Source organism: Type-E symbiont of Plautia stali, from assembly GCF_059731115.1.
In genome coordinates this window covers 1,440,111-1,497,781 of sequence record NZ_AP035906.1, presented here as the reverse complement: position 1 = coordinate 1,497,781, position 57,671 = coordinate 1,440,111, and the positions used below count along the sequence as shown (strand labels likewise).

Here is a 57,671-nt window from a genome sequence, read left to right as displayed (position 1 = left end):
CGGTTTGTAGCGAAAGGGACGATGTTTTGGTCATGACTCGCTTCCCTTTGAGCAGGTTTAGCGCGAACGGGCGTCGCGCGCAGTGGTGCAGAGTTGGGTCACATCGGCGAGTAAAGCATCCAGGGACGCCCCCGACAGATCGGCATCAACCGGCAGATACCACCAGTTGTCACGTGCAAAACTACGGCATTTCACTGCGTCTTTTTCGGTCATCAGCAGGCATTGATGAGTCTGCGTCAAACGCTGTAACTCTTCTTCGCTATAAGCATGGTGATCGGCAAACGCGATTTCTGCCACCGGCTGGATGCCGTGCTGTTGCAACGTTTTGAAGAACCGCGGCGGATGCCCAATACCGGCCATCGCCACCGTTTCTGGCAATTGATCGAGGTTGGCTGTCTCACCGTTCACCAGATTGATCGCCTTACCGGGACGCAACGTCATGGCGATCTCACCGGCTTGCGCCTCTCCACCATTGACGATGATGGCATTGACGCTTTGCAGCCGGGATGCGCGCTCACGCATCGGACCTGCGGGCAGCCACCAGCCATTACCGAAGCGACGGACACCATCCACTACCACAATTTCACGATCGCGCTGCAACGCGTAATGTTGCAGACCGTCGTCGGTAATAATCACATCCAGTTTCTGTGCGGCCAGCAGTCCTTCTACCGCCATACGGCGTTGAGGCGCGACGGCTACCGGCGCCTGAGTACGCTGCGCGATTAATACCGGCTCGTCGCCGGCTTGTGATGTCGGGGTATCGGCCGTCACCAGCAGTGGATAACGCTCAGCCTTTCCACCATAGCCGCGTGAGACAACGCCAACGCGCAGGCCACGCTGTTGCAGTGCCTGAACCAGCCAAATCACCATCGGCGTTTTACCGTTGCCGCCAGCCGTCAGATTACCTACCACAATCACCGGACATGGCGCACGCCAGCTTTTACGCCAGCCACGCTGATAGCTGAGGCGAATCAAACTGCTGATTGCCCCATACAGCAAACTCAGTGGCCACAATAGCAGCCACAGTGGCGAGCGCCCGCTCCAGATGCGTTCAATCATTGACCAAACTGCAGTTTGTGAAGCTGTGCATAGGCACCCTTTTCGGCGAGCAACACGCTGTGCGTACCGCGTTCAACGATACGACCATCCTCAACGACCACGATTTCATCGGCTTTTTCGATGGTCGACAGGCGGTGCGCGATAACCAGCGAAGTGCGGTTTTTCTGCAGCTCATCCAGTGCGGCCTGAATCGCGCGCTCGGATTCGGTATCCAGTGCTGAGGTCGCTTCATCAAGGATCAGAATCGGGCAATCACGCAGCAATGCGCGCGCGATGGCGATACGTTGACGCTGGCCACCTGACAGCAACACGCCGTTCTCACCAATCACGGTATCCAGACCGTTATCCATCTTCTTAATAAAGTCCATGGCGTGCGCCATAGTCGCTGCCTGTTCAATCTGTTCGCGGGTGTATTCACCATTGCGTGCATAAGCAATGTTATTGGCGATGGTGTCATTGAACAGATGGACATTCTGGGAAACCAGCGCCACCTGATTACGCAGGGAGCGCAAGGTATATTCGCGCAGATCGTGACCGTCGAGCAGAATTTCACCGGAGTCGATATCGTAGAAACGGGTCAACAGGCTCGCCATGGTCGATTTACCCGATCCTGAGCGTCCTACCAATGCCACGGTTTTGCCCTCGGGCAGTGACAGATTGATATCACGCAGCGCCGGGACTTCACGGCCAGGATAGGTAAAGGTCACATTGCGGAATTCGACATCGCCTTTGGCACGCGTGATTTCACGCTTGCCATTATCAATTTCCTGCTCGCTATCCAGAATCGAGAACAGTGTCTGACAAGCCGCCATGCCGCGCTGGAACTGGGCATTAACGTTGGTCAGAGACTTCAGTGGGCGCATCAGTGCAATCATCGATGAGAACACCACAGTGATGGTACCGGCGGTGAGAGTTTCCATCACGCTGGGGAAGCTGGCGGCGTAGAGCACAAATGCCAGTGCCAGAGAAGCAATCAGTTGAATGACCGGATCGGAAATGGAAGATGCCGAAACCAGTTTCATGCCCTGCTGGCGCATTTTGTTGCTCACCAGGGAGAAACGCTGTGCTTCAACATCCTGACCACCAAAGATCAGCACCTCTTTGTGCCCTTTCAGCATCTGTTCAGCACTGGTGGTGACTTGTCCCATGGTGTTCTGCATGTTTTTACTGATGCTGCGGAAGCGTTTGGACACTGTGCGAATCGCAAAGGAAACAATTGGCGCAAGGACTATCAAAATTAATGACAGCTGCCAACTGTAGTAGAACATCATGATAAACAGGCCGATGATCGAGGCGCCTTCACGTACGACCGTCACCAGTGCACTGGAAGAGGACGAAGCAACCTGCTCGGAATCATAAGTGATGCGTGACAGCAATGTGCCGGTTGATTGCTGGTCAAAGAACGCCACGGGCATGCCCATCATGTGACCAAACAAGCGGCGGCGCATATTCATGACCACGTTGCCCGATACCCAAGAGATGCAATAACTGGAGATGTAGCTGGTCACGCCACGCACCAGCATCAGGCCAATCACCACCAGAGGCATCCAAAGCATAACGGAACGATCGGCCTTACCGAAGCCATCATCCAGTAAAGGTTTCAACAGCGACAACATTAAGGTATCGCCGGCCGCATTGAGAATCAGCGCCACCGCAGACACAAACAGTCCTGCTTTGTGCGGCGCAATCATCGGCCAGAGTCGGCGGAACGTTTGCCACGTTGAGAGATCTTTGTCTTGATGCATTATTTATTCACGCTGTTTGAAATAGCCGCTCATTCTACCTGGATTCACGTTTGACGCCAAACCACTGATGATACCAGCGAGGTTTTATTTGCTCCCTCAATCCCTTAATCTGCCATTCACCCTGCCGAATACCAATGTGGACCTGCCCGGATTGTGCCGTGTCATACCAGATATAGCCCTGTTGGCGATAGCGTTCCACCACGGCGGCGGCTGGCATGCGCCAGGCGTTATAGCGCGCTACCGATGCCACCGCGCCCTTTCCTGCAACACTACGTAACAGTAAAGGCCCCGAAGAGGTTCGGCTACCATGATGAGGGACCTGCATTAACGTGCTGGTGAGCTGGGTTTTCTCTAATGCCACCAATTTTCTTTCTGCTTCTAACTCAATATCCCCGGTGAGCAGCAGGCTGACAGCTCCATCGTCTACGCGTACGACACAAGAGTCATTATTTTGCCCTTGCGTATTCCCTGCAGGCGGCCAGAGTGCCGTAAAGGTCAGTTTGCCCCATTGCCACTGCTCTCCTCGCTGACAAGGTAAATGCCCCGCTTCACCCAATGCACTGCGGATCATCATATTGGGATTGGCCTGATGCAGTGAATTGAGCCCACCCCGATGATCCAGATGCTTATGACTTACCACCACCGTGTTTAACTGTCGTCCCTTATACAGTAACCATGGCAGTATCACGCGCGCGCCCGCATCATCTTCATTCCAGCGTGGACCCGCATCGTACAACACCACATCATTACCCTGTGTAATCGCGATCGCCAGACCATGGCCCACATCCAGCACGTCAATCTGCCAGTCATCTTGTTCAGACTGATGACGCCATAACAGAAATGCCAATGCGCAGCCGCAGCAAAGCATCAGCGTGTTATTCAGCAAACCACTGCGCCACATAAATAAACCGCCCCATAGCAGGGCCACTGCCGGCAAGGCATCATTTAACGGCCACCATCCTGCTGGCAAGTATGCCAGGCCCTGCATCACCTGATTGACAGAAAAATCCGCCAACCGCCACAGTACCGAAGCGATGGGTTGTATGGGCAGCAAAAGCGCCAGCAGTATCAATGGCACGGTGAAAAGCGATACCACCGGCACCGCGATGAGGTTAGCGACCAGTGCACTGAGGCTGATTCCCTGAAATAAAAAAATCTGCAGAGGAGCCATCAGTATCATCATGCCAAGTTGTAAGTGCAGCAATCTCAGCGGCAGCCAGCGCCAGGCCTGACGGTATCGATCCGGCAAGGCAAACCACTGGAACCAGATGATTAACATGGCGACGGCAAGAGCAGAGAGCCAAAAGCTTTCAGATAAGACGGAGAGGGGATCAAGCCAAAGCAGTACACCCATGCACAGTGTCCAAATCTGCCAGCCTGTTAACTGCCAGCCAGCCATTCTTATCGTCGTCCACAGTAGTAGCGCGACCAGCGCGCGCTGTGCTGGTGCATGGCTGCCCGACAGCCAGTAGTAGATTGTCGCGGTAATGATGCTCCCCATCAGTGGCAGCAGATAACCGATGGTGTGCGCAGGCTGCAGCAGCTGCAAGCCACGTACTATCATCCAGCCAACGCTGGCCGCTAGCGCAATATGCATACCGGAAATCGCCATTAAGTGTGCGGTTCCGGTCTCACGTAATAATTGTCGCTGAGTTTTGGTCATGTTCTCACGTTCACCAAAAGCCAGCGCCTGCAAAATGGCAGGTTGTTGCAGGTGTTCAAAAAGAGGTTGATGATGGCGCATAACCTGCGTTCGCAAATTACAATCTACCGATTCCGCCAGCTGGTTAATGATTCTCCCCTGCAAAGGTGTATGGTTTGCCAGCGCAAAACGTTGGGCATCAAACCCGCCTTCATTCAAGCGACCATGCACTGCACGCAAGCGTAAGGTCATTTTCCAGCGTTGCCCTGCACAATACCCCGATTTACCTGGCTCCGCATTGATACTGACAAACAACGGCGGGAACTGATATCGCTCACCCACACGGATAATCTGGGCTTTAAATTGCTGTTGATTTTCCTTCATATCAACAATACGCAGCGTCACTTCGGCTGGCGCCATTGAAAGCTGGTCAATCACATTCAGCATCTGTCTCGCTTCCAATAGCGCCCACGCCAGAAGCAGGATACCCATGCCAATAAGACGCAGCACAGCCCAAGGCAGGGATGCCACAATAAGTGCTGGTAGCACCATCACAGCGATCATTTCCATGGTCGGTATTTGAGGTAACAAACCCAATGGTAGCGCCGCCAGGATCATGATTCTGGCTACTGCAATCCCTGTTATACGCATCACTTTTCTCCCGCAATGGGCACCAGTTTGCGTGCAATTGACAGGAATAGCTTTCAGGAATGGGGAGAGCTGGATTGCGGATGCCAAAAAATCGAAGTGGCTTTCATTGTTGATGTGGGTTTAGGAATCAGATTCACAACAACGAATTTAGAGCAAAAAAAAACGACACCCAGAGGTGTCGCTTTGTCGTTCGGTAACGGCTTAGCCGTAGATATTTGCACGGTCACGCAATTCTTTGCCCGGCTTGAAGTGGGGAACGTATTTACCTTCCAGATCCACTTTGTCGCCCGTTTTCGGGTTACGACCAGTGCGCGGTGCGCGGTAGTGCAAAGAAAAGCTGCCGAATCCCCGGATTTCAATGCGCTCGCCCTGTGCCAACGTGGTGGCCATGTGCTCGAGCATCTCTTTAACTGCATCCTCAACGACTTTCGCCGGAATATGAGTATGCTGTCCAGCAAGTCTTTCAATAAGTTCTGACTTGGTCATGTAACCTCCGGTTAATCCTTAATGGGAAAGGTATGACAGCTTTTACCGAAACCGGACGACTTACATCGTCCGGTGCCTCGGGTCGATTACTCGCCTTTAGCCGCTTTGAACGCTTCAGCCATAGCGCTAGAGAAGTTGCTTTCTTCCTGTTTGGTGTTAACAGTGTTGATAGCTTCTTTCTCATCAGCCTGGTCTTTAGCACGAACAGACAGGCTTACAACGCGGTTCTTACGGTCAACGCCGGTGAACTTAGCTTCAACGTCGTCACCAACACTCAGAACCAGAGTTGCGTCTTCGATACGGTCCAGTGAAGCTTCTGAAGCGCGCAGGTAACCTTCAACGCCATCAGCCAATTCTACTGTAGCACCTTTAGCGTCTACTGCAGTTACTTTACCGTTAACGATAGCGCCTTTCTTGTTCAGGGTGATGTAGTTGTTGAATGGATCTTCAGCCAACTGCTTCACGCCCAGAGAGATGCGCTCGCGCTCTGCATCAACCTGCAGTACAACAGCAGCGATTTCGTCGCCTTTTTTGTACTCACGAACGGCTTCTTCGCCAGTCGCGTTCCAGGAGATGTCTGACAGGTGAACCAGACCGTCGATGCCACCGTCCAGGCCGATGAAGATACCGAAGTCAGTGATTGACTTGATTTTACCTTCAACGCGATCGCCTTTGTTGTGGGTCTCAGCGAACTGCTGCCATGGGTTGTTTTTGCACTGCTTCAGACCCAGGGAGATACGACGACGTTCTTCGTCGATGTCCAGAACCATAACTTCAACAACATCGCCCACGTTAACAACTTTAGATGGGTGAATGTTTTTGTTGGTCCAGTCCATTTCAGAAACGTGTACCAGACCTTCAACGCCTTCTTCGATTTCAACGAAGCAGCCGTAATCAGTCAGGTTGGTTACACGGCCAGTCAGCTTGGTGCCTTCTGGGTAACGCTTAGCGATAGCAACCCATGGATCTTCGCCCAGCTGTTTCAGGCCCAGAGATACACGAGTACGCTCGCGGTCGAACTTCAGCACTTTAACAGTGATTTCGTCGCCCACGTTGACGATTTCGCTTGGATGCTTAACGCGTTTCCAGGCCATATCGGTGATGTGCAGCAGGCCGTCAACGCCACCCAGGTCCACGAATGCGCCGTAGTCAGTGAGGTTCTTAACGATACCTTTAACTTCCATGCCTTCCTGCAGGTTTTCCAGCAGCTGATCGCGTTCAGCGCTGTTTTCAGATTCGATAACTGCGCGGCGAGAAACCACCACGTTGTTACGTTTCTGATCAAGCTTGATAACTTTGAACTCAAGCTCTTTGCCTTCCAGGTGCAGAGTATCGCGAACCGGACGAACGTCAACCAGTGAACCTGGCAGGAACGCACGAATACCGTTCAGCTCAACTGTGAAGCCACCTTTAACTTTGCCGTTGATAACACCGGTAACAGTTTCAGCTTCTTCGTAAGCTTTTTCCAGCGTGATCCAAGCTTCGTGACGCTTAGCTTTCTCACGGGACAGCAGGGTTTCACCGAAGCCGTCTTCAACTGCGTCAAGCGCAACGTCAACTTCGTCGCCAACCTGGATTTCCAGTTCGCCGGCTGCGTTCTTGAACTGCTCTGCAGGAATTGCAGACTCAGATTTCAGACCCGCATCAACCAGGACTACGTCTTTGTCGATAGAGACAACAACGCCACGAACGATGGAACCCGGACGGGTTTCGATTTCTTTCAGTGATTCTTCAAATAGTTGAGCAAAAGATTCAGTCATATTGATAATCTTAGGATTCTTCAATTTAACGTCCACCTGACGTCATTGTCGGATGGGGTTGTTTCACATGCCCAGCACCGGGTCCCTGGTACAGGGTTACTACAATTCAGTTACCGAATAGATTAAATGCCCAGCTTTTGGCGGGCATAATCAAGTGCCTTTTCAATCACTTGCTCAATGGACATACTGGTTGAATCCAGCACCAGAGCATCAGCGGCAGGCACTAAAGGCGCAATTGCACGATTACGATCGCGGTCGTCGCGTTCCTTTATCTCGGATAAAAGGCGATCAAAGTTAACATTAAAGCCCTTCTCCTGCAACTGTAGCATACGACGGTGAGCACGCTCTTCCGAACTTGCATCCAGGAAGATTTTTACCGGTGCATCGGGGAATACCACGGTGCCCATATCGCGACCATCCGCAATCAAGCCCGGCTCTTCACGGAATGCTCGCTGGCGACGCAGCAGCGCTTCACGCACGCGTGGGAAAGCAGCAACCCGCGAAGCCGTATTGCTCACTTCCTGCGTACGGATTTCACCGGTCACATCCTCACCTTCCAAAATGACCTGCATTTCGCCTTCAACAGACAAGAAACGCACGTCGAGGTGAGCCGCCATAGGCACTAATGCTTCTTCGGATTCAATATCCACCTGATGGTGAAGTGCAGCCAATGCGAGTACGCGATAAATGGCACCAGAATCCAGCAAATGCCACTGCAATGACTCCGCCATCGCTTTACACAAGGTCCCTTTACCTGCGCCACTTGGGCCATCAATGGTAATTACCGGGGCGATTGCCGTCATTGTTCTCTCCTGTTGCTGCGTGCTTATTATCAGCCTTCTTGGCTGTTTGAATGCGCGGCATTATACGCTGCCCGCGTCAGGTTAGTTACCCTTTAGCGTAGACAGCGCCAGAATTTTCGACAGATTCAGAAGAATTTCCGCCCAACAAGACCAGAAGAGAGCGAGGAAACCCGGCACAAGCGTACCGGGTAGCGTGATCAAGAGGTCTGGCTGATTTTCGCCAACTGCTGGAAGTAATCCGGGAAGGTTTTCGCCGTGCAGCCAGGATCAAGAATGGTGACAGGCGTGTCCGATAACGCCACCAGCGCAAAGCACATCGCCATGCGATGATCGTTATAAGTGCCAATATCCGCATGCTGAAGCTGCGCCGGTGGGGTGACACGAATGAAATCATGACCTTCTTCTACTTCCGCACCCACTTTGCGCAGTTCTGTCGCCATCGCCGCTAAGCGGTCAGTCTCTTTCACACGCCAGTTGTAGATATTTCGCATCAAGGTGGTGCCTTCCGCGAACAACGCCGTGGTGGCAATGGTCATCGCCGCATCTGGAATATGGTTCATGTCCATATCAATCGCGGTCAGAGAACCTCGTGTGCAGGCAATATAGTCATCACCCCACTCGATCACCGCACCCATTTTTTCCAGCACATCAGCAAAGCGGATGTCGCCCTGAACGCTGTTGCGGCCAATCCCGGTTACGCGAACCGTTCCACCTTTAATGGCGGCGGCGGCGAGGAAATAAGAGGCAGAAGAGGCATCGCCTTCCACCAGATAATCGCCCGGAGATTGATACTGCTGCTGGCCTTTCACCACAAAGCGCTGGTAGTTCTGGTTATCGACTTCGACACCAAAACAACGCATCAGATGCAGTGTAATATCAATGTACGGCTTAGAAACCAGATCACCTTTGATGGTAATCACAGTGTCTTTCGGTGCCAGCGGAGCGGTCATTAGCAATGCTGTCAGGAACTGGCTGGAAACACTACCGTCCACACTGACATCGCCACCTACAAACCCGCCGTTCAGACGCAGCGGCGGATAATCCGTCTGCTCCAGGTAATCAATTTTGGCTCCGCCCTGACGCAACGCATCCACCAGATGACCAATTGGGCGCTCTTTCATGCGGGGTTCGCCAGTCAGCACAATCGACTGTTGACCCAGGCACAGTGCGGCAGCCAGCGGACGCATAGCAGTACCGGCGTTGCCCAGAAAGAGTTCCAGGGCCTGGTCACTGTGCAGCGGACCTGCATTTCCCACCACTTCGCACACGGTACGATCGGCAGAGAGCGTGTAATTGACGCCCAGCGCCTTCAGCGCATTCAGCATGTGTTTAACGTCATCGCTGTCCAGCAAATTGGTCAGGCGAGTCGTGCCGTTGGCCAGCGCGGCCAATAACAATGCGCGGTTAGAAACGCTTTTTGAACCCGGTAAGTTTACCGTGCCGTCAACGCGAGCAATCGGTTGTAGAGTCAGGGAGTCCTGCATGTGAAACCAAATCTCCAGAAAAGACAAAACCCCGTTGTTTAACGGGGCCAGTGGCCAGCCAGGCTGGCCGATGATGAGTAATTAGCCGTGACGACGTTCGAAGTCGATCATGAACTCAGTCAGGGCTTTCACCCCTTCCAGCGGCATCGCATTGTAGATCGACGCACGCATACCGCCAACCACGCGGTGTCCTTTCAGTGCATGCAGGCCTGCCTGCAGAGACTCGTCCAGGAACACTTTATCCAGCGCGGCATCAGCCAGCTGGAACGGCACGTTCATACGTGAACGGTTCGCAGCGGCAACATCGTTACGGTAGAAGCTGCTGTTATCAATGACGCCATAGAGCAGGTCTGCTTTCGCCTGATTGACCTTATCCATCTCAGCAACACCGCCCTTCTCTTTCAGCCATTTGAATACCAGACCAGAGAGGTACCAGGCAAAAGTCGGCGGTGTGTTGAACATGGATTCGTTTTCAGCCAGCACCTTGTAATCAAGGATAGACGGCACATAACTTTGTGCTTTGCCCAGCAGATCTTCACGCACCACCACCAGCGTTAATCCCGCTGGACCGATGTTTTTCTGTGCGCCCGCGTAGATCACACCGTAACGGCTGACATCGATTGGGCGAGACATAATGGTTGATGACAGGTCAGCCACCACCACTTTGTCACCAAAGTCAGGCTCTTCATCGATTGCGATGCCATCAATGGTTTCATTCGGGCAGAAATGCACATAGGCAGCATCATCGTTAAGCTGCCATTCACGCATCGGTAACAAAGCACGTTTGCCGTTAAGCGTGGTTTTGACGTCGATGGTGTTCGGGGTGCAATATTTTTCAGCTTCTTTAATCGCGCTGTGTGCCCAGTAGCCGCCATCAATATAGTCAGCGGATTTAGCATCACCCAGCAGGTTACCTGGAATAGCCGCGAACTGCGCGCGCGCGCCACCATGGCAGAATAAAACTTTGTAGTTCGATGGGATCTTCAGCAGATCGCGAAAATCCTGTTCTGCTGCTTCAGCGACAGCAATGAACTCTTTACTGCGATGGCTGATCTCCATTACAGAGGTGCCTAATCCGTGCCAGTTTGTCAGTTCTTGTTCTGCACGACGGAGCACTTCTACCGGCAGCATCGCTGGGCCGGAGCTAAAATTATAAACCTGCGTCATTTCCCCTCACCACTGTCATATCGAACGGTTATGAATACCGTATCGGTTTTATCATTGCCTCCGAATGGCTGCAATCATTAATCCGATAGCGATCTCAATTCCGGGGCGGGCTCCACCGCAGCTTATGTCATAAATGCAATAAGCCACGGAATTTTGTGAGGGAGATTCCCGAAGTAAAATCAGAATGCTGCCAGGTGATGAAATAGCCGTGACAATACCGCGATAAATTTAGACCACTGAATAGCGAAGCAGGCGCAAAACCCGTATCATTGCGCGCTTTACGCCCACCCCATCGACTTGAGAGAGCGCCAACATGACGCAAACGTTTATTCCAGGAAAAGACGCCGCACTGGAAGACTCCATCGCACGTTTCCAGCACAAACTGCAGGACCTGGGCTTCAACATTGAAGAAGCCTCCTGGCTGAACCCGGTTCCACACGTCTGGTCTGTGCATATCCGCGATCGCGACTGCCCGCTGTGCTTTACCAATGGTAAAGGTGCCAGTAAGAAAGCGGCACTGGCTTCGGCGTTAGGCGAATATTTTGAGCGTCTCTCAACCAACTACTTCTTCGCCGATTTCTGGCTCGGTCAGTCCATCGCCAACGGCGATTTCGTTCACTACCCGAATGAGAAGTGGTTCCCATTGACTGACGATGACAGTTTACCAGCAGGGATTCTGGATGCGCGTCTGCAGAAATTTTACGATCCAGAAGATAGTCTGAGCGCCTCAGATCTGATTGACCTGCAGTCAGGTAATGTTGACCGTGGTATCTGCGGCCTGCCATTTACTCGTCAATCCGACCAGCAGACGGTGTACATCCCGATGAACATCATCGGCAACCTGTATGTTTCTAACGGCATGTCTGCCGGTAACACCGCGAATGAAGCGCGTGTACAAGGCCTGTCTGAAGTCTTTGAGCGCCACATCAAAAACCGCATTATCGCTGAGTCAATTAGCCTGCCAGAAATTCCTGCTGAAGTAATGCAGCGCTACCCCGGCGTGATTGAGGCGATTGAACGTCTGGAAGCCGAAGGCTTCCCGATCTTCTCTTACGATGCTTCACTGGGCGGCAAGTACCCGGTTATCTGCGTAGTGTTGTTTAACCCGGCCAACGGCACTTGCTTTGCTTCATTCGGCGCGCACCCTGACTTTGGTGTGGCATTGGAACGTACCGTTACTGAACTGCTCCAGGGCCGTGGGCTGAAAGACCTGGATGTCTTCACCCCACCGACCTTTGATGATGAAGAAGTGGCTGAACACGCCAACCTGGAAACCCACTTTATCGATTCCAGTGGTTTAATCTCCTGGGACATGTTCAAAGATGATGCGGATTATCCTTTCGTCGACTGGAGTTTCTCAGGCAGCACGCACGAAGAGTTTGATACGCTGATGGCCATCTTCCGCGCGGAAGATCAAGAGGTTTACATCGCGGATTATGAGCATCTGGGCGTTTACGCCTGCCGTATCATCGTACCGGGCATGTCAGATATTTATCCGGCGGAAGACCTGTTATTGGCCAACAACAGCATGGGCGCGCCGCTGCGTGAAACGTTGCTGGCGCTGCCAGCCAGTGAGTGGGAACCGGAGGCGTATCTGAACCTCATCGAGCAGTTGGATGAAGAAGGTCATGACGACTTCACTCGCGTCCGTGAGCTGCTGGGTCTGGCGTCAGGTAAAGACAATGGCTGGTACACCCTACGTATTGGCGAGCTGAAAGCCATGTTGGCATTGGCGGGCGGAGATTTGGATCAGGCTTTGATCTGGACGGAATGGACCATGGAGTTCAACCAGTCAATCTTCAGCGCTGAACGCGCCAACTATTACCGTTGCCTGCAAACCCTGCTGTTGCTCGCCATGGAGGAAGAACGCGATCCTCTGCAATATCATCGTGCCTTTGTGCGGATGTATGGCGAAGACGCCGTTGATGCCGCTTCTGCAGCGATCAGCGGTGAAGCACCATTCTACGGCCTGCAAGCGGTAGACCTGAATCTGAAAGCCTTCCCGGCTCATCAGGCCCTGCTGGCCGCCTACGAAAAATTGCAGGCAGCAAAACGTAACTATTGGTCAAAGTAATATTCACGAGCGCTTAGCGCGATATTTTTGCTAACGTTGAAAATGGCACTGATTAACCCCGGTGCCATTTTTTTTCTTCAAATTGTCATACTCAACATTGAATATTGATAATTAACAATTCAGTTTCATTGATTAAACTGAATTAACATTAAGTCACTTTCAAAGACCCTTCATTAAACTTATTTTGCATAAATTAAAAATTTTTTAGTTGTTATAATTCAAATTGTTACATGCAAATTCCTTAGTTTAACGCCTCGCTTACCCCGTACCTCCCTGCCATTTATGATCCACATCAATTCCTGACCTATACTCCTTTGTTAGTATCTTTACAGACAATTTCAGGAGAGCGTTAGTGTGAAAGCTGACAACCCTTTTAATGCATTATTACCCGCGGCCATGGCGAAAGTTGCTGAAGATGCCGGCGTCTATAAAGCCACTAAACATCCTTTAACCACCTTCTTCTTAGCCATCACTGCTGGCGTATTTATTTCTATCGCATTTGTTTTCTACATTACTGCCACCACGGGCAGTGGCGCGATGCCCTACGGTATTGCGAAACTGATTGGCGGTATCTGCTTCTCTCTGGGTTTGATGCTGGTTGTGGTATGTGGCGCGGACCTTTTCACTTCGACGGTTTTGATTGTGGTGGCGAAAGCCAGCGGGCGCATCACCTGGATGCAACTCGGTCGTCATTGGCTGAATGTCTATATCGGTAACTTGTTTGGTGCGCTGTTCTTTGTCGCGCTGATTTGGTTAGCAGGTGAACATATGGTTGCCAACGGCGCGTGGGGGTTGAACGTCCTGCAAACCGCCGATCACAAAATGCATCACACGTTTATTGAGGCCGTTAGCCTCGGCACACTGGCTAATCTGATGGTTTGCCTGGCCGTATGGATGAGTTACTCCGGCCGCAGTCTGTTTGACAAAATGTTTGCCATGATATTGCCGGTCGGGATGTTCGTTGCCAGCGGGTTTGAGCACAGCATCGCCAACATGTTTTTAATCCCTATGGCAATTGTCATTCGCGACTTCGCCAGCCCGGAATTCTGGCAACTGGCCGGCTCCAGCGCCGCACAGTTCCCCTCTCTCAGCGTTGGCGACTTTATTGTTAACAACCTTATTCCCGTGACGATCGGCAACATTATCGGCGGCGGATTGTTAGTCGGTTTGACCTACTGGGTCATCTATCTTCGTGGTGATGAGCCGGTTCACTAAGCAATTGATACGGGCGTGCTCAAGGGCACGTCATCGTCAGAGTCTCCCTAAATAAGGCAGGTATATCATGTCCGAACTTAACGAAAAAATGGCGTCAGCCTGGGAAGGATTTAGCGCCGGCGAATGGCAGAACGGTGTCAACGTCCGTGACTTTATCCAGAAAAACTACACCCCCTATGAAGGTGACGAATCTTTCCTCGCAGGCGCCACACCCGCCACCACTAAACTGTGGGACAGCGTGCTGGAAGGTATCAAGATTGAGAACCGCACCCATGCACCGGTTGATTTCGATACCGACCTGGCTTCTACCATCACGTCACATGATGCGGGTTATATCAATAAATCGCTGGAGACCATCGTAGGTCTGCAAACTGAAGCTCCACTGAAACGCGCCATTATCCCGTTTGGCGGCATCAAAATGGTCGAGGGCTCTTGTAAGGTTTATGGCCGTGAACTCGACCCAGCCCTGAAAAAAGTCTTTACCGACTATCGTAAAACTCATAACCAGGGTGTGTTCGATGTCTATACCCCTGATATTCTGCGCTGCCGTAAATCCGGTGTCTTAACCGGTCTGCCAGATGCTTATGGTCGTGGTCGTATCATCGGTGACTATCGCCGCGTGGCGCTGTACGGCATCGATTATCTGATGAAAGATAAAGTGGCGCAGTTCAATTCACTGCAAAGCGATATGGAAAATGGTGTCAATCTTGAAGCCACCATCCGTCTGCGTGAAGAAATCTCCGAGCAACACCGTGCGCTTGGCCAGATTAAAGAAATGGCTGCCAAATACGGCTCTGATATTTCTCTGCCCGCTACCACAGCGCAAGAGGCCGTACAGTGGACCTACTTCGGCTATCTGGCCGCGGTGAAATCACAGAACGGCGCCGCGATGTCATTCGGTCGCGTATCCACCTTCCTCGATGTTTATATCGACCGTGATATTAAAGCGGGCAAACTGACTGAAGAAGGCGCGCAGGAGTTAATTGACCACCTGGTGATGAAACTGCGTATGGTACGTTTCCTGCGCACTCCAGAATATGACGAACTGTTCTCAGGTGACCCAATCTGGGCAACCGAGTCTCTGGCCGGTATGGGTGTTGATGGCCGTACTTTAGTCACCAAAAGTACCTTCCGCTTCCTGAATACCTTGTACACCATGGGCCCATCACCGGAACCTAACATGACCATTCTGTGGTCAGAAAAGCTGCCGGTTAACTTTAAAAAATATGCGGCCAAAGTCTCTATCGATACGTCTTCATTGCAGTATGAGAATGACGATCTGATGCGCCCTGACTTTGATAACGATGACTACGCGATCGCCTGCTGTGTGAGCCCAATGATTGTCGGCAAACAGATGCAGTTCTTCGGTGCCCGCGCCAACCTCGCTAAAACACTGCTGTATGCAATCAACGGTGGCGTGGACGAAAAACTGAAAATGCAGGTTGGCCCGAAAGAAGCGCCAATCACTGATGAAATTCTGGATTTCGACACTGTGATGGCACGTCTGGATCACTTCATGGATTGGCTGGCTAAACAGTATGTCACCTCATTGAATATCATCCATTACATGCATGATAAGTACAGTTATGAAGCTTCACTGATGGCGCTGCATGACCGTGATGTCTATCGCACCATGGCGTGTGGTATCGCAGGCTTGTCAGTGGCGGCGGATTCCCTGTCTGCAATTAAATATGCCAAAGTAAAAACCGTGCGTGATGCGGATGGTCTGGCCGTAGATTTCGAGATTGAAGGCGAGTATCCGCAGTTTGGTAACAACGATTCACGTGTCGATGATATGGCGTGTGACCTGGTTGAACGTTTCATGAAGAAAATTCAGAAACTGCAAACCTATCGTAATGCAGTACCTACCCAGTCGGTGCTGACCATCACCTCTAACGTGGTGTACGGTAAGAAGACCGGTAACACCCCTGACGGTCGTCGTGCAGGTGCGCCATTCGGCCCAGGTGCTAACCCTATGCACGGTCGCGATCAGAAAGGTGCCGTTGCCTCACTGACCTCGGTTGCCAAACTGCCGTTTGCTTACGCGAAAGATGGTATCTCTTACACCTTCTCCATCGTGCCAAATGCACTGGGTAAAGATGATAACGTGCGTAAAACCAACCTTGCTGGCCTGATGGATGGTTACTTCCACCATGAAGCCAATATCGAGGGCGGCCAGCACCTGAATGTCAACGTGATGAACCGTGAGATGCTGCTGGATGCGATGGAACACCCTGAGAAATATCCTCAGTTAACCATTCGCGTTTCCGGTTATGCTGTGCGCTTCAACTCGCTGACCAAAGAGCAGCAGCAGGATGTGATTACCCGTACGTTCACTCAGTCCCTGTAATCCTCCCTGAAATGTAAAGGCTCCTGCGGGAGCCTTTTCTCCCCAAGTCTGTTTTGCCAGTTTGCTTTCGCTGGCAGCCTGGCAAAATCGACTTTAATCCAAGAGCACAACACAGATTGTGCCGCCTGATGTTGAGGCTAACCCGGAGAATACATCGCAATGTCAACCATCGGTCGTATCCACTCATTTGAATCCTGCGGCACCGTTGACGGTCCCGGCATCCGTTTTATCACCTTCTTCCAGGGCTGCCTGATGCGCTGCCTCTACTGCCATAATCGCGACACCTGGGACACCCACGGTGGCAAAGAAGTCACGGTGGACGACCTGATGAAAGATGCACTGTCGTATCGTCACTTTATGAATGCCTCTGGCGGAGGAGTAACGGCATCAGGTGGGGAAGCAATCTTACAAGCCGAGTTTGTGCGTGATTGGTTCCGTGCCTGTAAGGCAGAAGGCATTCACACCTGCCTGGATACCAACGGCTTTGTACGTCGTTACGATCCAGTGATCGACGAAATGCTGGATGCCACCGATCTGGTGATGCTCGACCTAAAACAAATCAATGATGATGTGCACCAGATTCTGGTTGGCGTCTCTAATCATCGCACCCTCGATTTCGCGCGCTATCTGCAGAAGAAAGGCAAACGTACCTGGATTCGCTTTGTGGTGGTGCCTGGCTATTCCGATGATGATGATTCTGCCCATCGCCTCGGCGAATTTACGAAAGATATGGAGAACGTCGAGAAGATTGAGCTACTGCCCTACCATGAACTGGGCAAGCATAAATGGATTGCCATGGGTGAAGAGTACAAACTGGATGGCGTTAAACCACCCAGCAAAGAGACCATGGAAAGGGTCAAAAAGATCCTGGCGGGTTATGGTCACGAAGTGATGTACTAACAAAAAAGGGAGCATGTCGCTCCCTTTATTATTTACGCAATCAGATATTAAGCGTGTGCAATTGGTGTGGCGTGCTGATCGGCCTTACGCAGCAGCATCACCAGATACACTAACGCGACGGCCGCAATCATCACAAACAGCAAACGGTCAGAGTAATTCTGCATCAGCATTGATGTCATGCCCGGCCCGACCAGACTGCCAATGGTGTAGCTGAACAGTAGCGCCTGATTCATGGCAACCAGCTCATGGTGCGCAACGGTTTCACATGCCCAGGACATCGCCACTGGATAGAGCGTGAAGCCAGCCAGCCCCAAAACAAACAGTGCAGGCGCCATAGCAGTATCGCCCAACATGGCGATGGCACCCAGAATCACCACAAACACCTGAACGCGCAACACCATCAGGCGCCCAAAGCGGTCGGCTAGACGGCCCACCGGCCACTGGCCGACAATGCCCGAACTCACCAGCAGCGCCATCCAGTATCCGACGTTGGCATCACTCATTCCCCGATGAGACAGATACAACGGCATCAGACCATACAGTGAACCCAGTACGATACCGGAAATGATGCAGCCGTTGATGCCCAGACGTGAGCTGCGACGGCGCAACATGGTCCAGATGCGACCGGTAGAAGCCTCTTCAGTCGCGGAGCTGGCATTAACACGCAGGAAGACCACCGGCAGCACGGCACAGACGATCAGCGCGGTAACCCATGGGATCACCTGCAGGAGCTCAGTCGAAACGCGACTCACCAGCAACTGACCCGCTACCGTGCCGAGATAGTAGATGATCATATAGGCAGCCAACAACTGACCGCGATTACGCACTGTACCGCTGCACAGCAACGCACTCTCCACCACCACCCAGATCAGCGCGCAACCAACACCCGCAACAAAACGCAGCGCAGTCCAGCTGTAGAAGCCTTCTAACAACACCATTCCCATAGTTGCGACGGCAAACAGGGCGCTGGCCAGATAGAAACAGCGATTAAAGCCATAGCGGTTGATTAACCAGCCCGCGAGCAATGTTCCCAGCAGATTCCCGGTGTAATAGGCTGAGCTGGCCATACCCACCTGCCATGTCGGCAGTTGATCGTGAGTAAGCCAAAGCGGTACCAGCGTATTAAGCACAGCAATAGACACCGTCATGAGCATTAAGCCGCAGAGCAGCAACACGACGGGGCGTGACCAGGTAGACATAGGGATTAAAAACCAAAGAAATGAAGATAATTGCGCGCAGTTTGCCATTCGCTATTTTAAAGTCAACGGGCAAAAAATCACCACAGCACAATTTGCTGCTGAACAATTTATTATTTTTATCTTCAGCAGCTTAGAGGAGATATATCATCACCATAACTCATTGCTATCTGCATGAATTTATGGATTTTAGTGTTTTAAGCGAGTCTACTGACGATAACGTTTATTTCTGATTAATTCTTACTAAAAAATAATCGCTCGATCCTGAAAATAAAAAACCCGGCATTGCCGGGTTTTATTGTCGGAAACCAGCGATTAACCAATGATTTCCAATCCGCCCATATAGGGACGCAGCACTTCTGGTACTTCGATACGGCCGTCAGCCTGCTGGTAGTTTTCCAGCACCGCCACCAATGTACGTCCAACTGCCAGGCCTGAACCGTTCAGTGTGTGCACCAGGCGAGGCTTCTTGTCGGTTTTACTGCGGCAGCGAGCCTGCATGCGACGCGCCTGGAAATCCCACATGTTGGAACAAGAAGAGATCTCACGATAGGTATCCTGCGCCGGCAGCCACACTTCCAGATCGTAGGTTTTGGCGGAACCAAAGCCCATATCACCAGTACACAGCAGCACCTTACGGTACGGCAGGTTCAGCAACTGCAGGACTTTCTCAGCATGACCAACCAACTCTTCCAGTGCGTCCATTGAAGTCTCAGGCGCAACAATGTGCACCATCTCAACTTTGTCGAACTGGTGCATACGAATCAGACCACGCGTGTCGCGTCCGTAAGAACCTGCTTCAGAGCGGAAGCACGGCGTGTGCGCGGTGAGTTTTATCGGCAGATTTTCTTCTTCCACGATCTCATCACGCACCAGGTTGGTCAGCGGCACTTCCGCCGTCGGGATCAGTGCGTAGTTGCTGCTGCCCGCTTCTTCACCCAAAGGCTTGGTGTGGAACAGGTCTTCACCAAACTTAGGTAATTGACCCGTACCAAACAGCGTCTCATGGTTGACCAGATACGGCACGTAGGTTTCCAGATAACCGTGCTGTTGAGTGTGCAGATCAATCATGAACTGGCTGAGCGCACGATGCAGGCGAGCGATCTGCCCCTGCATCACGATGAAACGTGAACCGGTCAGTTTCACTGCAGCGGCAAAATCCAGCCCTTTAACCGCTTCACCCAGCTCAACGTGGTCTTTTACCGGGAAATCGAACTGGCGCGGCTGGCCCCAGCGGCTGACTTCCTGATTCTCGCTATCGTCTTTACCCAGCGGCACTTCATCGACCGGCAGGTTAGGCAGCGAGAGGGCAAAATCGCGGATGGTGTTTTGCAGTGTATCCAGCTCAACCTTCGCCGCATCCAGGCGTTCGCCCAGCACGTTCACTTCCTGACGCAGTGGCTCGATGTCTTCCCCACGCGCTTTGGCCTGACCGATGGATTTGGATCGGGAGTTACGCTCTGCCTGCAGATTTTCAGTTTCTACCTGCAGTACTTTACGACGCTCTTCGAGCGAACGCAGCGTTTCCACATCCAGTTTGAATCCTCGGCGTGCCAGTTTTTCAGCGACTGCGTCTGGCTCATTACGCAGCAGATTGGGATCGAGCATGCTTATCCTGTGTAATTAAGGTTGGTTGAACGAATGAAGGGATGCATCCCACTGGAATGCATTGAAATACTTGCTCACCTTACCGTAAGGCGTTTATCAGCGGTAGCGTTTTATCGGGCTATTTTGATCCTGTTCAGCCAACCAGGCGAGTTTTTCGCCGATTTTCCCTTCAAGCCCCCGATTGGTGGGTTGATAGTAGCGCGTTTGCGCCATTTCAGGCGGGAAGAACACCTCTCCTGCCGCGTAAGCATTGGGTTCGTCATGTGCATAACGATACTCTTTGCCCAGCCCCATCTCTTTCATTAATTTGGTGGGCGCATTGCGCAGGTGCTCTGGCACATCATAATCCGGGAATTCTCGTGCGTCGCGCATGGCCGCCTTGAACGCCGTGTAAACCGCATTACTTTTGGGCGCGCAGGCCAGATAGACGATCGCCTGTGCGATGGCGCGCTCACCTTCTGCAGGCCCGACGCGAGTGAAACAGTCCCAAGCCGAAATAGCCACCTGCATACCGCGTGGATCGGCGTTGCCCACATCTTCCGAAGCGATCGCCAGTAAACGGCGTGCAACATATAACGGGTCGCCGCCGGCGGTAATAATGCGGGCATACCAATAGAGGGCGGCATCCGGTGCTGAACCGCGCACAGATTTATGCAGCGCCGAAATCAGATCATAGAAACGGTCGCCTTTGTTATCAAAGCGCGCCGCTCTTTCGCCGGATACTTCATTTAACAGCTGAGGCGTCAGTTCACGCTGACCTTGCGCGTTGCTCTCTGCCATATCCGCCATCATTTCCAGCGTATTCAGCGCACGACGTGCATCGCCGTTAACCAACTCAGCAATCATGCGCCGGGTGTTTTCTGGGAGCAAAATGTCGCTGTTACCGTAACCCCGCGCACTATCCTCCATCGCCTGGGTGAGCACCTGTTCAATATCTTCCGTGGTGAGCGATTTCAGCAGATAGACACGAGCACGCGATAGCAGTGCCGAGTTGAGTTCAAACGATGGATTCTCGGTGGTCGCACCGATAAAGGTAATGGTGCCATCTTCAATATGGGGCAGGAATGCATCCTGCTGGCTTTTATTAAAACGATGAACCTCATCCACAAACAGGATGGTACGGCGGCCCAGTTGACGATTCTGCCGCGCGCGCTCGATGGCTTCACGGATCTCTTTCACGCCGGATGTCACGGCAGAAATTCGCTCGACATCCGCCTTGCCATAGTGCGCAATGATCTCTGCCAGTGTTGTTTTCCCTGTTCCTGGCGGCCCCCACAAAATCATTGAGTGCAAATGCCCGGCTTCAATCGCGCGCGGCAGCGGTTTACCCGCCGCCAGCAGATGCTGTTGCCCGATATACTGCTGCAATGTGGTTGGCCGCATACGCGCGGCCAGCGGCTGAAACTCATTTGAAGTGGCAAAATCCAGGGACAGGTTACTCACCGCGACCTCACTGACGTTGATCGTCCACCGTTACCCCTTTTGGCGGTGTAAAGGTGAACTTATCTGGGCTAATCGCACCGTTTTTCTGGCTTTTCAGCTGATAATCACTGTGTTGACCATCTTGCTCAATCGCACTGAATTTGTTGATGGTTCCGGATGCAGAGACGTTGATGGTGAATTGCTTCAGGTTGCCATCGCTGCTTTTTGGCGTCAGTTCGAAATTATCACCCTGCTGCTTGATGTTGTACTGCTGCCAGTCGCTTGGCTGATTTCGGGCAATCAGCATGAATGGCGTATTGCTGGTGGCGTTCTGCAGCAGGCTAACGCTGGCTTGCTCGACAAACGGATTATAGAACCACAGGTTTTTACCGTCGGAGATAATCACGCTTTCGTCTGGCGCGGTCATATGCCAGTTGAATAAGCTTGGGCGTTTAACCCACAGCTCACCTTCACCATCCTGCACATTTGCACCGCTGCCATCTGTCACTTTCTGGCTAAAGCTGGCATGGAAGCTGTTCACTTTGTTCAGACGCTGCTGCAAATCGCTCGACGCATCCGCCAATACCGACGAAGAAACAAAACCGGCCAGCAGGCCGCAGGCAATAACGCGTAATTTCATCTGATTCGATTCCTTATTCATGGTTTCCCGACACTTACTGCATTAAACGTAGTTGCCGCTCTGTCTGTTCGACAGAAGAAAAAGCCGAAAGCTCCCAACGATATGGGGATCGTTCTGCAGATAAACAACGGGCCAGTGTTAACTGGCCCAGAAGTAAGTCATGGCGTGCGCTAGATTACATCTCATGCGGCGGCGGTGACAGCACCTCGCGGTTACCATTATGGCCCGGTTCAGAGACAATACCCTGCGCTTCCATCTGTTCAATGATGCGCGCTGCACGGTTGTAACCAATACGGAACTGACGCTGAACACCGGAGATAGAGGCGCGACGTTTCTCGACCACAAATGAGACCGCCTGATCGAACAGCGGATCAAGCTCTTCATCACCATCAAGACCGCCCGCTGTGCTCTCGCTCTCTTCACCCGCGGTAATGCTGTCGATGTATTGCGGACGTCCACGTGCTTTCCAGTCCTGCACCACCGCATGCACTTCCTGATCGCGCACGAAGGCACCGTGGACACGCACCGGCATTGAGGAGTTAGGCGGCATATAAAGCATGTCACCCATTCCCAGCAGTGATTCCGCGCCGCCTTGATCAAGAATGGTGCGTGAGTCAATTTTACTGGACACCGTAAAGGCGATACGCGTTGGGATGTTGGCTTTGATCAAGCCGGTAATCACATCCACCGACGGACGCTGGGTTGCCAGCACCAGGTGAATACCCGCCGCACGCGCTTTCTGTGCCAGGCGAGCAATCAACTCTTCAACTTTCTTGCCCACCGCCATCATCAGATCGGCGAATTCATCGACCAACACCACGATATACGGCAGTTTTTCCAGCACTGGCGGCGTAGTGTCCATGCTGTCACCCGGCTTCCAGAACGGGTCTGGAATTGGACGCCCCATGGCAGCAGCCTGCTCAATTTTCTCGTTGTAACCGGCAAGATTACGCACGCCCAGCGCAGACATCAGTTTATAGCGGCGTTCCATCTCACCCACACTCCAGCGCAGCGCGTTCGCTGCATCTTTCATGTCGGTGACCACCTCAGTCAGCAAATGCGGAATGCCTTCGTAGACGGAGAGCTCCAGCATTTTCGGGTCGATCATGATAAAGCGCACTTCTTCTGGTGTGGCTTTATACAGCATGCTGATGATCATGGTGTTCACACCAACCGACTTACCGGAACCGGTCGTACCGGCAACCAGCAGGTGCGGCATCTTCGCCAGATCGGCCACCACCGGCTGGCCCGAAATGTCTTTCCCCAGCACCACTGACAGCGGTGACGGGTTATCACGGAACTTGTCGCAATCAAGCACTTCGCGCAGATACACGGTTTGGCGATGTTTGTTCGGTAATTCCAGGCCGACGTAAGGTTTGCCTGGAATCACTTCCACCACACGCACCGCGACGGCAGAGAGCGAACGGGCCAAATCGCGCGAGAGGTTAGAGATACGTGCGGCTTTCACGCCAGGAGCAAGATCCAGCTCAAAGCGGGTGATAACCGGGCCAGGCGAGATGCCCACCACCTCAGCCTTCACACGATAATCGGCCAGACGCGCTTCAACCAGACGTGCTGTCTGCTCAAGCGCGAACATATCCACAGGTTCCTCTTCCGAAGGCGGAGAGGTCAGCAAATCAAGCGTCGGCAGCGGCGTAGAAGGCTTTTCCAGCGGACGTTCATGACGAACCAGGAACGGATGGAACAGGCTATCTTGCGCAGGTGCGACCGGTTGAGGCGCTTCTGCTGGCGCAGCATAGCTTTCGGTCTCGGGCGATGACCATGGGCTATTGTGCTCATTCAGCGATGGCATGGCTTCCGGCTGCGGTGCTGCAGGTTGTTGCCACTGCGCAGGTGCTTCAGATTGCGGTGCGGCAGGCTGCTGCCACTGCGAAGGCGCTTCAGGTTGCGGTGCGACAGGCTGCTGCCATTGCGCAGGCGCTTCCGGCTCAGGCGTGGCATCGATGGTAAACAATGGCTCGCTTGGGCCGTCATCAACCAAATCTTTCATCGGCGAAAAATCAAAGGCTGATGAAGTATCAAGGTTAAATACTGGGCCTTCATTGGTATCAGATTGCTGATAGCGTTGTTGCTGCTGAGCTGCAAACTGATTAGCCAACTGCGCCTGATGTAAAGCCTCTTCATCTTCTTCGACTTGATGCTGTCCGGTCTCTGCATAGCGCTGCTGTTGCTGAGACGCAAACGCTTCACGCAGTTGGGCTTCCTGCAACGCAGCATCCCCTTCATGATCCTGTAACGGTTCATGATAGGTCGCGGTCATTTCAGGCAGTTGCTGTTCGGCTTCTTCTCGCGCTTTGTCTTCAGCCATACGCTGTGACGGCAACTTAATGCCGTAAGAAGCCAGTTCACGACGTGTTGGCAGTTTAACTTTGTTCGGACGCGGCAATTCAGGGCCAATACCCTGCTTCACCTGCGGGTTGTAATCGCGCTCCGGCACCACATCGAAAGCGGGTGTATACGCAGAAGCCGTTTTCGCTGCAGCTGCCCCCACTGCTGCGGCTGCCGCAGTGTTCAGAGAAGCAGATGATTGAGCGGCATCCTGCCAGTTCCCCATGCGTGGCCCTTCATCGTCATCAACGGGTGAAAACGCTGAAGGTGCAGGTTCGCCCGGAACTTCAAAGCGATACAGCGGCGGTGCGGGTTGAATAACCGGTTCAGGCGCAGGAGGTACCGCAACAGGTGCTTCTGCCGCTCGCACTTCCGGGGTATGAACAACAGGTGCCGCTTCGGCTGGTGCATTGAACACGGGGGAAGGCACAACTGGCGCCTGGTGTGCTGCTTCGGCGGTCACAGCAATGGCTGCAGCTGTCGCGGCACTGGCTTTGGCTAGCAGAGGATCATCCGGCAGCTGTTCGGCGATAGGCTCAGCCACCTTACGCGGCTTAGCCAGTAGAACGTCATCATCGTCATCATGCGATTGCGCAGCACGCAGTTGAGGCGCAGCATGTTCGGCATGCTCTTCCTCTTCTTCGTACTCATCTTCTTCCTGCCAGGGTTCGTCATGACGAGAGCGGTTGCTGGCGAAGGTCAGCACGCCCATCACCACGCTCCCGATTTTTTCGGCGATCGTCAGCCACGACCAGCCTGTGTACAGGGTTATGCCTGCCGCCCAGACGCAGATCAGCGTTAAAGTACCGCCGGCAGAACTAAACCAGGGTGCCATCGCATTACTGACGAGGCTGCCAATCACACCGCCCGAAGCAAAGTACCAGATGTCATCGACGTTCAGCGCGGCTAAACCACAAGTGGTCACCACCAGCGCCAGCACGCCAATCAGTCGTAAGCCCACCGCAAAGTAATCGATGTAATCCTGGCGATCGCGCTGACGGAATGTAATCCAGCACAAACCAATGATGACCGGAGGTATGGCATACGCCATCACGCCGAAAATGAATAAGAGCGTATCCGCCAGCCATGCGCCGACACTACCACCCAAATTATGGATCGGTTCATGCCAGGCGGTCTGAGACCAGCTGGGATCGGAAGGGTTGAAGCTAACCAGCGACACCATCAAATAGATGGCGAACAGGGCCACAAGGATGAGCAACGCTTCCAGCAGCCTGCGTCCACTGCTCAGCGGTTGTAACGAAACGTCTTTATCTTCTGTATATTCCTGGCTCAAGAGAACTCTCCAGGTGCCTGTAAATTAAGAAGGCAACAGCGCCGGGCAAGCCCGACGCTGGTCCTGTATGAATTCACAGGAGTGTACCGAATTCCTGCAAGTTTTGCACCTGCCCTGCATTACCGGGTTTTGATCACCAGACGATTGCTCTGTTTGACCTCTTCCATCACCACGTAAGTACGGGTGTCGTTAACGCCCGGCAGGCGCAGCAAGGTTTCACCCAAAAGCTTACGGTAGGCGGACATGTCCGGTACACGGGTTTTCAACAGGTAGTCAAAGTCACCGGAAACGAGGTGACACTCTTGAGTTTCCTCAAGTTTTTGCACAGCGGCGTTAAATTGTTCAAACACATCTGGCGCACCACGATTCAGAGTAATCTCAACGAATACCAGCAGAGAAGCATCCAGATAATGTGGGTTCAGTTGTGCGGTGTAACCCAAAATGAAGCCCTGACGTTCCAGGCGACGCACACGCTCAAGACACGGCGTAGGTGATAAGCCAACACGTTTTGAAAGCTCAACATTAGAAATACGGCCGTCTTTTTGCAGTTCATTCAGAATGTTTCTGTCGATACGGTCCAGATCTTTTCCGGGGCGTTTCTTATTGTCTACCATTATTATTGTCTCTCTTAATTCCTTCCCTTTACCTGCCACACCCTGAAAACGCTCATTGTTCAGGGCCTTACTGAAGTGAAGACGATAAGTCTGTGCAGTAATGCTTCCATCCGTATGACGCATGTTGTCTGTCCACATCATGCGTCATTACCAATGTCAGACTGAGTTTATCCGGCAAAAACGTGCAAAACAGAAATGAAATTCTGTTTTGAACCGCTAAATATTCTCCGCTTCTGGTAATGTTTTCGCAAAACAGCAGGCGATTGTCAAAGTAAAACATCCAAATTCAGTACAAGATGCCAGATAGAGTTCTGGGTTGCTGTTTTTAAATGAGAATTTTAATGCTGCTGCACCAGAATTTGCCGAGCATTGCCCCCTTTTGGCGCAATCGACGTGCAGAATTTGCACTCATCGACTACGCCGCTTGCAGCGATTGTTATCAAAATTGCTGAAACCTTTTTTTGCTGCGCTAATTTCCCTACAATCAAAAACTATGTTGTCGCAAAAAACTGAGGAACGCATGAGTACGGCCAAACACAGTAAGCTGCTCATTTTAGGCTCCGGCCCTGCCGGATATACTGCGGCAGTCTATGCCGCCCGCGCTAACCTGAATCCGGTATTGATTACCGGGCTGGAAAAAGGCGGTCAGCTCACCACCACAACTGAAGTGGAGAATTGGCCAGGCGATCCGAACGATCTGACAGGCCCGGCGTTGATGGAACGTATGCAAGAGCATGCCGAGAAATTCAACACCGAAATTATTTTCGACCATATTCATACGGTAGATTTGCAAAATCGCCCGTTCCGTTTAACGGGGGACAGTGGCGAATACACCGCTGACGCGCTGATCATTGCTACTGGCGCCTCCGCACGTTATCTCGGCCTGCCCTCTGAAGAAGCGTTCAAAGGCAAAGGCGTTTCCGCCTGTGCGACCTGTGACGGTTTCTTTTATCGTAATCAAGAAGTCGCGGTGATTGGTGGCGGTAATACCGCGGTGGAAGAGGCCCTTTACCTGGCAAATATTGCGGCGAAAGTCCATTTGATTCACCGTCGTGATAGCTTCCGTGCGGAAAAAATTCTGATCGATCGTCTGATGGATAAAGTGCGCAACGGCAACATCGTACTGCACACCGATCGCACACTGGAAGAAGTGGTCGGCGATCAGATGGGTGTCACCGGTGTGAAACTGCTTTCCACCAAAGGTGAAGAGCCGGAAGCGCTGGATGTTGCCGGGCTGTTTGTGGCGATTGGTCATAGCCCGAATACCGCCATTTTCGACGGCCAGCTGGCGCTGGAAAACGGCTATATCAAAGTGCAGTCCGGTCTGCAGGGCAATGCGACCCAGACCAGCATTCCTGGCGTGTTTGCGGCGGGTGACGTGATGGATCATATTTATCGCCAGGCGATCACCTCTGCCGGCACCGGCTGTATGGCGGCGCTGGATGCAGAACGCTATCTTGACGGGCTTGTTAAAACCGATCTGTAACTTGTTAATAAGCTGATCATAATTGCAAAGAGGCGACCTGTTTAGGTCGCCTTTTTTATTGCCTGCATGCTAAAGTTCATGCGCTTACTATTTCCGGATACTTTATCCGGTTTTGCCTCTCTCCATCAGTGATCAAACGGCTTCGCATGGAAAAATCACGGCAGCAACATCTTCTTCGCTGGCTCCGCCAGCAACGTCTTCATGGCGCACGAAGTTTACGTGCCGCATCGCTATTCGGTTTTGCTGGTGCACTGGTGATTATTGCTCAAGCCTGGTTGCTGGCCTCGCTGCTGCAGAATCTTATTGTCGCCCAACAACCGCGCGGTGCCCTGCTGACTGATTTCATCCTGCTGCTGTTGTGCTTTGCTCTTCGCGCAGGTCTGCACTATGCACGAGAAATGGCAGGTTACCGTGCTGGCGTTGCCATCCGTCGCGCTCTGCGCAAACAGGTACTGGATAAGCTGAATGATTTAGGTCCTGCCTGGGTTCAGGGCAAACCAGCGGGAAGCTGGGCAACGCTGCTGCTTGAGCAAATTGAAGAGATGCAAGAGTATTACGCGCGGTATCTGCCACAGATGTCACTGGCCGTTTTTATTCCCTTCGCCATCCTGATAGCCATCTTCCCGATTAACTGGGCGGCAGGATTGATCCTGCTCGCGACCGCACCGCTGATTCCGATTTTCATGGCGATGGTCGGCATGGGTGCCGCCGATGCAAACCGTCGCAACTTCCTCGCACTGGCACGTCTGAGCGGCGATTTTTATGACCGCCTGCGCGGGCGTGAAACCTTGCGCCTGTTCTACAGGGCTGCCGCTGAACAGCAGGCGATTGCTGAAAGCACCACGGATTTTCGTCAGCGCACCATGGAAGTGCTGCGCCTTGCTTTTCTCTCTTCCGCAGTGCTGGAATTCTTTGCCTCACTGGCGATTGCCGTGGTCGCGGTCTATTTCGGCTTCTCCTATCTTGGCGAACTCAATTTTGGTCATTACGGCACTGGCGTGACCTTGTTTGCTGGATTCCTGGCACTGATATTGGCGCCTGAGTTTTTCCAGCCGCTGCGCGATCTGGGTACTTTTTACCACGCTAAAGCGCAAGCTGTTGGGGGCGCCGATGCACTGGATCGTTTTCTTAACGAAAGTCCGGAAATCCCAGCTTCCGCCTCCAGCCTGTCAGTCGCTTTCGATACCCCTTTAAGCCTTGAAGCACAAGATTTGGTGGTGATGACAGCCAAAGGTGAAGCGTTATCACAGCCGCTGAATTTTACGCTTGAGGCGAATAAACGCGTGGCGCTGGTGGGTCAGAGTGGAGCAGGTAAATCAGCACTGATGAACGTGTTGCTCGGCTTTCTGCCCTATCAGGGATCGCTGCGGGTCAATGGGCATGAACTGCGGGATATCAGCCGTGAGAACTGGCAGCAGCATCTGGCGTGGGTCGGTCAAAATCCCCATTTGCCCGCGACCACGTTGCGCGAAAACCTGTCTCTCAACAGCAGCATGGATGAAGCAACACTGCGCAGCGTTTTGCAACAGGCGGGCGTGGATGAGTTTATCGCCCGTTTACCGCAAGGCCTCGACACCCCCATTGGCGATGGCGGAATGGGCCTTTCTGTTGGCCAGGCACAACGCGTCGCCGTTGCGCGTGCACTGTTGAAACCGGCACAACTACTGCTGCTGGACGAGCCCGGTTCAGGTCTTGATAGCCAAAGTGAACAGCATGTGTTGCGCGCATTAAACCAGGCAGCCACACAGCAAACCACCCTCATGATCACCCACCAACTTCACGATCTTGCCAGTTGGGATGAAGTTTGGGTGATGCAATCCGGGCAACTGGTGCAGCAGGGGCAGTGGCAACAACTGATTGCTCAGAACGGGCCGTTGCGTGCCATGGTGCAGCATCGCCAGCAGGAGATTGTCTGATGAATCCACTATTGCCGTTTCTGTGTCTGTTTCGTCGTCATCCCTGGCGTTTAGGTCTGGGCATCGTGTTAGCCATTGCGACTTTGCTCGCCAGTATTGGCTTGCTCACCCTATCTGGCTGGTTCCTTGCCGCCTCATCGCTGGCTGGCGTGGCTGGCCTTTACAGTTTCAACTATATGTTGCCCGCAGCAGGGGTGCGTGGCGCGGCCATCACTCGCACTGCGTCGCGTTACTTCGAACGCTTAGTCAGTCACGATGCCACTTTCAGGGTGTTGCAGCATTTGCGTGTGTTCACCTTTAGCAAACTGATCGCGCTGGCCCCCGAACAACTGGCCTGTTTCAGACAGGGCGAACTGCTTAACCGCTTTGTCAGTGATGTCGATACGTTAGACCATCTCTATCTGCGTGTGATTTCACCACTGGTCGGTGCCGCGGTGGTCATTATTGTCGTTACTTGCGGCCTGGCGATGTTAGATGTGCCACTGGCGCTACTCCTGGGCACGATGATGCTGCTGACGTTGCTCCTGATGCCACCGCTGTTCTGGCGATTAGGCACCTCAGCCGGGCATCGCATCGCTCAGCATCAAGCCAGCTGGCGTTTGCAACTGACGCAATGGGTAACCGGGCTCGCCGAATTGCAAATTTATGGCGCAGCGGCGTGGTGGCGTCACAAACTGGATGCCGAAGAATTCAGCTGGCAGCAGGCGCAGCGGCGTCAGCATAGTCTGCAAGCGCTGGCGCAAAGCCTGTTACTGCTCATCAGCGGCTTAACCGTGGTCTTGCTACTGTGGATTTCAGCGGCGGGCGTGGGCGGCGATAGTGCACCAGGCGCATTCATCGCGCTCTTCGTGTTCTGCGGCCTGGCGGCTTTTGAAGCGCTGGCACCGGTAGCGGGCGCCTTTTTGCCGCTGTCGCAGGTGACTGGCGCGGCACAGCGCGTAAGGGAGATCATTGAGCAAGAGCCTCTTATTCGTTTTCCCTCTTCGACTGCACCTTCTGATTCGGGCATCAACCTGACGCTGGAAAAAATCACTTTCAGCTATCCGCAGCGACCGGAACCGGTACTCAGGCACTTCTCGCTGACACTGCGAACCGGTGAGCATCTGGCACTGCTCGGCCCCACCGGCTGCGGCAAATCCAGTTTGCTGGCACTGATCACGCGCGGCTGGCAGGCGCAGCAGGGTGACATTCGACTGAATAATATTCCCCTAGCTGAGTGGGACGAAAAAAGTCTGCGTCAACGTATCAGCGTGGTCACGCAGCGCGTGCATCTGTTTAGTCAGACGTTACGCGATAATTTACTGCTGGCACACCCTGCCGCCAGTGATGAACAACTGAATGCAGCACTGCATCAGGTTGGACTCACCCATTTGGCGGAACATGATGAAGGGCTCAACGCATGGATGGGTGAAGGTGGCCGCCCGCTGTCGGGAGGCGAACTGCGTCGCCTGGCCATTGCACGCGCCCTGTTGCACAACGGCGATCTATGGTTGCTTGATGAGCCCACCGAAGGCCTGGACGCCACCACCGAACAGCAGATATTGACGCTGTTGCGCCAGGTCAGTCAGGGTAAGACGGTGATCATGGTGACCCATCGCCTCAGCGGTCTGGCAACGATGGATCGTATTTGCGTGATGGACCAGGGACAGATTATTGAGTCGGGCACGCATGACGAATTAATCTCAAAAGCAGGACGCTATTGGCGTTTCCACCAGCGCTTTGCGCTATAGTCTTAGCGAGCAGCCCGAAGGGTAATTGACGCAATGAGACTGGTACAACTTTCACGGGATTCATTAAATTTTCCTCCGCCGGAGATGGCGCTGCGCGAGCCGAATGGATTATTGGCGATGGGCGGCGACCTCTCCCCTGCCCGACTGATGAACGCCTATCAGCGCGGCATTTTCCCCTGGTTTTCGCCCGGCGATCCGATTCTATGGTGGTCGCCCGATCCGCGTGCCGTGATGCTTCCTGAATCTTTTCATCTCAGCCGCAGCATGGCGCGTTTTCATCGCCGTTCACCTTTTCGCGTTACCATGAATCATGCTTTCCCGCAGGTACTGGAAGGCTGTGCCAGCGGCAGACAAGAAGGCACCTGGATTACCTTTGAGGTGAAACGCGCCTGGCTGCGTTTGTACGAGCTGGGTCACGCGCATTCGATTGAAGTCTGGAATGATAATCGGCTGGTAGGCGGCATGTATGGTCTGGCGCTTGGGCAGATTTTTTGTGGCGAGTCGATGTTTAGCCGCCAGGAAAATGCGTCAAAAACTGCGCTGTGGGTGTTCTCTCAGCATTTTCTCGCTCATCAGGGACGCTTGATTGATTGCCAGGTGATTAACCCACATACGGCTTCGTTGGGCGCCGTTGAAATCCCGCGTGTCGATTATTTACAGTACGTGCAAACACTGGCGTGGCAGCCTGTTTTAAGCGGTTGCTGGCAAACACAAACCCTTTTTTGACCCTGCTCGCAGATGTTTTGCACACAATTCCCGACAAAAGTGATACAATAAGCGAGTTTGGTATGTCGTCCGCGCTTCGCTGTGGCGAGCCGGAATTGCCAGGTTGGGAATCTCATCCATTTCCCGAAGCTGTTGCCGTTGTGCACTTGATGCCAATTGCGACAACTTCTTAGCCCGCTAATCCCCCGCAGACGTCAATAAAAACACCCGAATTTTTCCGTAATGCGCGCGCAATGGCGCGACGCACGGCGAAGCGTTGGCAAAATCGCCAACGGTTCTTTACATAAATCATGGAATTCGGCATTATCTTGCCGGTTCAACAGTTTGGTAGTTCACCCCAGAGGATTCGATGGCCAAAGAAGACAATATTGAAATGCAAGGTACCGTACTGGATACGTTACCTAACACCATGTTCCGCGTAGAACTTGAAAACGGGCACGTGGTTACCGCTCATATCTCCGGTAAAATGCGCAAAAACTACATCCGCATCCTGACGGGCGACAAAGTGACTGTCGAGTTGACCCCGTACGACCTGAGCAAAGGCCGCATTGTCTTCCGTAGTCGCTAAGTTGTTGTCCACATCTCGCGTTTGTGGCAATTAACTGAGCGCGAAAAAAAAGGCCGGATTTTCATCCGGCCTTTTCTTATCTGCAACTCAGCACATCAGTGCACAGTCCCTTCGGTTTTCCGTTTTTCCGCACTCAGGAAATGGTAGGTCAGCTGGTTTTTTTCTTTATCCAGCGCCACCGAGACTGAACCGCCATCCACTAATGAACCAAACAGCAGTTCGTTAGCCAGTGGTTTCTTCAGATTCTCCTGCACGGCACGTGCCATTGGGCGGGCACCCATCGCTTTGTCGTAACCTTTATCCGCCAGCCAGTCACGAGCATCATCACTGACTTCCAGCGAGACGCCTTTTGCATCCAGTTGCGCTTGCAACTCGACGATGAACTTATCCACCACCTGATGGATAACCGCGGTATCCAGATGACGGAACCAGATAATGTTATCCAGACGGTTACGGAACTCAGGCGTAAAGATCTTTTTGATCTCTTCCATCGCGTCGGTGCTGTTGTCCTGATGAATCAAACCAATCGACTTACGCTCAGTTTCGCGAACACCGGCGTTGGTGGTCATCACCAGCACCACATTGCGGAAGTCCGCTTTGCGGCCGTTGTTATCGGTCAGCATGCCGTTATCCATCACCTGCAGCAGCAGGTTAAAGACATCCGGGTGCGCTTTCTCGATTTCATCCAACAGCACCACCGCATGCGGATGCTTAATCACCGCATCGGTGAGCAAACCACCCTGATCGAAACCAACATATCCCGGAGGTGCACCGATCAAACGGCTAACGGTGTGGCGCTCCATATACTCGGACATATCGAAACGCAGCAGCTCAATCCCCAGGGCCTTCGCCAGCTGAACCGTCACCTCGGTTTTACCGACGCCGGTTGGACCAGCAAACAGGAATGACCCCACTGGTTTACGATCCTGACCGAGACCGGCACGGCTCATCTTGATCGCTTCAGTCAGTGCTTCAATCGCGTTATCCTGGCCAAACACCAGCATTTTCAGACGATCGCCGAGATTTTTCAGCGTGTCGCGATCGGTGGCTGACACACTCTGCTCTGGGATACGCGCAATACGTGCCACCACAGATTCAATATCAGATACATTGACCGTTTTCTTACGCTTACTCACCGGCACCAGGCGCGCGCGCGCACCCGCTTCATCTATCACGTCAATCGCCTTATCCGGCAGATGACGATCGTTGATGTATTTCACCGCCAGTTCCACGGCTGCACGCACTGCCTTCGCGGTATAACGCACATCATGGTGAGCTTCATACTTCGGTTTCAGTCCGTTAAGAATCTGCACGGTTTCTTCGACAGAAGGTTCGGTAATGTCGATCTTCTGGAAACGACGCGCCAGCGCACGGTCCTTCTCAAAGATGTTGCTGAACTCCTGATAGGTGGTTGACCCCATCACGCGGATTTTTCCGCTGGAGAGCAACGGTTTGATCAGGTTAGCGGCATCCACCTGTCCACCGGAAGCGGCACCCGCACCGATAATGGTGTGAATTTCATCGATAAACAGGATGCTACTGGTGTCTTGTTCCAGCTGTTTTAGCAGCGCTTTGAAACGTTTTTCAAAATCACCACGGTACTTGGTACCCGCAAGCAGCGAACCGATATCCAGCGAGTAGATGGTGCAATCTTTCATCACTTCTGGAACATCGCCCTGCACAATGCGCCAGGCCAGCCCTTCCGCAATCGCGGTTTTACCCACGCCAGATTCACCCACCAGCAGCGGGTTATTCTTACGGCGACGGCACAATACCTGAATGGCACGCTCCAGCTCTTTATCGCGGCCGATCAGCGGGTCGATTCCGCCGACACGAGCAAGCTGATTAAGATTGGTGGTGAAGTTTTCCATACGTTCCTCCCCGCCTGCTTGCTCTTCGTTAACCGGATTCTCCGCATTGTTCTGCGGCTGGCCCGGCTCATCTTTACGCGTACCATGGGAGATGAAGTTCACCACATCGAGGCGGCTGACTTCGTGTTTGCGCAGCAGGTAAGCCGCTTGAGACTCCTGCTCGCTGAAAATGGCGACCAGCACGTTCGCGCCTGCCACTTCGCTGCGACCGGATGACTGGACATGGAATACCGCACGTTGCAACACGCGCTGAAAGCTGAGCGTTGGTTGAGTATCACGCTCCTCTTCACTGGCTGGCAGCACCGGCGTGGTTTGTTCGATGAAGGCTTCGAGTTCCTGTCGCAGAGCCACGATATCCACCGTACAGGCTTCCAGTGCCTCTCTGGCCGACGGGTTGCTAAGCAATGCCAGCAACAGATGCTCGACGGTCATAAATTCATGACGGTGCTCGCGCGCTCTGGCGAAAGCCATGTTTAAACTGAGTTCCAGTTCTTGATTGAGCATTTGGCACCTCCCCCAATTATCGCTCTGACGACCTTTCCCCTATATGGAGACGGGCTCAGGCTTTTTCCAGCGTACACAGCAACGGATGTTCATTCTCTCGTGCGTAATTGTTCACCTGGGCGACTTTGGTTTCCGCCACTTCTGCAGTGAATACACCACAAATCGCCTTTCCGTGGTAGTGAACTTTCAACATCAGTTGCGTTGCACGTTCAACATCATAAGAAAAGAACTTTTGCAGAACGTCAATAACAAATTCCATAGGTGTATAATCGTCATTATTCAGAATGACTTTATACATCGAAGGCGGCTTTAACCCTTCGCGTACTTTATCTTCGGCTAGATGTTCAAAATTAAGCCAGTCGTTTGTGTTTGCCATAATGTTCCGTCGAAATTCTGCGTTACGATTGCGCGCATTTCTGCGCCCATTCCTAAGTTTAACATGTCTGTCAAGCCACCTTTCCCTTAAGAAAAAACGGCCCTAAAAGCCCATGCGCGACCTGTATCACAAAATTTGCAATAGCGTTAACTGCCTCAAATTTTGATGAATTTCTCCCCGTGCGCCAGGGCCGTTTGCTTGACGATAAGGACCGTTTCTCTACATTCTACTTACACAAGCTGATTGAGTTTTAAACAAACTCGACTCACAGCTTCAATGACCTCACCTACTGTTCAAAATGTCTTGCGAGGGAAGTAAAAGCATGGAGACGGGTACTGTTAAATGGTTCAACAACGCCAAGGGCTTCGGCTTTATCTGTCCGATTGGCGGCGGCGACGATATCTTCGCACACTACTCCACGATTCAGATGGAGGGATACAGAACGCTGAAGGCCGGCCAGCAGGTTCAGTTCGATGTCCATGAAGGGCCAAAAGGCAATCACGCCAGCTTGATTGTGCCCTGTGAAGTCACGCAAGTCGCCTGACGCGCGCCTCTTCATTCATTCTGACCACTCCCGAAAAAAATGCCAGCCGCAGACGCTGGCATTTTTCTTTTGCGGATTTTCCCGCCCCTCAATCTGCACGTCCGCGAGCTAACCACATCACGCGAGCAAACAGCTGATCCAGTAACGAGGGAATCGCCTGCGGCCCACGCTCTGCCGCCGCCATGGCTACCGCAATCGCCAATTCGGGTTTCGAGCTGTGATGAATCGCTTTAGTAATAATACGCCTCGCATTCATCGGCGCGTTTAACGGCAGGTGCGCCATGTCGTGATAAACGTCGCTGAACCCCTGCTTATAGAGAAAATGTTCTATATCCGGGGCCGGGAACTGCGTCAGATGATCGTCTTGCTGCTCATGCTCCTGCAGTTGGCTCCGTGCGCTGGCTGCATACTTATTGCCCGCTTCGTCGCCGTCAGTCAACACATGCCAGGCAATGCCCATGCGTCTGGCAAACTTCAACAGCGGCTTAAGACCAGACTGCGCAAATTCGATGACTTTGACCCCTTCGGCCGCAAAATGGTAACCGCGCTGCCGTGCCAGTTCATTGATGATCCACACTTCCGTCTCCCCCTCCACCAGCAACCAGCAGCGGGCAAAGAGTGCCGAGGGGCGATTCACGCGGATATGAAAGCCAATACGGCGGCTCTCCTCAGCGCTCAATCCTTCAGGACCAATCCGCCATGCCGCAACGCGTGTAGGTTCACGCACCAGGCGACAAATATTCTCTAACGGCACCTGAGATAACAGCTCCCCCGAATTGGTGGTGGTGATTTTTTGCAGCGGCATTAAATCCAGCAGATTCCACGCCACTGACAGCATAATTGGATGCAGTCGCGTTTCCGGATCCTCCACCAGCAACAATGGATGAGCGCCCTGCGGCAGCGCTTCATTGCCGTGCGCCTGAATCAGTAAAGAGAACATGCGCAATAAAATGACCTGCCGACTGCGTGATTCCGTTCCCGCAATCAGGTGGTTAAGCTTGTCGAGTGAACGCCAGCCTTGCGAACCATCACGTAATTCAGGTGCGACACGCGCCGCGCTAACCCCCGGTTGCTGCACAAGGAAGTAGTGCTCCAGCAATTGCTGCATGGTGTGCAAGCCCTGACGCAGTAAATCGTCGCTCAAATTCTGCGGCTGCACCACCAAATCCCGGGTTAATTTCTCGACTTCCTGTGACAATTCACTCAGCGTCGTGGCCTGGCGGTCCGCATCGGTGCTGCTGTGCCGTCCACGCCGGCCAAAGCGCGCATCGCGCAGTCTGAGCACGGGATAAAAGGCACGCAGATGGGCCAGCGCCGCCTCAGTGCCTTCCATCGCCAGCACATCGCCATTTTGGTCGATGAAGCGCCAGGTGGTTTTCACACCATGCTCGTTGCGGCGCGCACGGGTGCTGAAGCGGATGAAGCGCCCGTTTTCATCGCGCTGCCAGAAAGGCTGGAACACTGCTTCGTCATCGCGCGCTTGTGCTCGAAAGCGGAACACCAGTTGCAGCTGGCGCAGGCGTGCTTCCAGATCGCCCGGTGGGAAGTGAAAATCATGTTCGGTAAACTGATAAGGTTCAGCCGCAGGCGCCAGTAATAATGTCAGCGCATCCAGCAAGCTGGATTTACCCCAGGCATTTTCACCAATCAGCAGATTGGTATCAGTGAGCGGCAACGACAGCCGATTGATGCCACGAAAACCGCGAATATCGATATGTTCCAGAAACATCATGCTATCCCTTGAGTGCTTTGCCTGAGCATGGTTCGCCTCGTTAAGTTGGTCAAGTTAATGCACGGGTAAAAGGTTTACACTTCAACTGTTTTCCGATAGCTTGCGGCCCTCTCCCACGGATGGAAAACGCTCTATGTATGGCTTGATCATCATTCTGCTGCCACTGATTGCTGGCTATTTACTGCATGTGACCCGTGCCAATCTGCTGCGCGGCGTCGCCCGCATGCTGAGCGCACTGGTGTACATCATCCTGTTTTTTATGGGCACCAGTCTCGCTTTCCTCGATAACCTCAGCAGTAATCTGCTCACCATTTTTCATACCGCGTTGATCAGTATGCTGTGCATTCTCGCCTGTTCTCTGCTGGCTTTCTGGCTACTGGAGAAGCGCGTGCCGTGGCATCACCCGCACAAGCAGCAAGCCCTGCCTTCACGTCTGCACATGGCGCTGGAATCCCTCAAGCTGTGCGGCTCGGTACTGGGCGGATTCCTGCTGGGATTAAGCCAGTGGTCAATTCTGCGCCACGCATCAACCATCAGTGAATATGCCCTGATGCTGATGTTGTTCCTTGTCGGTATTCAACTGCGCAGCAGCGGCATGACCTTGCGTCAAATCACGCTCAATCGTCGCGGCATGCTGGTAGCCGCGGTGTCGCTATGCAGCGCCTTGATCGGTGGAATGCTGGCCGCATTATGGCTCGATTTGCCAATCAAAACCGGCCTGGCGCTTGCCAGCGGCTTCGGCTGGTACTCGCTGTCCGGTATTCTGATGACCGAATCCTTCGGCCCGGTGATTGGCAGCGCGGCCTTCTTTAACGACCTGCTGCGTGAACTGATCACCATTATGCTGATCCCGCTGTTGATCAGCCGTCAGCGCAGTATGACGCTGGGTTTGAGTGGCGCCACTTCAATGGATTTCACCCTGCCGATTCTGCAACGCACCGGCGGCATGGAAATTGTCCCGGCCGCGATCGTGCACGGTTTTATCATGAGTTTACTGGCCCCGATTCTTATCGCGCTGTTTTCCGCCTGAGCAGCGAGCGCATTTTTTCACGGCTGCGTGCGCCTTCCTTCGTCTACGCTTTCTGACTGACACGTTTCCGCCATCGGGACGGATAGCAAAACACCAGAAAGGAGCGAACGATGAAGCAAACTGTGGCGGCACTGCTGGCCAAAACCCTGGAAAGCGCCGGTGTGAAACGCATTTGGGGTGTCACGGGGGATTCTCTTAATGGACTCAATGACAGCCTGAATCGCATGGGCACCATTGAATGGATGCCCACTCGCCATGAAGAGGTGGCGGCCTTTGCGGCAGGCGCTGAAGCGCAAATCAGCGGTGAACTGGCGGTATGCGCCGGTTCCTGCGGCCCAGGCAACCTGCATCTGATTAACGGCCTGTTTGATTGTCACCGCAACCATGTGCCAGTGCTGGCGATTGCGGCCCATATCCCCTCGAGTGAAATCGGCAGCGGTTACTTCCAGGAAACGCATCCGGAAGAGCTTTTCCGCGAATGCAGTCACTATTGCGAACTGGTGTCCAACCCTGAGCAACTGCCGCAGGTTCTCGGCATCGCCATGCGCAAAGCGATTCTCAATCGTGGTGTATCGGTCATCGTGCTTCCGGGCGACATTGCCCTGAAACCGGCGCCGGAAGGGGCGCGTAGCGAGTGGTATCCGCCACAATTACCCCATGTTGTGCCTAACGCCAGTGAAATTGCCCGGCTGGCCGACACGCTCAACCATGCCAAAAATATTACGCTGATGTGCGGCAGCGGCTGTGCTGGCGCGCACGCTGAAGTGGTGAAGTTGGCAGAAACCCTCAAAGCGCCCGTGGTGCACGCCATGCGCGGCAAAGAGCACATCGAGTACGATAATCCCTACGATGTTGGTATGACCGGCTTAATTGGTTTCTCCTCCGGCTATCAAGCCATGATGAACGCAGACACCGTTGTTCTGCTGGGTACCCAGTTCCCTTATCGCCCGTTCTATCCAGCCGACGCTAAAATTATCCAGATTGATATCAATCCCGCCAGTCTGGGGGCGCACAGCCATGTCGATATGGCGCTGGTGGGTGACATCAAAGCCACGTTACAGGCGCTACAACCTCAACTCGTCAGCAAAAGCGATCGGCACCATCTCGACAGCGCTTTGGAACACTATGTTGAGGCGCGTAAAGGCCTGGACGACCTCGCCACCGCCAATGATAAACAGGCGATTCATCCGCAATATCTGGCGCAGCAAATCAGCCATTACGCTGCCGAGGACGCGATTTTCACTTGTGATGTGGGCACGCCAACGGTGTGGGCTGCGCGCTATCTGAAAATGAACGGCAAACGCCGTTTGCTGGGATCGTTCAACCACGGTTCGATGGCCAACGCGATGCCACAGGCGCTCGGCGCTCAGGCAATCGATAAACAACGGCAGGTCGTGGCGCTGTGTGGGGATGGTGGCTTCAGTATGCTGATGGGCGATTTTATTTCCGTCGCCCAGTTAAAGCTGCCGGTAAAGCTGGTGATTTTCAACAACAGCGTGCTGGGCTTTGTGGCAATGGAAATGAAGGCAGGCGGCTACCTCACCGATGGCACCGATCTGGAAAACCCGGATTTTGCCGCGATTGCCACCGCCTGTGGCATTAAAGGCATTCGCGTCGAGAAAGCCTCTGAACTTAACAGCGCGCTGGAACAGGCATTCGCGCATGACGGTCCGGTGCTAATCGATGCGATTACCGCTAAAGAAGAGCTCTCGATGCCACCGCAGATCAAAGCCGAGCAGGCCAAAGGGTTCAGCCTGTATATGCTGCGCGCGATTCTGAATGGTCGTGGTGACGAGATCGTTGAACTGGCGAAAACCAACTGGCTGAGGTAAAACGGATAATAAGGCCAGATAACTCATAACGCGGGCGCTCAGCCCGCTTTTTTGTTTCAGGAGAGCGATGTGATCGATTTACGCAGTGATACCGTAACCCGCCCAAGTGCCGCCATGCTGGATGCGATGATGGCCGCCGAAACTGGCGATGATGTCTATCGCGATGATCCCACCGTCAATGCGCTGGAACGCGAGGCCGCACGCCTGAGTGGCAAAGCCGCTGCGCTGTTCTTCCCGACCGGCACGCAAGCCAACCTGGTGGCACTGCTGTGTCACTGCCAGCGTGGCGATGAATATATCGTCGGCCAGCAGGCACATAACTACAAATACGAAGCGGGTGGCGCGGCGGTGCTGGGCAGCATTCAGCCTCAGCCTATATCTCATGCCGAAGATGGATCGCTGCCGCTGGCGGATATTGTTGCCGCCATCAAACCGGATGACATCCATTTTGCGCGTACGCGCCTGCTAAGTCTGGAAAACACCCATCACGGCAAAGTGCTGTCGCAGAGCTATCTGGAGCAAGCGTGGAAGCTGACGCGTGAGCACAAACTGGCGCTGCACATTGATGGCGCCCGCATTTTCAATGCCGTGGTGGCGCAAAATGTTGAGCTGAAAGATATCGCGCGCTATTGCGATACGCTGACCATCTGCCTGTCTAAAGGGCTGGGCACGCCGGTCGGTTCCCTGCTGTGCGGTGATGAAGCCTACATTGAGCAAGCACGTCGCTGGCGTAAAATGACCGGTGGCGGTATGCGTCAGGCCGGCATCCTGGCCGCGGCGGGTCTGTACGCACTGAAGCACAATGTGGCGCGCCTGAAAGAAGATCATGACAATGCCGCCTGGCTGGCGGAGCAACTCAGCGCAATTGGCGTAGAGGTACTGAATCAGCACACTAACATGCTGTTTGTGAAAGTACCGGCGGATCAGGTTGACGCGCTCAAAAGCTGGATGCACTCGGGCGATGTGTTGATGAGCGTAGGCCCGGTCACACGTATTGCCACCCACCTCGATGTCAGCCGCCAGGATTTACAACGTCTGGTGGCACACTGGCAGGCGTTTTTAGCGTAACAGAGCTCAGGTAGCCTTGCAGGGACGGTCTTCGGGCCGTCCACAAGTTCATCCTGGCGAGCCCCCTACTTTAGCTTTACATCACCGTACCGTCCTTCGCCAGTCACGCCTGTGCTATCGCCAGCGTTTCTGCATCGGCAATGTCATACACCGTCTCTTCACTGCGCTGCGCCGTATTTCGCCAGCAGCGCCCGAGCTATCGCCAGCGTTTCCGCATCGGCGATGCCTCGATAATCTCGCGCACGGAAGTGCATCTGAAACGCCGCGATCAGCTTACGCTGCATGGGTGGGGTATTCGCTGAATTGACGTCATAACCATAGCGCTGCAGCGCATCCAACAGTTCGGCCTGATCGATGGGCGCATCAGCCGCATTCCCGTGGAGATAGCGCTGCACGGTAGCGCTATCGGGCCATGCGCCCAGCCCCTGCTCCGCCAACTGCTGCCACGGGAACAGCGGGCCAGGATCCTGCTTCCGCTGCGGCGCGATATCGCTGTGCCCCACCAGATTCTCTGGCGTAATGGCATATCGCTGCGTGATATCTTTCACCAGCGCCACCAGCACGTTGATTTGCGCTGGCGTAAACGGCTGCCACTCCACGCCAGTTAATGTCCGCGTATAACCACGATTGACAATCTCGATACCAATCGACGTGTCATTGATGCGGGTCGCACCGCGCCAGAAACTCGGCCCGGCATGCCACGCCAGCTCAGGCTCCGGCACCAGCTGCCAGATCACACCCTTACCCCGTCTCTGCGCGGGCTGCCGTGGAATGAGATAGTGTGCGCTGACTTCACGATCGGTCAGCGTGGCCAGTGAGGAAGGCAGATCTTCGGCGGTATAGTGGATCACCACCACTTTGATACGAGGCCGCGCGCCCTGTGCCGGATGCGCGGTATCGACCCAATAACCCTGTCTTGATTCCAGCGAGGAGTGGCAGGCGCTGAGCAGCAGCGCCATCATCAAAGCGACAACGACCCGCATCAGCGAATGATCACAGCCGTTCCGGTCACGCTGACCATCAGCATGCTACTGTCTTTGCCCACGGTTTCATAATCGATATCAATGCCCACGACCGCATTCGCACCCAGCGCCTTTGCTTGCTCTTCCAGCTCTTCAAATGCAATCTGCCGCGCTTTGCGCAGCTCTTTTTCATAAGCTCCGGAACGACCACCGACGATATCGCGAATCCCGGCAAAGAAGTCGCGGAAAATGTTGGCCCCGAGAATCGCTTCACCGGTAACCACACCGCAATATTCACTGATGCTGTGCCCTTCTAAGGTGGGCGTGGTGGAAAATTTCATTTTTCTCTCCTGAGGTGAACAGCTCGTACGGCGTAAAAGCAAGACTATACTCTATGCTAAAAATGACGCTTTGCCAGTGAACAATAAGGAAATCGAGATGAGAAACAATGCCTTTGCGCTGCTTGTTCCCGCTGCGTTACTGCTCAGTGCCTGTACCACCGTTGAACCGGTGATCAAGGATAACGGACCGCGCACTGCCAGCTGTGCCGACGGTGGCCCAGATAGCGTCGCGCAGCAGTTTTACGATTTGCGCATCAGCCAGCCCGGTCAGGGTCTGCCCGATAGCACCACGCTGGCAAAATATCGCCCTTACCTGAGCGATCGTCTGTATCAAAAACTGCTGAGCGCCAGCACGCAGAGCAATAAACCTGCCTCCTGGAGCCAGGGCGATCTGTTCTCCAGCCTCGCACAGGGTCCCACGTCCGCCGATGTTGCCAGCGCCTCAACCATTCCTAATCGCGATGCACGAAACATCCCACTGCGCGTCGATTTGAGCCGTGATGGCAAAAGCTGGCACGACGAGGTATTGATGATTCACGAAGGAACCTGCTGGGCGGTGGATGATATTCGTTACGTCGGTGACTGGCCGCACGCAGGCGGCGGATCGCTCAGCCAGCTGCTGGAAGAGAAGAAATAGCTGTTCAATTTTACAGCACTCAGTTCTAAACATAAGCGCGCCGCATCTTTGCGGCGTTTTTTGTTAATTTTTCATCAATAAATTGCAGCCAGCGAGCCCTTCCCGGCGTTGACCTGCGCGATATTGTGCTACGCTTTTGGGACTTCACTGCTGTTTAATAAATTTTAACCCACCACAATTGCATAACTATTCTGGTGACGTTAAGATTCGCGGCACTAATTACTATTCATTTTTTGCGCATGAGTATTCAACTAAACGCCATAAACTGTTTTTACGGTGCCCATCAGGCACTGTTCGATATCAACCTGGCTTGTCCGCAGGGAGAGACGCTGGTGTTGCTCGGGCCGAGTGGCGCGGGTAAAAGTTCGCTCCTGCGCGTCCTCAATCTGCTGGAGCAGCCGCGTTCCGGCAGCCTGCAGATTGCCGGGAATCACTTCGACTTCAGCAAAGCGCCGTCAGACAGCGCGATCCGTGAACTGCGCCAAAACGTGGGCATGGTGTTCCAGCAATACAATCTGTGGCCACACCTCAGCGTGGTGCAGAATCTGATTGAAGCGCCGTGCCGCGTGCTCGGTCTCAGCAAAGACGCCGCGCGTGCGCGCGCTGACAAACTGCTGGAGCGTCTGCGCCTGACCCCCTTTGCCGATCGTTTTCCACTGCATCTTTCCGGTGGCCAGCAACAACGTGTGGCGATTGCCCGAGCGTTGATGATGGAGCCGCAGGTGCTGTTGTTCGACGAACCCACCGCCGCCCTCGACCCTGAAATCACCGCGCAGATCGTCAGCATCATTCGTGAGCTGGCGCAAACGCAGATCACTCAGGTGATTGTGACCCACGAAGTCGAGGTGGCGCGCAAAACCGCCAGCCGCGTGGTGTACATGGAGAACGGCCATATCGTTGAGCAAGGCGATGCCAGCCACTTTACACAGCCGCAAACCGAAGCGTTTGCACATTATCTTTCGCACTAAGTCAGGATGCATCTAATGAAAAAAGTCGTACTTGCTGCACTGCTTGCCGGTCTGAGCCTGAGCGCTTCTGCTGCGCAAACCCTGCGTTTTGCCACCGAAGCTTCATATCCTCCATTTGAATTTGTGGACTCTGACAACAAAATTCAGGGCTTCGATGTCGATCTGGCCAATGCGCTGTGTAAAGAAATTGATGCGACCTGTACCTTCACCAACCAGGCATTTGACAGCCTGATCCCCAGCCTGAAGTTCCGTCGTTTTGACGCCGTGATGGCGGGTATGGATATCACCCCAGAGCGTGAAAAGCAGGTGCTGTTCTCCAAGCCTTACTACGATAATTCCGCGATCTTTATTGCCCAGAAAGGCAAGCTGGCGAATGTGGATGCGCTGAAAGGTAAACGCGTTGGCGTTCAGAACGGCACCACGCACCAGAAATATCTGTCTGATAAACACAACGACATCACCGTTGTGCCTTACGATAGCTATCAGAACGCGGTTCTGGACCTGAAAAATGGTCGTATTGATGCGGTATTTGGTGACACCGCCGTGGTGAACGAATGGCTGAAACAAAATGCTAACCTCGCACCACTGGGTGAGAAAGTGACCGATAAAGATTACTTCGGTACCGGTCTGGGTATCGCCGTCCGTCAGGGCAACACCGAGTTGCAGGGCAAATTCAACACCGCCCTGGAAAAGATCAAAGCTGACGGCACCTACAAAACCATCTACAACAAATGGTTCCAGCAGTAATTCCTGATGAATGAAATGATTCCACTCGCAAGCGCCGCCGGCATGACTGTCGGCCTTGCTTTTTGTGCACTGATCGCCGGCCTTGTGCTGGCGATGATTTTTGCTGGCTGGGAAACCGTCCGCTGGAAACCGCTGGCGTGGATCGGTACCGCGCTGGTGACGCTGATCCGTGGCCTGCCGGAAATTCTGGTGGTGCTGTTTGTCTACTTTGGTGCCTCACAGCTGCTACTGACCTTATCCGATGGCTTCCATATCAATCTGGGCTTGTTCAGCATTCCCGTGCAGGTACAGATTGAAAACTTCGACGTCAGCCCTTTCCTATGCGGCGTCATTGCCCTGGCAATGCTTTACTCGGCCTACGCCTCCCAAACGCTGCGTGGCGCGCTGAAAGCCGTGCCTGTCGGCCAATGGGAATCTGGCCAGGCGTTGGGTATGAAGAAATCGGCGATTTTTTTCCGTCTGATCATGCCACAAATGTGGCGTCATGCGCTGCCGGGTCTCGGCAATCAGTGGTTGGTGTTACTGAAAGATACTGCGCTGGTGTCGCTAATTAGCGTGAATGACATCATGCTGCAAACCAAAAGTATTGCCACGCGCACACAAGAACCCTTTACCTGGTATCTGGTGGCTGCGGCCGTCTACCTGATTATTACGCTGTTCAGTCAGGCGATACTGCGCCGTATTGAATCGCGCACCACGCGTTTTGAACGGGGAGCCTGACGCATGCTGGATTACTTACCCGAGCTCCTGAAAGGGTTGCATACCAGTCTGACCCTGACGGTGGCATCACTGATTGCCTCGCTGGTGCTGTCGCTGCTGTGTACCATCGTGCTCTCACTGAAAGTCCCGGTGCTGAATTGGCTGGTGAAAGGCTACATCACGGTGTTCACTGGCACGCCACTGCTGGTGCAAATCTTCCTGATTTATTACGGTCCCGGCCAGTTTCCCAGCATTCAGAACGTGCCGTGGTTATGGCATTTGCTATCACAGCCCTGGCTGTGCGCACTGATTGCGCTGTCGCTCAACAGTGCGGCCTATACCACTCAACTGTTCTACGGTGCAGTACGCGCCATCCCTTCGGGTCAATGGCAATCCTGCGCTGCGCTGGGGATGAACCGTAAAGACACGCTGCGTATCCTGCTGCCGTATGCGTTTAAACGCGCCCTCTCCTCTTACTCTAACGAAGTCGTTTTAGTGTTTAAGAGCACTTCACTGGCGTACACCATTACGCTGATGGAGGTGATGGGGCATGGGCAATTGCTGTATGGCCGTACTTATGACATCACGGTGTATGCCGCTGCCGGACTGATCTATCTGGTGGTCAACGGTTTACTCACGCTGATGATGCGTTTAATCGAAAAGCGCGCACTGGCATTCGAACACCGCAATTGATTGCTGTCGTGGCGCGATTTATCGCGTTTGTCTGAGATGAAGGTGTTGCGGACAAACGCGTCATATCTCGCGCTTCTACCCCCCCCAACAACACATGTAATTTTTTAATCATATTATTTGCATATAAATTCATTTACTGGCATCGTGTAACCCGTTCTATCTCTGGCATGGTTTACGGGAGTCACATAATGAAAAAATGGATTGTTGCTGCGGCGCTGGCAACACTGGCAATGAATGCTTATGCGGCGGAAAAAATTCGTTTCGCCTCTTCTGCGACCTATCCCCCGTTCGAATCTCTCGATCACGACAACCAAATTGTCGGCTTCGATATCGATCTGGCAAAAGCCTTATGTCAGCAAATGAAAGCGGAATGCACCTTTACCAATAACGCGTTTGACAGTTTGATCCCTTCGCTGAAATTCCGTCGTTATGATGCGGTCATCTCAGGCATGGACATCACGGCAGAGCGCAGCAAACAGGTCGATTTCACTCAGCCTTACTACGCCAACTCCGCGATTGTGATTGCCCAAAAGGGACAGTTCACCGACTTTAGTCAGTTGAAAGGTAAGCGTGTAGGGGTAGAAAACGGCACCACGCACCAGAAATACCTGCTGGAGAAACATCCAGAAGTGATCGCCGTGTCTTACGACAGTTATCAGAACGCGATTCTCGATCTGAAAAATGGTCGCCTGAACGGCGTATTTGGCGATAGCGCAGTGGTGAATCAGTGGCTGAAGGCCAACGACGATCTCAGTGCGGTGGGTGAACATATCACTGATACCGAATACTTTGGCACTGGCTTAGGCATTGCGGTGCGTAAAGGCAATGCAACGCTGTTGAAAGAGATGAACGACGCGCTGGTGGCGCTGAAAGCCGATGGCACCTGGCAGCAAATCAACCAGAAGTGGTTCCCGGAATAAGCATTATGGAGCCGCGCGGCGTGCCACCTGACAGGTTCTGCACGTCCTCCGTTCAGGCGGTGGCTACGCGGCTCCACCCTTCTTAATCAGCAGCGTTAGCACTTCAAAGTGTGCCATGTGTGGAAACATATCAAACAGCTGGACGCGGCTCACCGCATAATCCGCCAGACGCGCAATGTCCTGCGCCATCGTACTGGGATTGCAGCTTGAATAAAGAATGTAGTCTGGCGCCATTTCACTGAGATAAGTACACAGTTCAGCCCCAATACCGCGACGCGGCGGATTAACCAGCACCAGCTGTGGCACCTGTTCATGCGATGTCGCGAACCGGGTGGAATCCAGCGCGGCGAAACTCACCTTATCGAGTCCTAACTGTTCAGCCGACTGCTGCGCACAGGCAATAGCTTCCGCACTGATCTCAATGCCGGTCAGCTGCATCTCGGGCGTGGCACAGTGCAGACCGAAACCGCCCACGCCGCAGAACAGATCCCACATACTGGTCACCGGCAGCTCTGCTACCCAATCACGCGCCGTGGCATACAAATCAGCGGCGACCTGTGGGTTGGTCTGAAAGAAACTCTGCGGGCGAATATACAGCGGCACCTGATTGAAACGCTCTGCCAGCGCCTGGTCCGGCGTTAAAGCAATCTCTTCATGCCCTTCAAGAATCGCCATATGCACCGGCTGGATATTGGCGGAGATCACTTTCAACTGCGGCAACTGCTGCTGCAGCCACGGCAAAGCCGCGCGCAACTGCTCCAGCTTGCGGGTGGAACGGAGCACAAACCGCAGCATCATGCCACCTTGCGAACTCTCGGTGAGCAACAGGAATTTCAGTTCGCCGCGTTGACGCGCCACGTTATAGGGTGTCAATCCAGCGCGGGCGATAAAGGGTTTTAGCACATCAAACACCGGCGCAAAGCTGACGGGATAGAGTGGGCAATCACACAGATCCACCGGTTCGCCATCACGCGCCACCATGCCGAAAATCGGCCGTTCGACGCTGCCGCTCACCACCATTTTGGCTTTATTACGAAAACCCTGCAGCGGCGAGGTCACCGGCGGTAAATATTCTGCCACCGCGGTCTGCGACAGCAACTGCTCGAGCAGCGACTGCTTCTCGCTGAGCTGCTGCGGATAGGGTTTCTCCAGCCACTGGCATGAACGACAGCGACCGGCATCATAAAGCGCGCAATACATGGAAAGGCCTGTATATCAAAATCGGGAAAAAAACGGGGGCAGATTGTATCACCGGGCGCGGAAAAAAGCGCGGCTGCTGGCCGGCACAAACAGTAGCAGCAACACCAGCGCATCCGGTACTTTCTGCATCAGCGTGTGATGAATGATCTGCGCATTGGTTTCACCGGGAATACTGAAAATTTCCGGGTAGATCCAGCCGACTGATGCCATGAGCATATAACCGAGCACGATAATTTGCGCCATCACATAACCCCATCGTCCGCGATTGCTACCGCGCAACAGGGTAAAGGCACAGCGTAGTTCAAACAGAAAGATTAGCTGACTGGCGATAAAAATCAGCGTGGAATCCCATGCCTGTGCACTGCGGTGGACAAAGTTAGCCATTTCGTCGTAACCCAGTTCATTGGCCAGCATCAGCACGCTGAGACAGCGCGTGGCAATAATGGCGATCCCCGCCACCATCACCGGTGCAGGCGTAGAATTTGCCATCGCATTTTTGAGGGTTTCCGACATGGTTTGACTCCGTAACCATAAAAAAACGGGCCATTAAATCGGCCCGTTATTATATTGGCAAATGTTACGGCTTTCAGCCACGTTTAGCTTTCTGAATATCGCGTAAACGTTGCTTTTCTTCGTGCGCCATAAAGCGCCAGGCGATGAAACCGATCAGGCCGACGACAAACAAAATCAACGAGGCTAACGCATTGATCTCTGGATTGACGCCGCGTCGCACGGTAGCAAAGATCGCCATTGGCAACGTGGTAGCGCCTGGCCCGGTGACGAAGCTGGCAATCACCAGATCATCCAGTGACAGCGTAAAGGCCAGCAGCCAACCGGTGACAATTGCCGGAGCAATCATGGGGACGGTTATCACGAAGAACACTTTCAGCGGCGTCGCCCCGAGATCCATTGCCGCTTCTTCGATGGAACGATCCAGCTCGCGCAGACGGGAGTTGATCACCACCGCCACGTAAGCAGTACAGAAAGTGACGTGCGCCAGCCAGATGGTGAGCATGCCACGATCGCTCGGCCAGCCAAAGGTGTTGCCCATCGCCACAAACAGCAACAGCAGTGACAACCCGGTGATCACATCCGGCATCACCAGCGGTGCGGTGAGCATAAACGCAAAACCGCTATGCCCACGGAAACGGCCGAAACGCACGATGATCACCGCCGCCATAGTGCCCAACACCACCGCCATGGTGGCGGAGAGCGCCGCAATGGTCAGGCTGAGGCCAACGGCATCCAGCATCGCATCGTCCTGGAACAGCACTTTGTACCAGTGGAATGAGAAGCTCTCCCATACAGTGACCAGCTGCGAGCTGTTAAAGGAGTAAACCACCAGCAGCAGCATCGGCGCGTACAGGAACAGGAAGCATGCGGCCAAAATCGCCGTACGCCATGGAGAGCGAATGGTCGGTAACTGATTCATTCCTTCTCTCCTAACTCACGATTTTGATGCTTGTGGAACCAGATGATCGGCAGAATCAAAATCAACAGAATGATCACCGCTAGCGCCGAAGCCACCGGCCAGTCACGGTTATTAAAGAACTCCTGCCATAGAATACGGCCAATCATGATGCTGTCCGGCCCTCCCAGCAGTTCTGGGATCACGTACTCCCCCACCGCCGGGATAAACACCAGCATCGAACCGGCGATAATCCCCCCTTTGGTCAGCGGCACAATCACGCTAAAGAAGGTTTTCAGTGGACGCGCACCCAGATCCAGCGAGGCCTCGACCAGCGAGTAGTCGATACGGGTTAGCGCGGTATAGATGGGCAACACCATAAACGGCAGATAGCAGTAAACGATACCGATATACACCGCGGTATTGGTGTAAAGAATCACCAGCGGGTGATCGATAACCCCCAGCCACATCAGGAAGCGGTTAAGAATGCCGTTGTTGTTCAGCAAGCCCATCCACGCGTACACGCGCACCAGGAACGAGGTCCAGGAGGGCAAGATCACCAGCAACAGCAAGATGGTGCGCATTGAAGGTTTACTGTGCGCCACCGCCCACGCCAGTGGATATCCGATCAGCAGACAGATCACGGTAGAAATCGCCGCCACCTTGAGTGAAGTCAGATAGGCTTCGGCATACAGCGGATCATCCGTCAACGTGATGTAGTTACCGAGATTCAGCACCAGGTTAAGCTGATCATCGGCCCAGGTCACCAGATCGGTGTATGGCGGAATGGCGCGCGCAATGTCGGCGAAACTGATCTTCAGCACGATCAGGAACGGCAGCAGAAACAGCAGGATCAGCCACAGGTAAGGCAGTGCGATCACCAGCTTGCGGCCATGCAGCATTTTAATGCGCGTGCCCCAGCGCTGCAGCGGTGTGCCCACCACTTCCGGCTCGCTGCGTTGAGAAATCTGGCTCATTACGCCTCCTTAAACCGTCAGAACCACACAGCTGTCGGCGTCCCAGCACAGGCGAACTTCATCACCCCATGTTGGCGCACCTTTGCGGTAGCGATGTGCATTCTGCAGCTGCGCGCTGATCATCTGACCGCTGCGCAGGCGAACGTGATAAATCGACAGGTCACCGAGATAGGCAATATGCACCACTTCGCCGACGGCAAAGTTGCAGCCATCCGCCGGTACCTCTTCGCACAGCATCACTTTTTCCGGACGTAAAGCGACATGCACCGGCACGTTATCGATGATAGAGACATCGGTCTGCACTTTAAGCGGATGTACCAGGCCCGGCGCATCAATGACCACGCCCTCTTCCGTGCGCTCACGCAGCAGGCCATCAAACACGTTAACTGAACCGATAAATTCGGCACTGTAACGGCTGGTAGGATGCTCGTAGATCTCCTCCGGCTCACCAATCTGCACAAATTTGCCACGGTTCATGATCGCGATACGACCTGCCATAGTCATGGCTTCTTCCTGGTCGTGCGTCACCATCACGCAGGTCGCGCCGACGCGCTCCAGAATATCCACCACTTCATGCTGCATGCGGTCGCGCAGTTTCTTATCCAGCGCGCCCATCGGCTCATCCAGCAGTAGCAGTTTGGGGCGTTTCGCCAGGCTACGCGCCAGCGCCACGCGCTGACGCTGACCGCCGGAAAGCTGATGCGGTTTACGCTTGGCAAATTCCTGCATATGCACCAGCGTCAGCATTTCGGCCACGCGGCTGCTGATTTCGCCTTTCGGCAATTTATCCTGCTTCAGTCCAAAGGCAATGTTCTGTTCCACCGTCATGTGCGGGAACAGCGCGTAGGACTGGAACATCATATTGATCGGGCGCTGATAAGGCGGAACGTGCGACAGGTCTTGCTCATCCAGCACAATCTGCCCGCTGGTCGGTGGCTCAAAGCCCGCCAGCATGCGCAGCAAGGTCGATTTACCACAGCCGGAAGCACCCAGCAGGGCAAAAATCTCGCCTTTATAAATGGTCAGGCTGACATCATCTACGGCGTGCTGGCCGTCAAAAGATTTGGTCAGGTTGCGAATTTCCAGCAGCGGCGTTAACGCCTTAGCCGTTTTATTTGGGGGGCGGGGAATCGCGTCGTTCACTAACATTTCTCCGGCGCTAAGCGGTGTAGCGCGGCACAGCCAGCCGCTAAAATGGCACAACAGAGGCCATCACCGCACCTCTGTTGTCGTCTTCAGGTAACGAATCCGTTTAGAACGAACTACTTACCACTTTTTACTTTAGTCCATGCACGGGTGCGCGCACGATCCAGTTTCGGATCCTGGACTTTGAGCACAAACAGCTTGGCCATCGCATCCGGCGTTGGGAAGATGCCCGGATTGTTGCGCACATCCGCATTAATCAATGGCAGTGACGCCTTGTTGCCGTTGGCGTAGTTCATCTTGTTAGAGACATCCGCGATCACTTTTGGATCCATGATGTAGTTCAGCCACTGATAGGCTGCGTCGAGGTTTTTCGCGTCTTTCGGAATCGCCATCATGTCGAAGAAGGCCAGAGCGCCCTCTTTCGGCACGCTGTAACCCAGGTGCACGCCGTTGTTGGCTTTGGCTGCACGATCTTTCGCCTGCAGGATATCGCCAGACCAACCGATCGCCACACAGATGTTGCCATTCGCCAGGTCGTTAATGTACTGAGACGAGTGGAAGTAGCGGATATTAGGACGCAGCTTCAGCAGCAGATCGGTCGCTGCGCCGGTGTAATCTTTGGCGTCTGAACTGTTCGGATCTTTGCCGAGGTAGTTCAGCACGGTGGCGAAAATCTCTTCTGGTGCATCAAGGAAGGAAACACCACAGCTTTTCAGTTTTTCCAGGTTTTCTGGTTTCAGCACCAGATCCCAGCTGTTGACTGGCGCATCAGTACCCAGCGCGGCTTTTACCTTATCGATGTTATAGCCGATACCGGTGGTACCCCACAGATACGGAATCGCATATTTGTTACCCGGATCGTGCTGCGCGACTTTCGCCATCAAATCAGGATCGAGGTTTTTATAGTTTGGCAGTTTGCTCTTATCCAGCTCCTGGAAAACGCCGGACTGTAACTGGCGAGCAAGGAAGCTGGAAGATGGCACCACAACGTCGTAGCCGGTAGAACCCGCCATCAGCTTACCTTCCAACACTTCGTTGGAATCGAATACGTCGTAGACCACTTTGATACCGGTCTGCTTTTCAAAATTCGGCACGGTGTCGGCCGAAATATAATCGGACCAGTTATAGACGTGCAGCGTTTTATCCTCTGCCTGAGCACTAACGGCCGTCGCCATCAGTACACCTGCAACCACACCTGGCAACCATTTTTTACGTTGGTTGATCATGTTTTACTTCCTCCTGAGGGGGTCATCACAACGCTGCATACACGCGATCCGGACGATGCGTTTTCTGTTTAATCACAGACACACAATGAATCAATATTCAGCGGGAGTTTAATAGCAAAAACCTATACCTGTGCTGAGGTTGCATGTCTCAAGCAGCCCCGCAAGAATAGCCCCCCTGATTCAGGCGTGCCAGATCCCAGCGTAAAAAACGCCTTTTTGCGATAAGTGATGCATGTTTCTGCTATGGGCTTTGGCACTAGTGGCATAAAGCACGACTAATATCTGGCAATAAAGGGCAAAATGCAGAATAAAAAGTGGTGCAGCTAAAATGAAAACTGCCGCAAAAAGCGGCAGTTAGCGAGGCGGGAAGTTAGTGCAGCATGGCGTGACTGCTGGAACTGGGCTGTCGTTCCTCTTCTTCTTCGCCCACCATCAAAAGATTGTTGGCAAAAGCTTCCATGATCACCATGGAAACGCCCTCTTCACTTTGCTTCATAAAGTGCGAGAATTGGCCGAAGGTTAAGCCGGCAGTGGTACTGATCGACTGGCAGACAATCAGCTTGGGCAGATTGTCATCCTGAATATCGATAAAGGCTTTCACCGTAAGCGAACTGGCATTGATCTGCGATAAATCGCCGACCAAAGGAATCAGCGCTGTGGGTTTCACTTCCGCGAGAGCCGAGAAGAGGATGACGTTGTCCACCAGGTCGATTTTTGCATCAAACACCCCGTCAAAATTCTGCATGTGCGGCAGGTGCAGTGCCTGACAGGCATCGCATTCGAACCAGGTGATATTTTGTTGATCCAGCCAGCGACGCAGGATGTCGATGTCAGGAACGACCAGTGAATCCATCGTTATGTCCTGTGGGGTGAAGAAATAAGCGCCTTAGCTTACGGAAAAAGTCTATCTGATGCCACGAAAACCACGTAAAAGCGCGCCTAGCCCCCGGTTTTAAGACGATAGCCGGGGCAAGCATGCGCTTCTACCCAATGAATCATCATGGAAGCGATGTCGAGGCCGGTGGTGCCTTCGATGCCCTCAAGCCCTGGCGAGGCATTGACCTCCATCACCAGTGGGCCGCGATTGGCGCGTAAAATATCCACACCTGCGATTTCCAGCCCGAGCGTGGATGCGGCTTTCACGGCGATTTCCCGCTCTTTTTCGGTGATGGTCACCGCGTGCGCTTTACCGCCACGATGAAGATTTGAGCGGAAATCCCCCTCTTTCGCTTCACGCTCAATCGACGCCACCACTTCATTGCCGATCACCAGGCAGCGAATATCTCGCCCCTGTGCCTCTTTGATAAACTCTTGCACCAGAATGTGGGCGTTAAGGCCACGAAAGGCATCAATCACGCTCTCAGCCGCCTGGCGCGTTTCCGCCAGCACCACGCCAATCCCCTGCGTGCCCTCTACCAGTTTCACCACCAGCGGCGCACCACCGACCATGGCGATCACATCCTGGGTATCATCAGGCGAAGAGGCGAACCCGGTGATTGGCATATCAATGCCTTCGCGCGCCAGCAGCTGCAGCGATCGCAGTTTGTCACGCGCCCGGGTGATGGCCACCGATTCATTCAGCGGATAGCTGCCCAACATCTCGAACTGGCGCAGCACCGCCGTGCCGTAAAAGGTGGTCGCCGTGCCAATACGCGGGATAACGGCATCAAAGTGGCCCAGCGGTTCGCCACGATAATGCACCGCGGGCGAATCGGAGTTGATGTTCATGTAGCAGGAGAGCGGATCGATCATCTGCACCTGATGGCCACGCTCTTCCGCGGCGTCGCGCAGGCGTTTACACGAGTACAGCGTTCCATCACGCGTGAGAATGGCCATCTTCATTGCAGAATTCCTTGTGCTTAGCGCGTTGCCCAGCCCTGTTGATGCAGATAATCCAGCATAAACGGACGCGTTTCTTTGATGATCAGGCGTTGAATCAGTTCGCTCCAGGTTTCAGAGCGCTGGTTACTGTCGCGCTGCTGATAATAAGCGGTGATTTGGTTATCGTACTGGGCCAGCACACTTTTATCGACAGGCTGATAACGATTTTCATGCACCAACATTGCCGCTGGCATACGCGGTTTCACATCGGGTGCAGAGGCTGGATGGCCGATGCAGAAGCCAAACAGTGGCAGCACAAATTTCGGCAGTTCCAGCAAATCGGTGACTTGCGCAATGCTATTACGGATGCCACCAATAAACACACCACCCAGCCCCAGCGACTCCGCCGCGACCATCGCGTTTTGTGCCATCAATGCGGTATCCACACAGCCCAACAACAGCTGTTCGGCGCGTCCTAGATGCGCATCCGGGCAAATCTGCTGATGACGATTAAAGTCGGCACAAAACACCCAAAACTCAGCGGCGGCGCTCACCCATGGCTGCCCGCCGGTAAGTTGCACCAGCTGTTCACGCTTTTCGTGGTCGGTAATGCGAATAATCGAGGAGCATTGTAAAAAACTGGAGGTCGAGGCCGCTTGTGCTGCAGCGATGATCGCGCTGCGCTGAGCATCATCAATGCCCTGCTCGGTAAAGGCGCGAATGGAACGGTGGCTGCACAGTAAATCGATGGTCGGCGTCATAATCCTCTCCGGTTACTTCTTTTTGTGGTTGTGATTGAACAACTGCGGCGCCATCGCCCGCGCCGTGCGCCACATCATCAGCCAGGCGGCAGGCAGCATCAGCGCAATGCCAAGGAAAAACAGCAGCGTCGCCAGTGACTTCTGCGCCATAAAATCGGGTGCCGCGATCCAGCCATTAACCAGTAATAGCGCGCCAATCACTGCGAGCACGCCAAGGACTTCCAACAGCAGAACCGGTTTCGGCAACGTGGCCAGATTACGCATGGGCGATTTCCTCAGTTGCTCAATTTGTTAGTCGCATTTTAGACCCGAATATTTCGCTCTGCAGCAAGGCACAGCTCTTCCCAGCGACTTAGCTGGAGTAAAACGTGTCTGCGCAGTGAAGTATGATGGGCATAGATTGCGGCCATTAGAGTAACAGGCATTTTCTTCTTTGCTTAAGCAGGATGGGCGGGCATGATGTTAGCCATTATTCACGCTGTTCTGTGAAACTGGTCACAAAACAGCAGCGGAAGGAGAGAAGCAATGATTGCAGTGATTTTTGGCCGTTCAAGCTGCCCATACTGCGTACGTGCGAAAGAGTTAGCCACCAAGCTGACCAGCGAGCGCGATGATTTCAACTATCAGTACGTCGATATTCAGGCGACCGGCATCACCAAGGCCGACCTGGAAGCACGTGCCGGCAAACCGGTGACCACCGTGCCGCAGATTTTCCTTGATGACCAGCACATCGGTGGTTATACCGAATTTGCGGCATGGACCAAAGAAAATCTGGGTGTTGAAGCCTAAGCAAACGGGCCTGTGGGCCCGTTTTTGATCGTGCTATTCGGCACGCATCGCCAGCATAATCCTCATCAGGCGGATCAGTAACGCCCCGCATCCAGCCCAAAACAGCGCACTTAAACTCCATGCAACAATCAGCAGCCAACTGTGCATCTGCGTGACGGTGAGCCACATCCAGGCCATACCCAAAAGCGTGCCCACCACGGCGACCCACAATGTACTGACCAGGGGACTATCTGGCTGCAACAGCGCCATTAACATGCCCGGCAATAAAAACAGCAATAATTCAGGCTGTCCGCGCATCGCTTGTTCCGCGGCAACGGCCCAAAAATGGTGTGCAAAAATAAACACCAGCGTATAAAGCATCATACCCAGAACCGATGCTGGCCAGCGATTATTGCGCTGCAACATAACCATCCTCAACTTTGTTGTTAACAATATTGAAACGTTTACTGCCCTGATGCGCACAAGTGGAAATAAAAAGAAACAGCCGCTGGCAGAAGGATTAAAAACTGCTGATAGCTGAGGAAGTTATTTATG

The 57,671-nt window shown here is 53.5% G+C and carries 52 protein-coding genes (1 of these 52 only partly in view); 21 read left to right on the top strand and 31 right to left on the bottom strand.

Annotated elements, in window-relative coordinates:
* From AC6I8L_RS06775 to serC, 9 genes are all read right to left on the bottom strand, one after another.
* Positions 1-34: the start of a winged helix-turn-helix domain-containing protein gene (locus tag AC6I8L_RS06775; protein WP_058961779.1), read on the bottom strand. Its footprint begins 1,184 nt before the window's first position; the window shows 34 of its 1,218 coding nt (coding positions 1-34); the start codon lies at positions 32-34; its stop codon lies off the left edge, out of view.
* Between the two features lie 23 nt (positions 35-57).
* Entirely contained in the window at positions 58-1,059 is a 1,002-nt protein-coding gene (lpxK, locus tag AC6I8L_RS06770; protein WP_058961780.1) for a tetraacyldisaccharide 4'-kinase, read from the bottom strand.
* Positions 1,056-2,804, bottom strand: a complete 1,749-nt coding sequence (gene msbA / locus AC6I8L_RS06765) for a lipid A ABC transporter ATP-binding protein/permease MsbA (protein WP_034820556.1) — start codon at positions 2,802-2,804, stop codon at positions 1,056-1,058. The genes lpxK and msbA overlap by 4 nt, the downstream gene beginning before the upstream one ends.
* Before the next feature lie 34 nt (positions 2,805-2,838).
* On the bottom strand, positions 2,839-5,097 hold the full coding sequence (locus tag AC6I8L_RS06760; RefSeq protein ID WP_058961781.1) for a DNA internalization-related competence protein ComEC/Rec2: 2,259 nt from the start codon (positions 5,095-5,097) through the stop codon (positions 2,839-2,841).
* A 201-nt stretch (positions 5,098-5,298) separates the two neighbouring features.
* Positions 5,299-5,583 (bottom strand): integration host factor subunit beta, encoded by a 285-nt coding sequence (ihfB, locus tag AC6I8L_RS06755; protein WP_003849360.1) that lies wholly within the window; start codon positions 5,581-5,583, stop codon positions 5,299-5,301.
* Between the two features lie 86 nt (positions 5,584-5,669).
* Positions 5,670-7,343: a 30S ribosomal protein S1 gene (rpsA, locus tag AC6I8L_RS06750; protein WP_034820570.1), complete on the bottom strand. Its 1,674-nt coding sequence runs from the start codon at positions 7,341-7,343 to the stop codon at positions 5,670-5,672.
* A gap of 122 nt (positions 7,344-7,465) precedes the next feature.
* A complete protein-coding gene (gene cmk / locus AC6I8L_RS06745) occupies positions 7,466-8,146 on the bottom strand; it encodes a (d)CMP kinase (RefSeq protein WP_034820574.1) in 681 nt (226 codons plus the stop codon).
* Between the two features lie 197 nt (positions 8,147-8,343).
* On the bottom strand, positions 8,344-9,630 hold the full coding sequence (aroA, locus tag AC6I8L_RS06740) for a 3-phosphoshikimate 1-carboxyvinyltransferase (RefSeq protein ID WP_058961782.1): 1,287 nt from the start codon (positions 9,628-9,630) through the stop codon (positions 8,344-8,346).
* 81 nt (positions 9,631-9,711) lie between these two features.
* Positions 9,712-10,797, bottom strand: coding sequence for a 3-phosphoserine/phosphohydroxythreonine transaminase (gene serC / locus AC6I8L_RS06735; protein ID WP_034820590.1), 1,086 nt, complete (start codon positions 10,795-10,797; stop codon positions 9,712-9,714).
* A 313-nt stretch (positions 10,798-11,110) separates the two neighbouring features.
* On the opposite strand from serC, the gene ycaO reads away from it, so the two are divergent.
* From ycaO to pflA, 4 genes are all read left to right on the top strand, one after another.
* Positions 11,111-12,871 carry a 30S ribosomal protein S12 methylthiotransferase accessory factor YcaO gene (gene ycaO, locus AC6I8L_RS06730; RefSeq protein WP_058961783.1) on the top strand — a complete coding sequence of 587 codons (1,761 nt, stop codon included), beginning with the start codon at positions 11,111-11,113 and terminating at the stop codon, positions 12,869-12,871.
* 354 nt (positions 12,872-13,225) lie between these two features.
* A complete protein-coding gene (gene focA / locus AC6I8L_RS06725; protein WP_034820596.1) occupies positions 13,226-14,086 on the top strand; it encodes a formate transporter FocA in 861 nt (286 codons plus the stop codon).
* 67 nt (positions 14,087-14,153) lie between these two features.
* Complete coding sequence (pflB, locus tag AC6I8L_RS06720; protein ID WP_479402757.1) at positions 14,154-16,436, top strand: formate C-acetyltransferase; 2,283 nt, start codon at positions 14,154-14,156, stop codon at positions 16,434-16,436.
* A gap of 159 nt (positions 16,437-16,595) precedes the next feature.
* Positions 16,596-17,336, top strand: coding sequence for a pyruvate formate lyase 1-activating protein (gene pflA, locus AC6I8L_RS06715; RefSeq protein WP_058961784.1), 741 nt, complete (start codon positions 16,596-16,598; stop codon positions 17,334-17,336).
* Positions 17,337-17,383: 47 nt separating this feature from the next.
* On the opposite strand, the gene AC6I8L_RS06710 is transcribed toward pflA, so the two are convergent.
* Positions 17,384-18,535: an MFS transporter gene (locus tag AC6I8L_RS06710; RefSeq protein WP_058961785.1), complete on the bottom strand. Its 1,152-nt coding sequence runs from the start codon at positions 18,533-18,535 to the stop codon at positions 17,384-17,386.
* Between AC6I8L_RS06710 and AC6I8L_RS06705 the strand changes: the two genes are divergently transcribed.
* Positions 18,483-18,710 (top strand): hypothetical protein, encoded by a 228-nt coding sequence (locus tag AC6I8L_RS06705; protein WP_167347135.1) that lies wholly within the window; start codon positions 18,483-18,485, stop codon positions 18,708-18,710. The two genes, AC6I8L_RS06710 and AC6I8L_RS06705, sit on opposite strands and share 53 nt — an antisense overlap.
* Before the next feature lie 137 nt (positions 18,711-18,847).
* Here the strand turns inward: AC6I8L_RS06705 and serS are convergent, their stop codons facing one another.
* The 5 genes from serS to lrp form a co-directional block, all read right to left on the bottom strand.
* The gene (gene serS / locus AC6I8L_RS06700) at positions 18,848-20,140 is read right to left on the bottom strand and encodes a serine--tRNA ligase (RefSeq protein WP_058961786.1); all 1,293 of its coding nucleotides are present in this window, start codon (positions 20,138-20,140) and stop codon (positions 18,848-18,850) included.
* A gap of 96 nt (positions 20,141-20,236) precedes the next feature.
* Positions 20,237-21,583, bottom strand: coding sequence for a replication-associated recombination protein A (locus AC6I8L_RS06695; protein WP_058961787.1), 1,347 nt, complete (start codon positions 21,581-21,583; stop codon positions 20,237-20,239).
* 7 nt (positions 21,584-21,590) lie between these two features.
* Complete coding sequence (gene lolA / locus AC6I8L_RS06690; RefSeq protein WP_034820613.1) at positions 21,591-22,202, bottom strand: outer membrane lipoprotein periplasmic chaperone LolA; 612 nt, start codon at positions 22,200-22,202, stop codon at positions 21,591-21,593.
* Positions 22,203-22,377: 175 nt separating this feature from the next.
* Positions 22,378-25,845 (bottom strand): DNA translocase FtsK, encoded by a 3,468-nt coding sequence (locus tag AC6I8L_RS06685; protein WP_058961788.1) that lies wholly within the window; start codon positions 25,843-25,845, stop codon positions 22,378-22,380.
* Positions 25,846-25,964: 119 nt separating this feature from the next.
* A complete protein-coding gene (gene lrp / locus AC6I8L_RS06680) occupies positions 25,965-26,459 on the bottom strand; it encodes a leucine-responsive transcriptional regulator Lrp (protein ID WP_006118610.1) in 495 nt (164 codons plus the stop codon).
* A 520-nt stretch (positions 26,460-26,979) separates the two neighbouring features.
* Here lrp and trxB point away from each other — a divergent pair.
* The 5 genes from trxB (at position 26,980) to infA (ending at position 32,885) form a co-directional block, all read left to right on the top strand.
* The gene (gene trxB, locus AC6I8L_RS06675; RefSeq protein WP_058961789.1) at positions 26,980-27,945 is read left to right on the top strand and encodes a thioredoxin-disulfide reductase; all 966 of its coding nucleotides are present in this window, start codon (positions 26,980-26,982) and stop codon (positions 27,943-27,945) included.
* 146 nt (positions 27,946-28,091) lie between these two features.
* Entirely contained in the window at positions 28,092-29,861 is a 1,770-nt protein-coding gene (gene cydD, locus AC6I8L_RS06670) for a heme ABC transporter permease/ATP-binding protein CydD (RefSeq protein ID WP_058961790.1), read from the top strand.
* Positions 29,861-31,591 carry a heme ABC transporter ATP-binding protein/permease CydC gene (gene cydC / locus AC6I8L_RS06665; RefSeq protein WP_058961791.1) on the top strand — a complete coding sequence of 577 codons (1,731 nt, stop codon included), beginning with the start codon at positions 29,861-29,863 and terminating at the stop codon, positions 31,589-31,591. The genes cydD and cydC overlap by 1 nt, the downstream gene beginning before the upstream one ends.
* A 33-nt stretch (positions 31,592-31,624) precedes the next feature.
* A complete protein-coding gene (gene aat, locus AC6I8L_RS06660; protein ID WP_058961792.1) occupies positions 31,625-32,317 on the top strand; it encodes a leucyl/phenylalanyl-tRNA--protein transferase in 693 nt (230 codons plus the stop codon).
* Positions 32,318-32,666: 349 nt separating this feature from the next.
* The gene (infA, locus tag AC6I8L_RS06655; protein ID WP_002211347.1) at positions 32,667-32,885 is read left to right on the top strand and encodes a translation initiation factor IF-1; all 219 of its coding nucleotides are present in this window, start codon (positions 32,667-32,669) and stop codon (positions 32,883-32,885) included.
* Positions 32,886-32,980: 95 nt separating this feature from the next.
* Here infA and clpA read toward each other — a convergent pair whose 3' ends face one another.
* Together clpA and clpS are read right to left on the bottom strand one after the other, a co-directional pair.
* On the bottom strand, positions 32,981-35,260 hold the full coding sequence (gene clpA / locus AC6I8L_RS06650) for an ATP-dependent Clp protease ATP-binding subunit ClpA (RefSeq protein WP_058961793.1): 2,280 nt from the start codon (positions 35,258-35,260) through the stop codon (positions 32,981-32,983).
* Between the two features lie 55 nt (positions 35,261-35,315).
* Positions 35,316-35,636 carry an ATP-dependent Clp protease adapter ClpS gene (gene clpS / locus AC6I8L_RS06645; protein ID WP_034820663.1) on the bottom strand — a complete coding sequence of 107 codons (321 nt, stop codon included), beginning with the start codon at positions 35,634-35,636 and terminating at the stop codon, positions 35,316-35,318.
* Between the two features lie 322 nt (positions 35,637-35,958).
* On the opposite strand from clpS, the gene cspD reads away from it, so the two are divergent.
* Complete coding sequence (gene cspD / locus AC6I8L_RS06640) at positions 35,959-36,180, top strand: cold shock-like protein CspD (RefSeq protein ID WP_038647847.1); 222 nt, start codon at positions 35,959-35,961, stop codon at positions 36,178-36,180.
* Positions 36,181-36,268: 88 nt separating this feature from the next.
* Here the strand turns inward: cspD and AC6I8L_RS06635 are convergent, their stop codons facing one another.
* Complete coding sequence (locus AC6I8L_RS06635) at positions 36,269-37,909, bottom strand: ATP-dependent nuclease (RefSeq protein ID WP_058961803.1); 1,641 nt, start codon at positions 37,907-37,909, stop codon at positions 36,269-36,271.
* A 136-nt stretch (positions 37,910-38,045) separates the two neighbouring features.
* On the opposite strand from AC6I8L_RS06635, the gene AC6I8L_RS06630 reads away from it, so the two are divergent.
* The 3 genes from AC6I8L_RS06630 to ltaE all read left to right on the top strand — a co-directional run bounded on the left by AC6I8L_RS06630 (position 38,046) and on the right by ltaE (position 41,842).
* Positions 38,046-38,942 carry a LysO family transporter gene (locus tag AC6I8L_RS06630; RefSeq protein WP_166936476.1) on the top strand — a complete coding sequence of 299 codons (897 nt, stop codon included), beginning with the start codon at positions 38,046-38,048 and terminating at the stop codon, positions 38,940-38,942.
* A 110-nt stretch (positions 38,943-39,052) separates the two neighbouring features.
* Entirely contained in the window at positions 39,053-40,774 is a 1,722-nt protein-coding gene (gene poxB, locus AC6I8L_RS06625) for a ubiquinone-dependent pyruvate dehydrogenase (protein ID WP_058961794.1), read from the top strand.
* Positions 40,775-40,843: 69 nt separating this feature from the next.
* Positions 40,844-41,842 (top strand): low-specificity L-threonine aldolase, encoded by a 999-nt coding sequence (gene ltaE / locus AC6I8L_RS06620; RefSeq protein WP_038647855.1) that lies wholly within the window; start codon positions 40,844-40,846, stop codon positions 41,840-41,842.
* 158 nt (positions 41,843-42,000) lie between these two features.
* Here the strand turns inward: ltaE and AC6I8L_RS06615 are convergent, their stop codons facing one another.
* Positions 42,001-42,825, bottom strand: coding sequence for an N-acetylmuramoyl-L-alanine amidase (locus AC6I8L_RS06615; RefSeq protein ID WP_058961795.1), 825 nt, complete (start codon positions 42,823-42,825; stop codon positions 42,001-42,003).
* A complete protein-coding gene (locus AC6I8L_RS06610) occupies positions 42,825-43,145 on the bottom strand; it encodes a heavy metal-binding domain-containing protein (protein WP_038647859.1) in 321 nt (106 codons plus the stop codon). The genes AC6I8L_RS06615 and AC6I8L_RS06610 overlap by 1 nt, the downstream gene beginning before the upstream one ends.
* Positions 43,146-43,242: 97 nt before the next feature.
* Here AC6I8L_RS06610 and AC6I8L_RS06605 point away from each other — a divergent pair, with 97 nt between their 5' ends.
* The 6 genes from AC6I8L_RS06605 to artJ (AC6I8L_RS06580) all read left to right on the top strand — a co-directional run bounded on the left by AC6I8L_RS06605 (position 43,243) and on the right by artJ (AC6I8L_RS06580) (position 47,809).
* Positions 43,243-43,782, top strand: a complete 540-nt coding sequence (locus tag AC6I8L_RS06605; protein WP_058961796.1) for a lipoprotein — start codon at positions 43,243-43,245, stop codon at positions 43,780-43,782.
* A gap of 239 nt (positions 43,783-44,021) precedes the next feature.
* Positions 44,022-44,750, top strand: coding sequence for an arginine ABC transporter ATP-binding protein ArtP (gene artP, locus AC6I8L_RS06600; RefSeq protein WP_058961797.1), 729 nt, complete (start codon positions 44,022-44,024; stop codon positions 44,748-44,750).
* 15 nt (positions 44,751-44,765) lie between these two features.
* A complete protein-coding gene (gene artJ / locus AC6I8L_RS06595) occupies positions 44,766-45,497 on the top strand; it encodes an arginine ABC transporter substrate-binding protein (protein WP_034820697.1) in 732 nt (243 codons plus the stop codon).
* A gap of 6 nt (positions 45,498-45,503) precedes the next feature.
* Positions 45,504-46,217, top strand: a complete 714-nt coding sequence (gene artQ / locus AC6I8L_RS06590; RefSeq protein WP_479401027.1) for an arginine ABC transporter permease ArtQ — start codon at positions 45,504-45,506, stop codon at positions 46,215-46,217.
* Positions 46,218-46,220: 3 nt separating this feature from the next.
* Positions 46,221-46,889 (top strand): arginine ABC transporter permease ArtM, encoded by a 669-nt coding sequence (gene artM / locus AC6I8L_RS06585; protein WP_058961798.1) that lies wholly within the window; start codon positions 46,221-46,223, stop codon positions 46,887-46,889.
* 188 nt (positions 46,890-47,077) lie between these two features.
* Positions 47,078-47,809: an arginine ABC transporter substrate-binding protein gene (artJ, locus tag AC6I8L_RS06580; RefSeq protein ID WP_058961799.1), complete on the top strand. Its 732-nt coding sequence runs from the start codon at positions 47,078-47,080 to the stop codon at positions 47,807-47,809.
* Between the two features lie 63 nt (positions 47,810-47,872).
* On the opposite strand, the gene rlmC is transcribed toward artJ (AC6I8L_RS06580), so the two are convergent.
* The 10 genes from rlmC to AC6I8L_RS06530 all read right to left on the bottom strand — a co-directional run bounded on the left by rlmC (position 47,873) and on the right by AC6I8L_RS06530 (position 56,612).
* Positions 47,873-49,009, bottom strand: coding sequence for a 23S rRNA (uracil(747)-C(5))-methyltransferase RlmC (gene rlmC / locus AC6I8L_RS06575; protein WP_058961800.1), 1,137 nt, complete (start codon positions 49,007-49,009; stop codon positions 47,873-47,875).
* A 48-nt stretch (positions 49,010-49,057) separates the two neighbouring features.
* Entirely contained in the window at positions 49,058-49,522 is a 465-nt protein-coding gene (locus AC6I8L_RS06570; RefSeq protein ID WP_034820707.1) for a YbjO family protein, read from the bottom strand.
* A gap of 73 nt (positions 49,523-49,595) precedes the next feature.
* A complete protein-coding gene (gene potI / locus AC6I8L_RS06565; RefSeq protein ID WP_058961801.1) occupies positions 49,596-50,441 on the bottom strand; it encodes a putrescine ABC transporter permease PotI in 846 nt (281 codons plus the stop codon).
* Entirely contained in the window at positions 50,438-51,394 is a 957-nt protein-coding gene (gene potH / locus AC6I8L_RS06560) for a putrescine ABC transporter permease PotH (RefSeq protein ID WP_034820712.1), read from the bottom strand. Before potH ends, potI begins: the two co-directional genes overlap by 4 nt.
* Before the next feature lie 9 nt (positions 51,395-51,403).
* Positions 51,404-52,537 carry a putrescine ABC transporter ATP-binding subunit PotG gene (gene potG / locus AC6I8L_RS06555; protein WP_153012339.1) on the bottom strand — a complete coding sequence of 378 codons (1,134 nt, stop codon included), beginning with the start codon at positions 52,535-52,537 and terminating at the stop codon, positions 51,404-51,406.
* A gap of 119 nt (positions 52,538-52,656) precedes the next feature.
* Entirely contained in the window at positions 52,657-53,766 is a 1,110-nt protein-coding gene (gene potF / locus AC6I8L_RS06550; protein WP_058961972.1) for a spermidine/putrescine ABC transporter substrate-binding protein PotF, read from the bottom strand.
* A 370-nt stretch (positions 53,767-54,136) separates the two neighbouring features.
* Complete coding sequence (locus AC6I8L_RS06545) at positions 54,137-54,619, bottom strand: YbjN domain-containing protein (RefSeq protein WP_034820718.1); 483 nt, start codon at positions 54,617-54,619, stop codon at positions 54,137-54,139.
* An 86-nt stretch (positions 54,620-54,705) separates the two neighbouring features.
* Positions 54,706-55,608: a 30S ribosomal protein S6--L-glutamate ligase gene (gene rimK / locus AC6I8L_RS06540; RefSeq protein ID WP_038647884.1), complete on the bottom strand. Its 903-nt coding sequence runs from the start codon at positions 55,606-55,608 to the stop codon at positions 54,706-54,708.
* 17 nt (positions 55,609-55,625) lie between these two features.
* Positions 55,626-56,348: an oxygen-insensitive NADPH nitroreductase gene (gene nfsA / locus AC6I8L_RS06535; protein ID WP_058961971.1), complete on the bottom strand. Its 723-nt coding sequence runs from the start codon at positions 56,346-56,348 to the stop codon at positions 55,626-55,628.
* A gap of 12 nt (positions 56,349-56,360) precedes the next feature.
* Positions 56,361-56,612 (bottom strand): DUF1418 family protein, encoded by a 252-nt coding sequence (locus AC6I8L_RS06530; RefSeq protein WP_058961970.1) that lies wholly within the window; start codon positions 56,610-56,612, stop codon positions 56,361-56,363.
* A 261-nt stretch (positions 56,613-56,873) separates the two neighbouring features.
* Between AC6I8L_RS06530 and AC6I8L_RS06525 the strand changes: the two genes are divergently transcribed.
* On the top strand, positions 56,874-57,137 hold the full coding sequence (locus tag AC6I8L_RS06525; protein WP_034820748.1) for a GrxA family glutaredoxin: 264 nt from the start codon (positions 56,874-56,876) through the stop codon (positions 57,135-57,137).
* Between the two features lie 33 nt (positions 57,138-57,170).
* On the opposite strand, the gene ybjM is transcribed toward AC6I8L_RS06525, so the two are convergent.
* A complete protein-coding gene (gene ybjM / locus AC6I8L_RS06520) occupies positions 57,171-57,542 on the bottom strand; it encodes an inner membrane protein YbjM (RefSeq protein WP_034820751.1) in 372 nt (123 codons plus the stop codon).
* Positions 57,543-57,671: the final 129 nt, after the last annotated feature.

Excerpts from the sequence above, each read along its gene's own strand:
- AC6I8L_RS06545 (WP_034820718.1), bottom strand. The coding sequence starts at position 54,619 with ATGGATTCACTGGTCGTTCCTGACATCGACATCCTGCGTCGCTGGCTG.
- AC6I8L_RS06610 (WP_038647859.1), bottom strand. The coding sequence starts at position 43,145 with ATGAAATTTTCCACCACGCCCACCTTAGAAGGGCACAGCATCAGTGAA.
- AC6I8L_RS06760 (WP_058961781.1), bottom strand. The coding sequence starts at position 5,097 with ATGCGTATAACAGGGATTGCAGTAGCCAGAATCATGATCCTGGCGGCG.
- serS (WP_058961786.1), bottom strand. The coding sequence starts at position 20,140 with ATGCTCGATCCCAATCTGCTGCGTAATGAGCCAGACGCAGTCGCTGAA.
- lolA (WP_034820613.1), bottom strand. The coding sequence starts at position 22,202 with ATGAAATTACGCGTTATTGCCTGCGGCCTGCTGGCCGGTTTTGTTTCT.
- cydD (WP_058961790.1), top strand. The coding sequence starts at position 28,092 with ATGGAAAAATCACGGCAGCAACATCTTCTTCGCTGGCTCCGCCAGCAA.
- AC6I8L_RS06615 (WP_058961795.1), bottom strand. The coding sequence starts at position 42,825 with ATGCGGGTCGTTGTCGCTTTGATGATGGCGCTGCTGCTCAGCGCCTGC.
- potF (WP_058961972.1), bottom strand. The coding sequence starts at position 53,766 with ATGATCAACCAACGTAAAAAATGGTTGCCAGGTGTGGTTGCAGGTGTA.
- AC6I8L_RS06570 (WP_034820707.1), bottom strand. The coding sequence starts at position 49,522 with ATGTCGGAAACCCTCAAAAATGCGATGGCAAATTCTACGCCTGCACCG.
- cspD (WP_038647847.1), top strand. The coding sequence starts at position 35,959 with ATGGAGACGGGTACTGTTAAATGGTTCAACAACGCCAAGGGCTTCGGC.
- AC6I8L_RS06635 (WP_058961803.1), bottom strand. The coding sequence starts at position 37,909 with ATGTTTCTGGAACATATCGATATTCGCGGTTTTCGTGGCATCAATCGG.
- artQ (WP_479401027.1), top strand. The coding sequence starts at position 45,504 with ATGAATGAAATGATTCCACTCGCAAGCGCCGCCGGCATGACTGTCGGC.
- rpsA (WP_034820570.1), bottom strand. The coding sequence starts at position 7,343 with ATGACTGAATCTTTTGCTCAACTATTTGAAGAATCACTGAAAGAAATC.
- artM (WP_058961798.1), top strand. The coding sequence starts at position 46,221 with ATGCTGGATTACTTACCCGAGCTCCTGAAAGGGTTGCATACCAGTCTG.
- ihfB (WP_003849360.1), bottom strand. The coding sequence starts at position 5,583 with ATGACCAAGTCAGAACTTATTGAAAGACTTGCTGGACAGCATACTCAT.
- AC6I8L_RS06710 (WP_058961785.1), bottom strand. The coding sequence starts at position 18,535 with ATGTCTACCTGGTCACGCCCCGTCGTGTTGCTGCTCTGCGGCTTAATG.
- lrp (WP_006118610.1), bottom strand. The coding sequence starts at position 26,459 with ATGGTAGACAATAAGAAACGCCCCGGAAAAGATCTGGACCGTATCGAC.
- AC6I8L_RS06630 (WP_166936476.1), top strand. The coding sequence starts at position 38,046 with ATGTATGGCTTGATCATCATTCTGCTGCCACTGATTGCTGGCTATTTA.
- lpxK (WP_058961780.1), bottom strand. The coding sequence starts at position 1,059 with ATGATTGAACGCATCTGGAGCGGGCGCTCGCCACTGTGGCTGCTATTG.
- rimK (WP_038647884.1), bottom strand. The coding sequence starts at position 55,608 with ATGAAGATGGCCATTCTCACGCGTGATGGAACGCTGTACTCGTGTAAA.
- aat (WP_058961792.1), top strand. The coding sequence starts at position 31,625 with ATGAGACTGGTACAACTTTCACGGGATTCATTAAATTTTCCTCCGCCG.
- ycaO (WP_058961783.1), top strand. The coding sequence starts at position 11,111 with ATGACGCAAACGTTTATTCCAGGAAAAGACGCCGCACTGGAAGACTCC.
- AC6I8L_RS06605 (WP_058961796.1), top strand. The coding sequence starts at position 43,243 with ATGAGAAACAATGCCTTTGCGCTGCTTGTTCCCGCTGCGTTACTGCTC.
- artP (WP_058961797.1), top strand. The coding sequence starts at position 44,022 with ATGAGTATTCAACTAAACGCCATAAACTGTTTTTACGGTGCCCATCAG.
- pflB (WP_479402757.1), top strand. The coding sequence starts at position 14,154 with ATGTCCGAACTTAACGAAAAAATGGCGTCAGCCTGGGAAGGATTTAGC.
- trxB (WP_058961789.1), top strand. The coding sequence starts at position 26,980 with ATGAGTACGGCCAAACACAGTAAGCTGCTCATTTTAGGCTCCGGCCCT.
- AC6I8L_RS06705 (WP_167347135.1), top strand. The coding sequence starts at position 18,483 with ATGAGCATTAAGCCGCAGAGCAGCAACACGACGGGGCGTGACCAGGTA.
- AC6I8L_RS06530 (WP_058961970.1), bottom strand. The coding sequence starts at position 56,612 with ATGCGTAATCTGGCCACGTTGCCGAAACCGGTTCTGCTGTTGGAAGTC.
- artJ (WP_058961799.1), top strand. The coding sequence starts at position 47,078 with ATGAAAAAATGGATTGTTGCTGCGGCGCTGGCAACACTGGCAATGAAT.
- pflA (WP_058961784.1), top strand. The coding sequence starts at position 16,596 with ATGTCAACCATCGGTCGTATCCACTCATTTGAATCCTGCGGCACCGTT.
- clpA (WP_058961793.1), bottom strand. The coding sequence starts at position 35,260 with ATGCTCAATCAAGAACTGGAACTCAGTTTAAACATGGCTTTCGCCAGA.
- cydC (WP_058961791.1), top strand. The coding sequence starts at position 29,861 with ATGAATCCACTATTGCCGTTTCTGTGTCTGTTTCGTCGTCATCCCTGG.
- AC6I8L_RS06525 (WP_034820748.1), top strand. The coding sequence starts at position 56,874 with ATGATTGCAGTGATTTTTGGCCGTTCAAGCTGCCCATACTGCGTACGT.
- artJ (WP_034820697.1), top strand. The coding sequence starts at position 44,766 with ATGAAAAAAGTCGTACTTGCTGCACTGCTTGCCGGTCTGAGCCTGAGC.
- rlmC (WP_058961800.1), bottom strand. The coding sequence starts at position 49,009 with ATGTATTGCGCGCTTTATGATGCCGGTCGCTGTCGTTCATGCCAGTGG.
- msbA (WP_034820556.1), bottom strand. The coding sequence starts at position 2,804 with ATGCATCAAGACAAAGATCTCTCAACGTGGCAAACGTTCCGCCGACTC.
- ybjM (WP_034820751.1), bottom strand. The coding sequence starts at position 57,542 with ATGTTGCAGCGCAATAATCGCTGGCCAGCATCGGTTCTGGGTATGATG.
- potH (WP_034820712.1), bottom strand. The coding sequence starts at position 51,394 with ATGAGCCAGATTTCTCAACGCAGCGAGCCGGAAGTGGTGGGCACACCG.
- serC (WP_034820590.1), bottom strand. The coding sequence starts at position 10,797 with ATGACGCAGGTTTATAATTTTAGCTCCGGCCCAGCGATGCTGCCGGTA.
- nfsA (WP_058961971.1), bottom strand. The coding sequence starts at position 56,348 with ATGACGCCGACCATCGATTTACTGTGCAGCCACCGTTCCATTCGCGCC.
- potI (WP_058961801.1), bottom strand. The coding sequence starts at position 50,441 with ATGAATCAGTTACCGACCATTCGCTCTCCATGGCGTACGGCGATTTTG.
- cmk (WP_034820574.1), bottom strand. The coding sequence starts at position 8,146 with ATGACGGCAATCGCCCCGGTAATTACCATTGATGGCCCAAGTGGCGCA.
- aroA (WP_058961782.1), bottom strand. The coding sequence starts at position 9,630 with ATGCAGGACTCCCTGACTCTACAACCGATTGCTCGCGTTGACGGCACG.
- clpS (WP_034820663.1), bottom strand. The coding sequence starts at position 35,636 with ATGGCAAACACAAACGACTGGCTTAATTTTGAACATCTAGCCGAAGAT.
- poxB (WP_058961794.1), top strand. The coding sequence starts at position 39,053 with ATGAAGCAAACTGTGGCGGCACTGCTGGCCAAAACCCTGGAAAGCGCC.
- infA (WP_002211347.1), top strand. The coding sequence starts at position 32,667 with ATGGCCAAAGAAGACAATATTGAAATGCAAGGTACCGTACTGGATACG.